The sequence below is a fragment of the Kitasatospora sp. NPDC004669 genome (assembly GCF_040609455.1).
Lineage (GTDB): Bacteria > Actinomycetota > Actinomycetes > Streptomycetales > Streptomycetaceae > Kitasatospora.
In genome coordinates this window covers 56,588-110,792 of the sequence record NZ_JBEXKB010000029.1, presented here as the reverse complement: position 1 = coordinate 110,792, position 54,205 = coordinate 56,588, and the positions used below count along the sequence as shown (strand labels likewise).

54 protein-coding genes and 1 tRNA gene (1 of these 55 only partly in view) are annotated in these 54,205 nt (G+C 70.9%); 18 read left to right on the top strand and 37 right to left on the bottom strand.

Annotated features, from left to right (window positions below):
• Window positions 1-234: 234 nt before the first annotated feature.
• A complete protein-coding gene (locus ABZW30_RS23995) occupies window positions 235-906 on the top strand; it encodes a pentapeptide repeat-containing protein (protein ID WP_355673217.1) in 672 nt (223 codons plus the stop codon).
• Here ABZW30_RS23995 and ABZW30_RS23990 read toward each other — a convergent pair.
• Window positions 903-1,769, bottom strand: coding sequence for an HEXXH motif-containing putative peptide modification protein (locus ABZW30_RS23990; RefSeq protein ID WP_355673216.1), 867 nt, complete (start codon window positions 1,767-1,769; stop codon window positions 903-905). The two genes, ABZW30_RS23995 and ABZW30_RS23990, sit on opposite strands and share 4 nt — an antisense overlap.
• Before the next feature lie 99 nt (window positions 1,770-1,868).
• Window positions 1,869-2,015, bottom strand: a complete 147-nt coding sequence (locus tag ABZW30_RS23985) for a hypothetical protein (RefSeq protein WP_355673215.1) — start codon at window positions 2,013-2,015, stop codon at window positions 1,869-1,871.
• 483 nt (window positions 2,016-2,498) lie between these two features.
• Between ABZW30_RS23985 and ABZW30_RS23980 the strand changes: the two genes are divergently transcribed.
• Window positions 2,499-3,524 (top strand): XRE family transcriptional regulator, encoded by a 1,026-nt coding sequence (locus tag ABZW30_RS23980; RefSeq protein ID WP_355673214.1) that lies wholly within the window; start codon window positions 2,499-2,501, stop codon window positions 3,522-3,524.
• On the opposite strand, the gene ABZW30_RS23975 is transcribed toward ABZW30_RS23980, so the two are convergent.
• The 3 genes from ABZW30_RS23975 to ABZW30_RS23965 all read right to left on the bottom strand — a co-directional run bounded on the left by ABZW30_RS23975 (window position 3,521) and on the right by ABZW30_RS23965 (window position 5,507).
• The gene (locus tag ABZW30_RS23975; protein WP_355673213.1) at window positions 3,521-4,333 is read right to left on the bottom strand and encodes an alpha/beta fold hydrolase; all 813 of its coding nucleotides are present in this window, start codon (window positions 4,331-4,333) and stop codon (window positions 3,521-3,523) included. The two genes, ABZW30_RS23980 and ABZW30_RS23975, sit on opposite strands and share 4 nt — an antisense overlap.
• A 452-nt stretch (window positions 4,334-4,785) precedes the next feature.
• Complete coding sequence (locus ABZW30_RS23970) at window positions 4,786-5,103, bottom strand: YrdB family protein (RefSeq protein WP_355673212.1); 318 nt, start codon at window positions 5,101-5,103, stop codon at window positions 4,786-4,788.
• A 14-nt stretch (window positions 5,104-5,117) separates the two neighbouring features.
• Window positions 5,118-5,507 (bottom strand): hypothetical protein, encoded by a 390-nt coding sequence (locus ABZW30_RS23965; protein ID WP_355673211.1) that lies wholly within the window; start codon window positions 5,505-5,507, stop codon window positions 5,118-5,120.
• A 60-nt stretch (window positions 5,508-5,567) separates the two neighbouring features.
• Here ABZW30_RS23965 and ABZW30_RS23960 point away from each other — a divergent pair, with 60 nt between their 5' ends.
• Window positions 5,568-6,020 (top strand): MarR family transcriptional regulator, encoded by a 453-nt coding sequence (locus ABZW30_RS23960; protein WP_355673210.1) that lies wholly within the window; start codon window positions 5,568-5,570, stop codon window positions 6,018-6,020.
• 489 nt (window positions 6,021-6,509) lie between these two features.
• Here ABZW30_RS23960 and ABZW30_RS23955 read toward each other — a convergent pair whose 3' ends face one another.
• The 4 genes from ABZW30_RS23955 to polA all read right to left on the bottom strand — a co-directional run bounded on the left by ABZW30_RS23955 (window position 6,510) and on the right by polA (window position 10,911).
• Window positions 6,510-6,689 (bottom strand): hypothetical protein, encoded by a 180-nt coding sequence (locus ABZW30_RS23955; RefSeq protein WP_355673209.1) that lies wholly within the window; start codon window positions 6,687-6,689, stop codon window positions 6,510-6,512.
• A 111-nt stretch (window positions 6,690-6,800) separates the two neighbouring features.
• Complete coding sequence (locus ABZW30_RS23950) at window positions 6,801-7,373, bottom strand: hypothetical protein (protein ID WP_355673208.1); 573 nt, start codon at window positions 7,371-7,373, stop codon at window positions 6,801-6,803.
• A 107-nt stretch (window positions 7,374-7,480) separates the two neighbouring features.
• A complete protein-coding gene (locus ABZW30_RS23945) occupies window positions 7,481-8,116 on the bottom strand; it encodes a hypothetical protein (protein WP_355673207.1) in 636 nt (211 codons plus the stop codon).
• A 110-nt stretch (window positions 8,117-8,226) separates the two neighbouring features.
• On the bottom strand, window positions 8,227-10,911 hold the full coding sequence (polA, locus tag ABZW30_RS23940) for a DNA polymerase I (protein WP_355673223.1): 2,685 nt from the start codon (window positions 10,909-10,911) through the stop codon (window positions 8,227-8,229).
• Between the two features lie 244 nt (window positions 10,912-11,155).
• Between polA and ABZW30_RS23935 the strand changes: the two genes are divergently transcribed.
• The 6 genes from ABZW30_RS23935 to ABZW30_RS23910 all read left to right on the top strand — a co-directional run bounded on the left by ABZW30_RS23935 (window position 11,156) and on the right by ABZW30_RS23910 (window position 18,021).
• The gene (locus ABZW30_RS23935; protein WP_355673206.1) at window positions 11,156-11,620 is read left to right on the top strand and encodes a hotdog fold thioesterase; all 465 of its coding nucleotides are present in this window, start codon (window positions 11,156-11,158) and stop codon (window positions 11,618-11,620) included.
• A gap of 616 nt (window positions 11,621-12,236) precedes the next feature.
• Window positions 12,237-13,478 (top strand): branched-chain amino acid ABC transporter substrate-binding protein, encoded by a 1,242-nt coding sequence (locus tag ABZW30_RS23930; RefSeq protein WP_355673205.1) that lies wholly within the window; start codon window positions 12,237-12,239, stop codon window positions 13,476-13,478.
• A gap of 112 nt (window positions 13,479-13,590) precedes the next feature.
• A complete protein-coding gene (locus ABZW30_RS23925) occupies window positions 13,591-14,520 on the top strand; it encodes a branched-chain amino acid ABC transporter permease (protein WP_355673204.1) in 930 nt (309 codons plus the stop codon).
• A 5-nt stretch (window positions 14,521-14,525) separates the two neighbouring features.
• On the top strand, window positions 14,526-16,460 hold the full coding sequence (locus ABZW30_RS23920) for a branched-chain amino acid ABC transporter permease (protein ID WP_355673222.1): 1,935 nt from the start codon (window positions 14,526-14,528) through the stop codon (window positions 16,458-16,460).
• 8 nt (window positions 16,461-16,468) lie between these two features.
• On the top strand, window positions 16,469-17,308 hold the full coding sequence (locus tag ABZW30_RS23915) for an ABC transporter ATP-binding protein (RefSeq protein WP_355673221.1): 840 nt from the start codon (window positions 16,469-16,471) through the stop codon (window positions 17,306-17,308).
• On the top strand, window positions 17,305-18,021 hold the full coding sequence (locus tag ABZW30_RS23910) for an ABC transporter ATP-binding protein (RefSeq protein WP_355673203.1): 717 nt from the start codon (window positions 17,305-17,307) through the stop codon (window positions 18,019-18,021). Before ABZW30_RS23915 ends, ABZW30_RS23910 begins: the two co-directional genes overlap by 4 nt.
• A 59-nt stretch (window positions 18,022-18,080) precedes the next feature.
• On the opposite strand, the gene ABZW30_RS23905 is transcribed toward ABZW30_RS23910, so the two are convergent.
• Window positions 18,081-18,737: a response regulator gene (locus tag ABZW30_RS23905; protein ID WP_355673202.1), complete on the bottom strand. Its 657-nt coding sequence runs from the start codon at window positions 18,735-18,737 to the stop codon at window positions 18,081-18,083.
• Between the two features lie 98 nt (window positions 18,738-18,835).
• On the opposite strand from ABZW30_RS23905, the gene ABZW30_RS23900 reads away from it, so the two are divergent.
• Together ABZW30_RS23900 and ABZW30_RS23895 are read left to right on the top strand one after the other, a co-directional pair.
• Window positions 18,836-18,908 (top strand) — tRNA-Leu (locus ABZW30_RS23900).
• A gap of 483 nt (window positions 18,909-19,391) precedes the next feature.
• Window positions 19,392-19,787, top strand: a complete 396-nt coding sequence (locus ABZW30_RS23895; RefSeq protein WP_355673201.1) for a hypothetical protein — start codon at window positions 19,392-19,394, stop codon at window positions 19,785-19,787.
• Between the two features lie 47 nt (window positions 19,788-19,834).
• On the opposite strand, the gene pyk is transcribed toward ABZW30_RS23895, so the two are convergent.
• The gene (gene pyk / locus ABZW30_RS23890) at window positions 19,835-21,265 is read right to left on the bottom strand and encodes a pyruvate kinase (protein ID WP_355673200.1); all 1,431 of its coding nucleotides are present in this window, start codon (window positions 21,263-21,265) and stop codon (window positions 19,835-19,837) included.
• 280 nt (window positions 21,266-21,545) lie between these two features.
• On the opposite strand from pyk, the gene ABZW30_RS23885 reads away from it, so the two are divergent.
• The 4 genes from ABZW30_RS23885 to ABZW30_RS23870 all read left to right on the top strand — a co-directional run bounded on the left by ABZW30_RS23885 (window position 21,546) and on the right by ABZW30_RS23870 (window position 26,882).
• Complete coding sequence (locus ABZW30_RS23885; RefSeq protein ID WP_355673199.1) at window positions 21,546-22,643, top strand: substrate-binding domain-containing protein; 1,098 nt, start codon at window positions 21,546-21,548, stop codon at window positions 22,641-22,643.
• Window positions 22,640-24,292 carry an extracellular solute-binding protein gene (locus ABZW30_RS23880; protein ID WP_355673198.1) on the top strand — a complete coding sequence of 551 codons (1,653 nt, stop codon included), beginning with the start codon at window positions 22,640-22,642 and terminating at the stop codon, window positions 24,290-24,292. The genes ABZW30_RS23885 and ABZW30_RS23880 overlap by 4 nt, the downstream gene beginning before the upstream one ends.
• Window positions 24,279-24,761: a hypothetical protein gene (locus tag ABZW30_RS23875; protein ID WP_355673197.1), complete on the top strand. Its 483-nt coding sequence runs from the start codon at window positions 24,279-24,281 to the stop codon at window positions 24,759-24,761. Before ABZW30_RS23880 ends, ABZW30_RS23875 begins: the two co-directional genes overlap by 14 nt.
• 285 nt (window positions 24,762-25,046) lie before the next feature.
• Window positions 25,047-26,882: a 5'-nucleotidase C-terminal domain-containing protein gene (locus ABZW30_RS23870; RefSeq protein ID WP_355673196.1), complete on the top strand. Its 1,836-nt coding sequence runs from the start codon at window positions 25,047-25,049 to the stop codon at window positions 26,880-26,882.
• Between the two features lie 188 nt (window positions 26,883-27,070).
• Here ABZW30_RS23870 and ABZW30_RS23865 read toward each other — a convergent pair whose 3' ends face one another.
• From ABZW30_RS23865 to hisI, 19 genes are all read right to left on the bottom strand, one after another.
• Window positions 27,071-28,528: an aldehyde dehydrogenase family protein gene (locus ABZW30_RS23865; RefSeq protein ID WP_355673195.1), complete on the bottom strand. Its 1,458-nt coding sequence runs from the start codon at window positions 28,526-28,528 to the stop codon at window positions 27,071-27,073.
• A 48-nt stretch (window positions 28,529-28,576) separates the two neighbouring features.
• Entirely contained in the window at window positions 28,577-29,449 is an 873-nt protein-coding gene (locus ABZW30_RS23860; RefSeq protein ID WP_355673194.1) for a helix-turn-helix transcriptional regulator, read from the bottom strand.
• Between the two features lie 395 nt (window positions 29,450-29,844).
• Window positions 29,845-31,305, bottom strand: coding sequence for a glutamate synthase subunit beta (locus ABZW30_RS23855; RefSeq protein WP_355673193.1), 1,461 nt, complete (start codon window positions 31,303-31,305; stop codon window positions 29,845-29,847).
• Window positions 31,298-35,899 carry a glutamate synthase large subunit gene (gene gltB, locus ABZW30_RS23850; RefSeq protein ID WP_355673220.1) on the bottom strand — a complete coding sequence of 1,534 codons (4,602 nt, stop codon included), beginning with the start codon at window positions 35,897-35,899 and terminating at the stop codon, window positions 31,298-31,300. Before gltB ends, ABZW30_RS23855 begins: the two co-directional genes overlap by 8 nt.
• Before the next feature lie 463 nt (window positions 35,900-36,362).
• Window positions 36,363-37,085: a VIT1/CCC1 transporter family protein gene (locus tag ABZW30_RS23845; protein ID WP_355673219.1), complete on the bottom strand. Its 723-nt coding sequence runs from the start codon at window positions 37,083-37,085 to the stop codon at window positions 36,363-36,365.
• Window positions 37,086-37,247: 162 nt separating this feature from the next.
• Window positions 37,248-38,258 (bottom strand): prolipoprotein diacylglyceryl transferase, encoded by a 1,011-nt coding sequence (lgt, locus tag ABZW30_RS23840; RefSeq protein ID WP_355673192.1) that lies wholly within the window; start codon window positions 38,256-38,258, stop codon window positions 37,248-37,250.
• A gap of 176 nt (window positions 38,259-38,434) precedes the next feature.
• Window positions 38,435-39,298, bottom strand: a complete 864-nt coding sequence (locus tag ABZW30_RS23835) for a thioredoxin domain-containing protein (protein WP_355673191.1) — start codon at window positions 39,296-39,298, stop codon at window positions 38,435-38,437.
• A gap of 64 nt (window positions 39,299-39,362) precedes the next feature.
• Window positions 39,363-39,878: a MauE/DoxX family redox-associated membrane protein gene (locus ABZW30_RS23830; protein ID WP_355673190.1), complete on the bottom strand. Its 516-nt coding sequence runs from the start codon at window positions 39,876-39,878 to the stop codon at window positions 39,363-39,365.
• 138 nt (window positions 39,879-40,016) lie between these two features.
• Window positions 40,017-40,262: a hypothetical protein gene (locus ABZW30_RS23825; RefSeq protein ID WP_355673189.1), complete on the bottom strand. Its 246-nt coding sequence runs from the start codon at window positions 40,260-40,262 to the stop codon at window positions 40,017-40,019.
• A gap of 209 nt (window positions 40,263-40,471) precedes the next feature.
• Window positions 40,472-41,296: a tryptophan synthase subunit alpha gene (gene trpA / locus ABZW30_RS23820; RefSeq protein WP_355673188.1), complete on the bottom strand. Its 825-nt coding sequence runs from the start codon at window positions 41,294-41,296 to the stop codon at window positions 40,472-40,474.
• Window positions 41,297-41,298: 2 nt separating this feature from the next.
• A complete protein-coding gene (gene trpB / locus ABZW30_RS23815) occupies window positions 41,299-42,549 on the bottom strand; it encodes a tryptophan synthase subunit beta (RefSeq protein ID WP_355673187.1) in 1,251 nt (416 codons plus the stop codon).
• A 52-nt stretch (window positions 42,550-42,601) separates the two neighbouring features.
• Entirely contained in the window at window positions 42,602-42,751 is a 150-nt protein-coding gene (locus ABZW30_RS23810) for a hypothetical protein (protein WP_355673186.1), read from the bottom strand.
• 9 nt (window positions 42,752-42,760) lie between these two features.
• Entirely contained in the window at window positions 42,761-43,567 is an 807-nt protein-coding gene (gene trpC, locus ABZW30_RS23805) for an indole-3-glycerol phosphate synthase TrpC (RefSeq protein WP_355673185.1), read from the bottom strand.
• A gap of 190 nt (window positions 43,568-43,757) precedes the next feature.
• Entirely contained in the window at window positions 43,758-44,198 is a 441-nt protein-coding gene (locus ABZW30_RS23800; RefSeq protein WP_355673184.1) for a DUF2752 domain-containing protein, read from the bottom strand.
• 91 nt (window positions 44,199-44,289) lie between these two features.
• Window positions 44,290-44,568 (bottom strand): HGxxPAAW family protein, encoded by a 279-nt coding sequence (locus ABZW30_RS23795; protein ID WP_355673183.1) that lies wholly within the window; start codon window positions 44,566-44,568, stop codon window positions 44,290-44,292.
• Between the two features lie 132 nt (window positions 44,569-44,700).
• The gene (locus ABZW30_RS23790) at window positions 44,701-45,291 is read right to left on the bottom strand and encodes a TIGR02234 family membrane protein (protein ID WP_355673182.1); all 591 of its coding nucleotides are present in this window, start codon (window positions 45,289-45,291) and stop codon (window positions 44,701-44,703) included.
• A complete protein-coding gene (locus ABZW30_RS23785; protein WP_355673181.1) occupies window positions 45,288-45,779 on the bottom strand; it encodes a Uma2 family endonuclease in 492 nt (163 codons plus the stop codon). Before ABZW30_RS23785 ends, ABZW30_RS23790 begins: the two co-directional genes overlap by 4 nt.
• A 20-nt stretch (window positions 45,780-45,799) precedes the next feature.
• Window positions 45,800-47,323 carry an anthranilate synthase component I gene (locus ABZW30_RS23780; protein WP_355673180.1) on the bottom strand — a complete coding sequence of 508 codons (1,524 nt, stop codon included), beginning with the start codon at window positions 47,321-47,323 and terminating at the stop codon, window positions 45,800-45,802.
• Window positions 47,324-47,373: 50 nt separating this feature from the next.
• Window positions 47,374-47,745, bottom strand: coding sequence for a phosphoribosyl-AMP cyclohydrolase (hisI, locus tag ABZW30_RS23775; protein ID WP_355673179.1), 372 nt, complete (start codon window positions 47,743-47,745; stop codon window positions 47,374-47,376).
• Window positions 47,746-47,893: 148 nt separating this feature from the next.
• Here hisI and ABZW30_RS23770 point away from each other — a divergent pair, with 148 nt between their 5' ends.
• The 3 genes from ABZW30_RS23770 (at window position 47,894) to ABZW30_RS23760 (ending at window position 50,213) form a co-directional block, all read left to right on the top strand.
• A complete protein-coding gene (locus ABZW30_RS23770; protein ID WP_355673178.1) occupies window positions 47,894-48,475 on the top strand; it encodes a hypothetical protein in 582 nt (193 codons plus the stop codon).
• 9 nt (window positions 48,476-48,484) lie between these two features.
• Window positions 48,485-49,129, top strand: coding sequence for a TIGR03085 family metal-binding protein (locus ABZW30_RS23765; protein WP_355673177.1), 645 nt, complete (start codon window positions 48,485-48,487; stop codon window positions 49,127-49,129).
• A gap of 304 nt (window positions 49,130-49,433) precedes the next feature.
• Entirely contained in the window at window positions 49,434-50,213 is a 780-nt protein-coding gene (locus ABZW30_RS23760) for a VOC family protein (RefSeq protein WP_355673176.1), read from the top strand.
• 53 nt (window positions 50,214-50,266) lie between these two features.
• On the opposite strand, the gene hisF is transcribed toward ABZW30_RS23760, so the two are convergent.
• The 7 genes in view from hisF to ABZW30_RS23725 are tightly spaced (at most 30 nt apart) and all read right to left on the bottom strand, a layout consistent with a single transcriptional unit that may run on beyond the window.
• Complete coding sequence (hisF, locus tag ABZW30_RS23755) at window positions 50,267-51,037, bottom strand: imidazole glycerol phosphate synthase subunit HisF (RefSeq protein ID WP_355673175.1); 771 nt, start codon at window positions 51,035-51,037, stop codon at window positions 50,267-50,269.
• Window positions 51,034-51,480, bottom strand: coding sequence for a RidA family protein (locus ABZW30_RS23750; RefSeq protein ID WP_355673174.1), 447 nt, complete (start codon window positions 51,478-51,480; stop codon window positions 51,034-51,036). The genes hisF and ABZW30_RS23750 overlap by 4 nt, the downstream gene beginning before the upstream one ends.
• Entirely contained in the window at window positions 51,477-52,202 is a 726-nt protein-coding gene (priA, locus tag ABZW30_RS23745; protein ID WP_355673173.1) for a bifunctional 1-(5-phosphoribosyl)-5-((5-phosphoribosylamino)methylideneamino)imidazole-4-carboxamide isomerase/phosphoribosylanthranilate isomerase PriA, read from the bottom strand. The genes ABZW30_RS23750 and priA overlap by 4 nt, the downstream gene beginning before the upstream one ends.
• 22 nt (window positions 52,203-52,224) lie before the next feature.
• Window positions 52,225-52,860: an imidazole glycerol phosphate synthase subunit HisH gene (gene hisH / locus ABZW30_RS23740; RefSeq protein WP_355673172.1), complete on the bottom strand. Its 636-nt coding sequence runs from the start codon at window positions 52,858-52,860 to the stop codon at window positions 52,225-52,227.
• Between the two features lie 30 nt (window positions 52,861-52,890).
• On the bottom strand, window positions 52,891-53,043 hold the full coding sequence (locus ABZW30_RS23735) for a hypothetical protein (protein ID WP_350510251.1): 153 nt from the start codon (window positions 53,041-53,043) through the stop codon (window positions 52,891-52,893).
• Window positions 53,040-53,633 (bottom strand): imidazoleglycerol-phosphate dehydratase HisB, encoded by a 594-nt coding sequence (gene hisB, locus ABZW30_RS23730; protein WP_355673171.1) that lies wholly within the window; start codon window positions 53,631-53,633, stop codon window positions 53,040-53,042. Before hisB ends, ABZW30_RS23735 begins: the two co-directional genes overlap by 4 nt.
• A 6-nt stretch (window positions 53,634-53,639) precedes the next feature.
• Window positions 53,640-54,205 carry the 3' portion of a histidinol-phosphate transaminase gene (locus tag ABZW30_RS23725; protein ID WP_355673170.1) on the bottom strand. The gene runs 538 nt beyond the window's last position, so the window shows 566 of its 1,104 coding nt (coding positions 539-1,104); the start codon falls outside the window, past its right edge; the stop codon is at window positions 53,640-53,642.

Sequence of the window (54,205 nt, the reverse complement as noted above, 5' to 3'; positions counted from 1 at the left end):
CCCTCGTCATGCTCTGCCTCGGCGGCAACCGCCCCACCCTGCCCCGACGCCAACTCACATGATCCGACCCACAGATCCAGCACAAGAGCCCGAAAAGGGGGCCTTGGGGTTTTTGGCAGCCCAAATAGCTACAGGACTTCAACGCTCCTGTAGTTTCAACTGTCTTTCTTGCTGCGAGAGTTGAGTGCTAGCGTTCGTTTCCTCCACCCCGACGACTGCTGCGAGGTGCCCTTCATGACCCAGGCGATGTCTCGCCCGAAGAATCCCCTGGCTCCGCGGATTCAGGTGGCGTTGCGACCTGCGGAGTTGCCCGACCATGACTTTGAGGACGACGCCACAATCAAAGGCAGGCAGTACAGCGGGCTGAGCCTTGTTGGCCGCACGGGCGAAGCGGTCGAAGTCGAGCAGTGTGCCTTTGAGAACGTCCGATTCACTGGCATGCACCTGGTTCGGTCGGTGCTCGCTCACATCACCTTCGAGACCTGCGACTTCGCTACGGTTCGGACACAGGACGTGTCCATCCTCCGAAGCGTGGTAACCGGTTGCCGGCTCACCGGGTCGTCCTGGAGCAACGGCAGCTTCCATGATGTCCTCTTCGAAGGAGCTCGGACAGACAGCACGCTGTTCCGCTATGCGAAGTTCAAGACGGTTCTCTTCAGGGAGTGCAATCTCTCCCGAGCTGACTTTCAGTTCGCCGAGCTCCGCGACGTCCGATTTGAGAAGTGTGATCTCACCGGAGCGCAGTTCGCCAACGTCGTCATTCAGCCTGGTGTCAGCTTCGAAAACTGCACACTGGTTGACGTCGGAGGCGCCTCGCACCTTAAGGGCGCCACTGTGCGAGGCCCAGGATCCATGGAGCTGGCCCTGAGCCTCGCCAGGGAGGCCGGCATCCTGTTTGAGGCCTAAGCGGCGGCAGGCAGCTCGTAGTGCGCGAACTCCTGGCCCGAGATCGACCGGGTGACAAGGTCGAAGTCGATCGTCTCGGCGAAGGCCGCGAGTTCGCGGACCATCCCCTGACCATAAGGCGTGAACAGGTCCAGCTTGCCGAACAGGCCGTTCGTACACTCTCGGATCGAGTGGCGGAACTTGTCCACCAACTCCGTCTCGCCCCTCAGATGCTGCATGAGCATGAGGGGCGGGGCCACCACCGCGCTGTGGAACGCCTTGTCGAGCGGGCGCATCTGTCCGAACTTCACCGCGGACACGACCCGGAACTCGTCGGCCTCCAGCTCCTTGGCTGGCCGCCTGTAGAGGCGGTACACCATGTCCGCCAGGAAGACGTTCAGGTGCACGGTCTCGTGCACCAGGGACTCGGCGTAGTCGTGAGGCCGCCACTCGTCGCCGGGGCTCATGCTGACCAGGCCCGGAAGCGTCGAACCGGTGCCGCCGCCCTTGTTGGTCGAGCTGAACATCACGACGTCGGTGACCACCAGGTCCACGAGCGCCCCCAGGTCGGGGACGAGGTCCCTGGTGTGCAGGAGTGCCACGGAGAAGTCGCGCTTCCACCGCTCCCGCAGGTCGGCCGAGGTGTTCTCCAGGCCTTCGAAAATGTTCTCGAAGGTCCTGTTCTCGATCAGGTAGCTGCCCCACTCGCTGTCCTTGAAGGACAGCGTGATGCCCTCGCCCTCGACCGGCAAGGGGCGGAGGGCGGAGACGACGCTCCGGTATGCGGTCGGGAGGTCCGCAGCGGTCAGCGGGGGCTGCTCGTTGACCGCGCTCACGAGTCGGCCGATGGTCTCACGGGCGTGGTGGATGTTGAGGAATCGCATGGACGCTCACTCCTTCGCTGGAATGCTTGGGAACCGCGCGCCCGGCCCCAGTTGAGGTGGGGCCGGGCGCGCGACTACATCAGGCGCACAGGCCGGCCGTCAGTTGGTCCAGCCGCCCATCATCGAGGTGTTGTCCTCGCCCAGGAACGCCCGGACGTTGCCCCGGATGGCGTCCGCGACGCTCTCGTCGAGCGTCACGGCCTCGGTCACCTCGGAGTTCTCGGTGTCGTTGGTGATGACGGACATTGCGGTCTCCCTTCACTGGATGGATGGAGCAACCTCCCCGAACGGGGAGTGCATTCAGTCAACCCCTGGCAACATCGGGTGACGAGGCCGTACCGCAGGACACTTCACCGGACACATCGGCGAGCGGCTGTGGCCTCTCACCCCCGGCCGGGGAAAGTGACTACCGTGGATGTCGTGGGAGCGCCCATGTCCGAACCAGCACAAGGGAATTCGCGCTTCGTCGCAGCGCGCGTCGAACGGGGATGGCACACGCAGCAGGACTTCGCGGACGCGTACGACGCCAAGGCGGAGTCGCTCGGCGAAAAAGCCAGGATCTCGGTGCGTCAGGTCCGACGCTGGGAATCAGGACAGCCCGCCTGGCCCAACCGGGACGCTCGGCGAGTCCTGGACGCGATGTTCGGCATACCGCTGGAAGACCTCGGGTTCGTCCGCCCATCTCGCCCGGCAGGCCGGCGAGCATCCGATACCGAGCAGAGCCAAGACGTGGAGACGAACGTGCTTCGCCGCACCTTCCTCGGGGGCGTGCTCGCCGCCGCAACACCGGTCCTCGACCTCGCCGCCCTGGACCACCTCACTGCCGCAAGCCGCGACGCGCGCCGCTACAGCGACGACCAGCTCGTCGCACACCTGCGGACCGCCCTCGACGAGACCGCCCGCACCGACAGTCTGGTCGGCCCTCACACCGCCCTGCCGACCGCGCTCGGCCTGATCACCGCCATCGACTCCAGCGCCCGCGAAGCCGACCCAGCCGTACGCCACCAGCTCCTCAACATCGGCGCCCGCGCCGCAGAACTCGTGGCCTGGCTCTACCGCGATGCCGGAGCGCCCGCCCACACCACCTCCTACTGGCACGCACAGGCGAAGGAATGGGCGACGCTCACTGGCGACGGCACGATGCACGCCTATGTCCTGCTCAGACAGGCCCAGGCCACCGACCGCTCCGACGCCGCCCGGATGCTCGACCTCGCCCGCGCCGCCACCAACGACCCCTGGACGCTCCCACCCCGACCCCGCGCGGAGGCGTACCAGCAGGAAGCCCGGGCCCTCGCCTTGACCGGCGCCGACAGCGGCCAGGTCACCCGCGTCCTCGATCTCGCCTACGCCGCCCTCGACCAGGCCGACCCGGTCCAGGCATTGCCCACCTGCACCGGACCGCTCGGCGAGAGCTACACCGCCGAGCGGCTCATGGTGCAAAGCGCGATCTGTTATCGCGAAGCCCGCCAACCCGAGCGCGCCGTCGCGCTCTTCCGGCAGCACCTGTCCGACGGCACCTTCGCCCCACGCGACCGCGCGTTCTTCACCGCCCAACTGGCCGGCACCCTCGCCGACGCCGGTGAACCTGACGAAGCTGCCACCGTCGCTCTCCAGGCCCTTGGTCTCGCCGCCGACGCTCGTTTCGGCCAGGCCCTCGCCGAGCTGAGCCGCACCGCCGATACGCTGCGTCACTGGGCCCGGCGACCGGCGGTCCGGGACTTCCAGGAACGGCTCCTGGCTGTCGCCGCCGGTTAGGCAGCCAGGAACCCCCGCACCCGGTCGATCACCTGCCGCTGCCACGCCTGCGACTGGGGGTCGAGATAACCGGGGTCGTCACGGACTGCGAACCCGTGCTGCGCGCCGTCGAGTTCGAGGAGTTCCGTCGGACCGCCGAACATCGGCCGGTGGCGGTACGTGGACTCGACCGGGACGAACGTGTCCTTGGTGCCGTGGACGATCAACACGGGGGCGCGGACGGCGGCGAGGATTGCGGGGGTGTCGAGGTAGAAGACTTCGTTCAGCAGCGCTCGGTTCAGCTGGAATGGCGACTTCTCGGTGTAGCCCTGGCGGTCGAGGAGCGCCGCGGCGGCAGGGGACAGATAGTCGTCGCTCCAGCCGGGACGACTGGTGACGTAGCGCTCGCGGTAGTCCAGACGTGGGTTCAGGAGCACCAGGCGGTTGACGTCGTCGGGCCGGTGGGCAGCGTGAAGAGCTGCCGCGCCGCCGGAGAAGGAAGCCGCGATGACGTGGACGGCCCCGGCGGTGCTTGTGTGTGTTCGCAGATGGTCGCACGCAGCACGAATGTCGTTGGCGACGGAGGCGATGGTGAGGTCCGCTTCGCGGCCGGCGCTCTCCCCGTGCGCGCGCAGATCGAACCGCAGGCTGGCAATGCCCGCCTCAGCGAGCCCAGCAGCGAGGCGGGTGAAGAATCCGCCTTCCTCACGGGTGACACCCGAACCGTGGACCAGCACTGCGAGTGCCCCAGTGGGCGCTGACGGGATGCCGATCGTCCCGAAAAGTGCGGTGCCGTCGAGGGATCGGAATGCCGTTTCGTGATCCACCATGCACTGATGGTAGCCATCAGCCGTGCAGCCGGGGAGATATCCGGCGCGGCTCGCACTGTGGAGTCCCTCGGCGCCGTCGAACTCGCCGCCGCCTACCTCTCCCTCGCCGCCGCCCAACCCCTCCCCCGCACCGGCGACCCGGCCCAGTACTGGTCCACCCTCATCACGGCGAGCGAACTGCTCCCCGCCACGCCCTCCCCCGACCCCCGCATCAAACCCGCCCTCACCCACTGCCGCACCCAAGCCGCCCAGGCCGCCGCCCGTAAACACAGGAAGTCGGCCCGTACGACTTCCGGTGCGGCACCAACCTGGTCTGCGGGGGCCACGATCAGAACAGCGCGCGGGACCGCTCCTCGACCGTCCGGTCGCCGCCCAGCTCACAGCGCAGCGTGTCCTACGGCGACCTGCCCGAGCCACCGACCCGCCGCCGGCCGCGCAACTGCTCCAGCCTGTCACAGCATCAGGTGCACCGCAGTGGTCAGCAGGTAGGTCACCGCGACGACAACCGCCGTACGTCGCAGGCTCGTTGCCCGGAGCAGGGCGGCCGCACTGCCGAACCAGACCAGGTCCAGCACCGCCCGGGCCACCCCGTGCAGCGGCACCGTCGCACCCGGCGCGCCGAACAGTGCCCAGACCACGACGTACCCGACCGGCAGGGCGAGGGCGAGCGCCCAGCGGGCCGGCCGGGTTACCTGCCGGGTGAGCCCGAACCACACGGCAGCGGCGTAGACGGCGAGTTCGAGCAGGAAGGCGAGCGCGTCGTCGGCCATTCGCAGCACCTCGATCACCGCACACCCCCGGCAACCCGCCGCGCCGTCTCCAGGTGCAGCAGCGCCAGCGCGCCGGCCCCGAGAGCCATCCCCGGATTGCGGGTGCGCACCCCGATCGCGGCATCCCCCGCCTGCACCGCACCCGCGAGCAGCAGCACCGCCGACAGCGCCGGTCCGCCACGCCCGCGCACCAGCTGGTGCAGCAGTACCGCCCCCAGCGGCAGCGCCCGGGCGGCGTACGCCTCGGCATAGAACCGCACGCCTTCGGTCACCGGCTCCTCCTTCGGCAGCCCGATCCCGGGGTTGATCAACCCAGCCGCGCAGGAGGCCATCGAGAGCGCCGCCGCAGCGGCATTGGCGATCACCAGCGGTTTCGACAGCCCGCCCGTCCCAGCCCCACCCATATCAAACACACCTCAAATGATTCGAGCCCTGAATGATTCGATAGAGATAATATCGCTGCCATGAGCGCCGTCAACCCCCCTTCGCTGACCTCCTCGCTGTCCTTCCGCCTCGGCACCCTGGGCACCGTCGCCACCACGCGCTTCACGGCCGCTCTCGAGGAGCGGGGTCTCAAGCCGAAGCACGTCGCGCTGCTCGCCGCCCTCGACGCGGGCGCGGCCTCCTCGCAGCTGGAACTGGCGCAGGCGATGGGCGTCGCGCCGAGCCTGGTGGTGAGCATGGCCGACCAGTTGCAGGCACTGGGCGCGGTGGCACGCGAGCGCGACCCCGCCGACCGCCGCCGCCAGATGCTCGCCCTCACCGAGGACGGCCGCGCTCTGCTGCACGAGTGCGCCGCCCAGGCGCACGCCATCGACGCCGAACTGGCCGCCGCCCTCTCCCCCGCCGAGCGCGAGTCGCTGCGCCGGGCCCTGGGCGTACTCGCCCGCGAGGCCGGACTGCCGGTCGAGGAGTGACCCCGGGGTCCAGCGCGCCGCACCACAGCCCGAACGCCGCTGACGCCGACATCGTGAACAAGGTCGTCCACCTGCGGCAGAACTACCACTTCGGCCCGGTGAAGATCCGGATGTATCCCACCAGGCCGCGCTCCACCTCACAGCGACCCTCACCTGGGCCCGCCGGTAATGCCGTAGCTCAGCGGTCCACCACCCAGGCAACGTCAGACGGCGGACGCCCTCACGCCCTGCTCCACCTCGCAAAGTCCCCGGCCGAGTAGATCAGATCCAGTTCTCCACCCGCAGCTGGTGCAGTAACGTCCCGTTCCCCGTTCCCCGCTCTTCGTTCGCACGTGGACACGCTCGTCGCCGTGAGAGCCTGCCCCCGAACCGGCAGGGCGATCCGTGGCCAGCGGCACCAGGACAGCTGTCGGGCCCTCGGGCCAACGCTCCGCCCGCCCACCGGGGTCGGCCCCCGGTGGGCGGGCGGGCGCGGCGCGGACCGTCAGGTCACAGGCGCGGGCCGGTGCAGTGGGCGTCGCGCGGGCCCCAGAGGGTATTGCCGTTGGAGTGGTCGTGCATCGTGCCCCAGGTGGTGCCCGCCCCGTTGACCACCGCCACGGCCTCCCAGGCGTCCGGGATGCTGTCGTGGATGCCGACGGAGGCGTAGCAGCGAGCGCTCCGTCCCATGGAGCGGAAGAACGCCGGCCGTCACCGCCCCCGGGCTGCCGCAGACCGTACAGAACCCGACCGCGAACGGGAGTTCATGTGCGCCGGGCCGGGGGCGGTGAGCGCGGGGCCCTACCCGATGCAGTCCACCAGGTGCTGCCGGCACTCGTCGAGCGCCTGCGCCACCGTGCCGCGCTCGTCGGCGTCCGCCGGGTCGAGGAGCTCGCCGGCGGCGACCAGGGACGCCCAGAACTCCGCGGGCCGGCCACGGCCGACTCGCGGGCCGAAGCACGTGAGCGAGCGGAAGATCCGGGCCAACTCGCCCTTCACGAAGCAGCGTTGGATGCTGAGGAAGTAGCCGCTCCCGAGACCGCCCCGGGCCCGCAACGCCGCCCGCAGATGCTCCGCGATCACCTGCTCCCGCCCGTCCAGCACCTTCGGGACGTCGAACACCCCGCCGATCTCCAGGACTTCGGCGTACGACTTCTCCTCACCCGACCGGAACTCTGACCGTAGCCCCGGCTCGCTGCTCAGCCTCCGCCGCAGCTCCGCCTCCTCGATCCCCAGCGCCAGCCCGACCGCCAGCACGGCGTCCACCCACTGCGGCACCCGACCCGCCAACTCTGCGCAGACCGTCTCCGGCGCGGCCCCCGCCCGCAACCGCTCCCGGGACTCCTCCACCAAGGCCGAACCGCCGTCCACCACGTACCCCGCCCCTTCGCGATCTGGTGTCGATCAGCCTCGCACCTCAAATGGCGGACGTGAGCAGGGGTCCGGACGCGAACCACGTCCGGGCCCCTTGACGCTTCGTGTCAGTGCGTGTGGTCCGGCCAGCCCGGTGTGGGGGTGCCCATCGACTGTCCCGGGCGCAGGATCGGGGTGCCCACCTGGGTGGGGCTGCAGGTGAGGACCTTGCCGGCCGCGTCGTGAATACAGGTCGCGTCCGGGTCCGGCCCCTGCCGCTTGGTCGCACAGTCGGTGCACGCCACCGGCGGCTCGTTGTGCGGGGCGATGCCGGACGGGGCCTTGGGCTTCGCGGCCGCAGCGTCGCCCTGCGACTTGGCGGCCGGGGCTGCGGGGGCGGCCGGGGCCTTCGTGGCGGGCTTCCGGGTCGCGGTCGGGGCGTCGCCGCCCGGCTCGTCCGCCGCGGGCTCGGCGGATGCCGGAACCGGCTCCGGTGTCGCGGTCGGGCTCGGCGAGGCCGGCGCCTCGGTCGGCGTCTCAACCACGGTCGGTGTGGGCGTGGGCGTAGCGGTCGGCGAGGGCTCCGCCGTCGGGCTCACCACCGCGCTCGAGGTGCCCGCCCCTACCGGCGCCGTCGACCCGCCACCGCCGGACAGTGCCCAGACCGACCCGCCGACCAGCAGCAGCGCCGCCATTGCGGCCGGGACCACCAACCGAGGCCGCAGGAACCTGCGCCCCGCCGTGCCCTCGTCCGGCTCCGTCATCGCCGCTCCCCCACTCCTCGCCGCGCCCGTTGCGCGACGGACCGGCAGATCGTAGCGGCGGGCCCGGACACTCGCGTGTCCGGGCCCGTCGGTGGCAGTGCGGCAGAGCGTCAGTGCGCGGCGGCCTCCCAGTCGGCGCCGACGCCGACGGAGACGTCCAGCGGGGCGCGCAGCGGGTAGGCGCCGGCCATCTGCTCGCGGACGATCGCCTCGACCTGCTCGCGCTCGCCGGGGGCCAGTTCCAGGACGATTTCGTCGTGGACCTGGAGCAGCATCCGGCTGGTGAGGCCGGCGGCGCGCAGGGCCTCGTCCACCCGGAGCATGGCGATCTTGACGATGTCGGCGGCCGAGCCCTGGATCGGAGCGTTGAGGGCCATCCGCTCGGCCATCTCGCGGCGCTGGCGGTTGTCGCTGTTGAGGTCCGGCAGGTAGCGGCGGCGGCCGAGCAGGGTCTCGGTGTAGCCGGTCGCGCGGGCCTCGTCGACGACCCGGCGCAGGTAGTCGCGCACGCCGCCGAAGCGCTCGAAGTAGGTGTCCATCAGGCCCTGGGCCTCGGCGGGCTTGATGCCGAGCTGCTGCGAGAGCCCGTACGCGGACAGCCCGTAGGCCAGGCCGTAGGACATCGCCTTGATCTTGCGGCGCATCTCGGCGTCGACCGCGGCGCCGGGGACCTCGAAGACCTGGGAGGCGACGGTGGTGTGCAGGTCCTCGCCGGAGGCGAAGGCCTCGATCAGCGCCTCGTCCTCGGACAGGTGCGCCATGATCCGCAGTTCGATCTGCGAGTAGTCGGCGGTGAGCAGCGACTCGTAGCCCTCGCCGACGATGAAGGCGCGGCGGATCGCCCGGCCCTCCTCGGTGCGGACCGGGATGTTCTGCAGGTTCGGGTCCTGCGAGGAGAGCCGGCCGGTGGCGGCGACCATCTGGTTGAAGGTGGTGTGGATCCGGCCCTTGGGCGAGACCGTCTTGAGCAGGCCCTCGACGGTGGTGCGCAGCTTGGCCTGGTCGCGGTGGCGCAGCAGGATGACCGGCAGCTCGTTGTCGGTCTGGGTGGCCAGCCAGGTGAGCGCGTCGGCGTCGGTGGTGTAGCCGGTCTTGATCTTCTTGGTCTTCGGGAGGGCGAGTTCGCCGAAGAGGATCTCCTGGAGCTGCTTGGGCGAGCCGAGGTTGAACTCGTGCCCGGCGGCGACGTGCGCCTCCTCGACACAGCGCTGGATCTCGGCGGCGAACTGCGACTCGAGCCGGGTGAGCCATGCGCGGTCGGCGGCGATGCCGTAGCGCTCCATGCGGGCGAGCAGGGCGGCGATGGGCAGTTCCATGTCGTGCATCAGCCCGGCGGCGCCGACCTCGGCGAGGCGGGTGTCGAAGAGCGCGGCGAGGTCGAGTACGGCGCGGGCCTGGAGCATGAGCGCCTGGGCGTGCGCGGTTTCGTCCTCCTCCGGTGCGTCGAAGGCGAGTTGGCCGCTCTCGGCGGCGGGGGCCGGGGTGAGCGAGCGGGCCAGGTACTCCTCCGCGAGCACCTCCAGGGTGAAGGTGCGGCGGCCGGGCTTCTCCAGGTAGGCGGCGAGGGCGGTGTCGGCGACGACGCCCTCGACGGTCCAGCCGCGCTCGGCGAAGGCGCGCATGACCTGCTTGGCGATGTGCAGGGCCTTGGGGGCGGCCGGGTCGGCGAGCCAGCCCGCGAAGGCCCGCTCGTCCTCCTCGGTGAGCAGCGCCGGGTCGAACCAGGCGGCGGACTCCCCTGCGGCGAGGGCGACTTCGGTGACCTCGCCGGCGCCGAGCGCCCACTGGTAGACGGCGGCCAGGGCGACGGTGGTCTTGCCGTCACCGGCGTGCTCGCGCAGCCAGGCGTCCAGCGTGCCCGGGTCGGTGAGCAGTTCGCCGTCGACCTCGACGCCGGGGGCGAGTTCGGCGGCCTCCTCCTCGCCGGTGGTCGGGTCGATGCCGAAGACGCGGTCGCGGAAGTTGGCGTTGCGGAACTCCAGTGACTCCATCAGGGTGCCGACGGCGCTCTTGTCGAAGGCCTGGCGGGCCAGGTCGGCGACGCCCAGCGGGAGTTCGACGTCGCGGACCAGCTCGGTGAGCACCCGGTTGCGCTTGACCGAGTCGAGGTTGTCGCGCAGCTTCTCGCCGATCTTGCCCTTCACCTCGTCGGCGCGGGAGACGAGTTCGTCGAAGGAGCCGAACTGGTTGACCCACTTGGCGGCGGTCTTCTCGCCGACCCCGGGGATGCCGGGCAGGTTGTCGGACGGGTCGCCGCGCAGGGCCGCGAGGTCGGGGTACTGGCGGGGGGTGACGCCGTACTTCTCGGTCACCTTCTCCGGGGTGAAGCGGGTGAGCTCGGAGACGCCCTTGGTGGGGTAGAGCACGGTGATGTGGTCGGTGACCAGCTGGAGCGAGTCGCGGTCGCCGGTGACGATGTCGACGTCGTAGCCGGCCGCCTCGGCGGCGGTGGCCAGGGTGGCGATGATGTCGTCGGCCTCGAAGCCCTCGACGGTGAGCCGGGGGATGTTCATGGCGTCGAGCAGTTCGCCGATCAGACCGATCTGGCTGCGGAACTCGTCCGGCGTCTTGGCGCGGTTGGCCTTGTAGTCGGGGAACTCGACGGAGCGGAAGGTCTGCCGGGAGAGGTCGAAGGCGACGGCGAGGTGGGTGGGGGCCTCGTCCCGGACGGTGTTGGCGAGCATCGAGGCGAAGCCGTAGACCGCGTTGGTGGGCTGTCCGGTGGAGGTGTTGAAGTTCTCCACGGGCAGGGCGTAGAAGGCCCGGTAGGCCATCGAGTGCCCGTCGAGCAGCATCAGCCGCGGTCGCGGGCCGGCCCCGCCGCCACCCGTCGCGCCCTTGTCCGTACTCTGCGTAGCCACGTCAACGTCCGTTCCTGCCGATTCCACTACCGGCCACCGATCCTATGGCCCGGCACCGACAAAAGGGGCACCGGCGAAACCCGCGCCCGGGCGGCGGCGCGGGCACTACCAGCGAGTAGGACGGTCGTACCATCACAGGCAGCACGACCCGTGACCCCCGAGCGGCAGGAGCTCCCCCATGACCGACGCGGCCCCCGGCACCGCCCCCGTCCTGAAGGTCCCGCAGGACGTACTGGACCACTTCGCCAAGCTCGGGGTGGACCCGGAGACCTTCTCCGGCGGCCACCTCGGCGAGAAGCTCGGCATCCGGATCGTCGAGGCCTCCGGCGACCGCGTGGTCGGCACCATGCCGGTGGAGGGCAACCAGCAGCCGTACGGGCTGCTGCACGGCGGCGCGTCGGCGGCGCTGGCCGAGACGCTGGGCTCGATCGGCGCGATGCTGCACGCGGGCCCCGGCCGGTACGCGGTGGGCGTGGACCTCAACGCCACCCACCACCGTTCGGCCACCTCCGGTCTGATCACCGGGGTGGCGACGGCGGTGTTCAAGGGCCGCACCGCGGCCACCTACGAGATCGCGATCACCGACGACACCGGCAAGCGGATCACCAGCTGCCGACTGACCTGCATGCTGCGCGACTTGTGATCCCGCGGTAGTCCCGCGCGATACCGGAGCGACAAAAACCGTACGACCACCAACGGTTACGGTCGGCACAACATCAAGTCCCCGTCCCGCCCCCTTGTTTGACCCTCCACCGCCCTGGGCAGGCGTTGGTCTGGACAAGGGGGCGGCGGCATGTCCGGGGGCGGTTGGCTCGGCCCCAGCATTTGTGACGCTGCGTAACACGTAGGAATCCGAGCAAACGGCGACTCCGCTGCCTCCAGCCACCCCGAAGCCCCGCCGCCACGCCCTCCCTGTCCGAAATCCGGATACGTACAGCCGAAAGCAGCACATCGAACGCTCGCGTCCGATTATCGACGATGCCAGCCGCAACCCCCATTTCTGGCCCTTACATGGCCCTACCAGCGAGTAAGTGCCCGACAGTTCAGGGCCGGTCGAGCCGGAACGACCACATGCTGAGACAACTGCTCCGTGTGCTCATAACAAGAGAATCACAGCCTGCCCACACCACTGCCCGAGCCGCCCAACGAGGCCTAGAGTCACGGCCAGTCACCGCGCCATCCGGAATGGACCCGGCCCTCCGCGCACCCCGGCTCCCGCCACTCAGGCGCGGGCGCCTCCTGAACCGAAGGGGACCCTCGTGCGTCATCGTTCAGCAGTTGTCGTGAGCATTGCCGTGATCGGCGCCCTCAGCCTCAGCGCCTGCGGGTCCCGCGGTGCGAAGTCCGGCGACAACGCCGGCAGCAAGGACAACAGCGCCTCCACCACCGTCGTCATCGGCGTCGACGCCCCGCTCACCGGAGACCTCTCCGCCCTCGGCCTCGGCATCCGCAACTCCGTGGACCTCGCCGCCAAGAAGGCCAACGAGACCAACGAGGTCCCCGGCGTCAAGTTCGAGGTCAAGGCCCTCGACGACACCGCCAAGCCCGCCCCCGGCCAGCAGAACGCCACCCAGCTCGTCGCCGACGACAAGGTCCTCGGCGTGGTCGGCCCGCTCAACTCCAGCGTCGCGCAGTCCATGCAGCAGATCTTCGACGACAAGAACCTGGTCGAGATCTCCCCCGCCAACACCGGCGTCGCCCTCAGCCAGGGCGAGAAGTGGGCCAGCGGCGACAAGAAGCGCCCCTTCAAGTCCTACTTCCGCACCGCCACCACCGACGCCGTCCAGGGCCCCTTCGCCGCCCAGTTCCTCTACAACGACGCCAAGAAGACCAAGGTCTTCCTCATCGACGACCAGAAGACCTACGGCGCCGGCCTCGCCGCCACCTTCAAGGGCGAGTTCACCAAGCTCGGCGGCACCCTGGCCGGCGAGGAGCACGTCAACCCCGACGACCGCGACTTCGCCGCCATCGTCACCAAGGTCAAGAGCTCCGGCGCCGACGCCGTCTACTACGGCGGCGAGTACCCCGCGGCCGGCCCGCTCTCCCTCCAGCTCAAGGAGGCCGGCGTCAACATCCCGCTGATGGGCGGCGACGGCATCCAGAGCGGCGACTTCATCAAGCTCAACCCCAAGAGCCAGGGCGACTTCGCCACCGCCGTCGGCCTGCCCGTCGAGTCCCTCGACACCGCCAAGAAGTACATCGCCGACTACAAGGCGGCCAACTACAAGGACGCCTACGAGACCTACGGCGGCTACTCCTACGACAGCGCCTGGGCCATCATCCAGGCCGTCAAGAACGTCGTGAAGGACAAGGGCAAGCTCCCCACCGGCGCCGACGCCCGCACCGCCGTCCGCGACGCCGTCCAGAACGTCTCCTTCGACGGCGTGACCGGCAAGGTCTCCTTCGACGAGTTCGGCGACACCACCAACAAGCAGCTCACCGTCTACACCGTCAAGGACGGCAAGTGGGCCGTGGAGAAGTCCGGCACCTTCAGCGGCTGACGGCCCCACACAGGCAGCTCCACCAGCGCGCGGGGGCGCCACGAGTGCCCCCGCGCGCCCCCACATCCACCACCCACGCGGACACCCCCGAACGCACTACGGAGGCCCAGCGGTGCACGACCTACCGCAGCAGCTGGCCAACGGCCTGATCCTCGGAGCCCTCTACGGACTCGTCGCGATCGGCTACACGATGGTCTACGGCATCGTCCAGCTCATCAACTTCGCCCACGGCGAGATCGTCATGGTCGGCGGCTTCGGCGCCCTGACCGCCTACCTCGCCCTCCCCGGCGGCACCACCCTGTGGCTGGCCCTACCACTCATGCTGATCGCCGGCATCCTGGTCTCCACCCTCACCGCCGTCGCCGCCGAGCGCTTCGCCTACCGGCCGCTGCGCAACGCCCCCCGGCTCGCCCCGCTCATCACCGCCATCGGGCTGTCCATCTTCCTGCAGCAGCTCGTCTTCTCCTTCTACCCCGACGCCAAGAAGGCCCGGGTCTTCCCCAAGATCCCCGGCGACCCCTTCAACCTCGGCTCCGTCACCATCCAGCGCAGCGACCTCTTCCTGATCATCGCCGCCCCGCTGTGCATGCTCGCCCTCGGCTGGTTCGTCACCCGCACCCGCTCCGGCCGTGCCATGCAGGCCACCAGCCAGGACCCCGACACCGCCAAGCTGATGGGCATCGACACCGACCGCATCATCGTGCTGGCCTTCGCCATCGGCGCCGCCTTCGCCGCCGTCGCGGCCGTCGCCTACGGACTGCGCAGCGGCCAGGTCGACTTCCGCATGGGCTTCATCCTCGGCCTCAAGGCCTTCACCGCCGCCGTCCTCGGCGGCATCGGCAACATCTACGGCGCCATGCTCGGCGGCATCGCCCTCGGCCTCGCCGAGGCCCTCGCCACCGGCTACATCCAGCACCTGCCCGGCATGGACCTCTTCGGAGGCGGCGCCTGGAAGGACGTCTGGGCCTTCGTACTCCTCATCCTCGTGCTCCTCGTCCGGCCCCAGGGTCTGCTCGGCGAGCGCGTCGCGGACAGGGCGTGACCACCATGACCACCACCAGCACCGAGACCACCCCGGTCATCCCCCTGCCGACCCGCGCCGCCGTCGCCCTCACCGGCCTCGGTGCCCTCGCCACCGCCGTCTCCGCCGCCATGTCCTGGACCTGGACCAGCGACTTCCCCGGCGACCTCACCTACTTCGGCTCCCCCGCCGGCCTGCAGTGGCTCGCGATCGTCGCCGGCGTCCTCACCCTGCTGCTGCTCCTCGCCGTCCAGGGCACCCCCGGCCTGCGCTGGGCCGCCCCCGCCCGCAGCAACAACGCCGTCCTCTACGCCGCCACCGGCGCCCTGGCCGTCGCCGCCTACTCCGTCGCCGCCATCTCGGTCGAACTCGGCGGCCTGGCCAACCTCGAACCCGGCGGCTGGGTCCTCGCCGCCGGCGGCCTGATCACCGTCCTCGGCGCCCTCGGCCTCCCGCTCGACCGCCGCACCCACGTCCCGCTGCGAATCCTCGACAAGCGGCTCTTCCTACTCGTCCCCGCCGCCCCGATCGGCTGGTTCGCCGCCCACGCCATCCCCGACGACCAGCCGGTCGCCCCGGTGATGACCGCCCTGTCCGGCGCCCTCGCCATCGCCACCGGTGCCGTCCTGCTGCTCCAGCTCGGCCACCTCGCCAACAGCCGGCTGCGCCTGGGCAAGATCGACCGCCCGCTGGACACGCCGCGCCAACTCCCCTCCTGGGCCGAGGTCCTGATCATCGTGCTGGCCTTCGGACTCGGCCTCTACGCGATCACCTTCGGCATCGACACCGAGTACGGCGAACTCTTCACCGGCTACCTGCTGCTGGCCGGCTTCGTGGTCGCCGCGCTCGGCCGGTCCGGCCTGCTCGCCCGACTGCGCGCCCTGACCGTCAAGCACCGCCCGGTCACCACCGGCGCCGCCTTCGCCGCCGCGGCCAGCTTCCCCTTCACCCAGAGCAGCGACCAGTACACCTCGGTCGCCACCAACATCCTGATCTTCGCCACCGTCGCCCTCGGCCTCAACATCGTCGTCGGCCTGGCCGGCCTGCTCGACCTCGGGTACGTCGCCTTCCTCGGCGTCGGCGCCTACGCCGCCGCCCTGGTCTCCGGCTCCCCCGCCTCACCCATCCACGTCCAGTTCCCGTTCTGGGCCGCGATGCTCACCGGCGCCGTCGTCTCGATGATCTTCGGCGTACTGATCGGCGCCCCCACCCTGCGGCTGCGCGGCGACTACCTCGCCATCGTCACCCTCGGCTTCGGCGAGATCTTCCGCATCACCATGCTCAACCTCAACGGCACCACCGGCCCCAAGATCACCAACGGCTCCAACGGCATCCCGCGCATCCCCGACCTGGAGATCCTCGGCTTCAACCTCGGCAAGACCCACACCGTCGCCGGCATCGAACTCGGCCGCTTCTCCAACTACTACCTGCTGATGCTGCTCGTCACCGCCCTCGTCGTCCTCGTGTTCGCCCGGGTCGGCAACTCCCGCATCGGCCGCGCCTGGGTCGCCATCCGCGAGGACGAGACCGCCGCCGAGGCCATGGGCATCAACGGCTTCCGCCTCAAGCTCCTCGCCTTCGCCATGGGCGCCTGCCTGGCCGGCCTGGCCGGCACCGTCCAGGCCCACGTCAGCTACACCGTCACCCCCGACCAGTACACCTTCGCCGAAGCCCTGCCGCCCAACTCCGCCTTCCTGCTCGCCGCCGTCATCCTCGGCGGCATGGGCACCATCAGCGGCCCGCTGGCCGGCGCCACCCTCCTCTTCCTCATCCCGAAGAAGCTCGAATTCCTCTCCGACTACCAGCTCCTCGCCTTCGGCGCCGCCCTCATCGTCCTGATGCGCGTGCGCCCCGAGGGCCTCATCCCCAACCGGCGCCAGCAGCTGGAATTCCACGAGGCCGCCATCCCGGCGCAGCCCACCGGCGACGACGCCACCGCACTCACCAAGGCAGGGGCGTGACCCACGCGATGACCACCGCTGCTGCTCCCCTGAACGCGGCGCCCCAAGGCGTCAAGCCCCTGCTCGAAGTCACCGGCGTCACCATGCGCTTCGGCGGCCTCACCGCCGTCAACGACGTCTCCCTGACCGTCGGTGAGGGCGAGATCATCGGCCTGATCGGCCCCAACGGCGCCGGCAAGACCACCTTCTTCAACTGCCTCACCGGCCTGTACGTCCCCACCGAGGGCACCGTCCGCTACCGCGACACCCTGCTGCCGCCCAAGCCCCACCTGGTCACCCAGGCCGGCATCGCCCGCACCTTCCAGAACATCCGGCTCTTCGCCAACATGACCGTCCTGGAGAACGTCCTCGTCGGCCGCCACACCCGCACCAAGGAAGGCATCTTCTCCGCCATCCTGCGCGGCCCCGGCTACCACCGCGCCGAAGCCGAGAGCCGCGACCGGGCCATGGAACTGCTCGCCTTCACCGGCCTCGCCGACAAGGCCGACCACCTCGCCCGCAACCTGCCCTACGGTGAGCAGCGCAAGCTGGAGATCGCCCGCGCCCTCGCCTCCGACCCCGGGCTGCTCCTGCTCGACGAGCCCACCGCGGGCATGAACCCCCAGGAGACCCGGGCCGCCGAGGAACTCGTCTTCGCCATCCGCGACAAGGGCATCTCGATCCTCGTCATCGAGCACGACATGCGCTTCATCTTCAACCTCTGCGACCGGACCGCCGTCCTGGTCCAGGGCCAGAAGATCGTCGAAGGCGACCGCGAGACCGTCCAGAACGACGAACGCGTCATCACCGCCTACCTCGGCGCCCCGCTCGAAGGCACCACCCCCGCAACACCGGAGGACACCAAGTGACCGCGCTCCTCGAAGTCCAGGACCTCCGCGTCGCCTACGGCAAGATCGAGGCCGTCAAGGGCATCAGCTTCACCGTCAACCAGGGCGAGGTCACCACCCTGATCGGCACCAACGGCGCCGGCAAGACCACCACCCTGCGCACCCTCTCCGGCCTGCTCAAGCCCACCGCCGGCCGGATCACCTTCGACGGCCAGGACCTCTCCACCGTCCCCGCGCACAAGATCGTCGCCCTGGGCCTCGCCCACTCCCCCGAGGGCCGGCACATCTTCCCCCGGATGACGATCGAGGAGAACCTCCTCCTCGGCGCCTTCCTGCGCACCGACACGGCCGGCATCACCGCCGACGTGGAACGGGCCTACGGGCTCTTCCCCATCCTCGGCGAACGCCGCAAGCAGGCGGCGGGCACGCTCTCGGGCGGTGAGCAGCAGATGCTGGCGATGGGCCGGGCGCTGATGTCCCAGCCCAAGCTGCTGATGCTGGACGAGCCCTCGATGGGGCTCTCCCCCCTGATGATGCAGAAGATCATGTCCACCATCGTCGAGCTCAAGGCGAGCGGTACGACCATCCTGCTGGTCGAGCAGAACGCCCAGGCCGCGCTGTCGCTGTCCGACCGCGGCTACGTCATGGAGACCGGCCGCATCGTCCTCTCCGGCACCGGCACGGACCTGTTGCACGACGAGTCCGTCCGCAAGGCCTACCTCGGCGAGGACTGAGCCGTTTACACAGGAGGGGCCCGGCAGAGTGATCCGCCGGGCCCTTCCTCATGTCCGTGTTACTCGGACTTGCCCTCTTCCGCCTTCTTGCGGTCCTGGGCCTCGCCCTCCTCGATGACCGCCTCGGCCACCGCCGCCATCGTCATCCGCCGGTCCATCGAGGTCTTCTGGATCCACCGGAACGCGGCCGGCTCGGTCAGCCCGAACTTCGTCTGCAGCACGCCCTTCGCCCGGTCCACCAGCTTCCGGGTCTCCAGCCGCTGGGTGAGATCCCCGATCTCCTTCTCCAGCGCCCGCATCTCGGTGTACCGCGACACCGCCATCTCGATCGCGGGGACGAGGTCCGACTTGGAGAACGGCTTCACGATGTACGCCATCGCGCCCGCGTCCCGCGCCCGGTCCACCAGCTCCCGCTGCGAGAACGCGGTCAGCATGAGGACCGGCGCCAGGTGCTTCTCGTGGATCTGCTCAGCGGCGGAGAGCCCGTCCAGGACCGGCATCTTGACGTCGAAGATCGCCAGATCCGGCCTCAGCTCCTCCACGAGCCGCACCGCCGTCGCCCCGTCGCCCGCTTCACCGACGACGGTGTACCCCTCCTCTTCGAGCATCTCCTTCAGATCGAGGCGGATCAGCGCCTCGTCCTCGGCGATCACAATCCGGGTGATCTGGGGCGAATCGGTCTCAAGCGGCTGCGCCTGCTCGTCGGCGGTGCTCACGGGGCTCCTAGTTCCGGCGGGGTACTGCATGCACGAGGGTACCTAGACACGGTATGTTTGGTCTCGCAGGGTCGGGGGCAGCCTTCGAAACTGCGGACGCCCCGGTAGCCCAGCGGTAGAGGCAATGGTCTCAAACACCATCCAGCGTGGGTTCGAATCCCACCCGGGGTACTTTTCTTCAATTTGAAGGTCGGGCCAGGGTTCATGGATGTTCACCACTTCGAGTGAACGATCTCACGTTCGACTCCAAAACTCTCGCCACGCACGAACTATCGTGCCGTGTACAGCACGACGTTTCAACAGCACGCGATCAGCCTCTACCAGTCGGGATTCACGGCAGTAGAGGTCAGCTCAGCCACTGGTGTCTCCGCGTCCACGGTTAAGCGCTGGGCCCAACAGTCTCCCTCACCTCACCGCGTGAGACGGTCTTGCCCAGTTTCCGACGGCGCACTTCGACCTGGCGTCCCCCATCACGAGTACGCCTACCTGCTCGGCCTCTATTTGGGCGACGGCCATCTGTCCACGTCCGGCCGACGGCCTGAGTTGCGCGTCTACTGCGGCGACATGTGGCCCGGGCTCATAGATCGCTGTGCGCAAGCTATGTCCGCCGTCATGCCGTCGAAGCCGGTTAAGCGGTACCAGAGGCCTGGCTGCATGTGCGTGCAAAGCACAAGCAAGCACTGGCTCTGCCTCTTCCCTCAAGCCGGGCCCGGCCGGAAACACAACCGCCACATCGAGTTGACGCCTTGGCAGCAGGAAATCGTCGACGCCTACCCGTGGGACCTCATCTGCGGTCTCATCCATTCAGATGGCTGCCGGATCACCAACTGGACCACCCGCACTGTCGGCGGCGTCAAGAAGCGTTACGAGTATCCGAGATACTGCTTCACCAACAAGTCTGCCGACATCATCGGCATCCTCACGAGTGCACTCGATGCTGTAGATGTTCGATGGACTGCGACGCGGCACCCCAACGACGCATTCGTTATATCCGTCGCCCGCAAGGACTCCGTCGCCCTCATGGACACCCACATCGGCCCCAAATACTGACAGCGGCGCGGCCTTCCCCCTGGAAGGGCCGCGCCACCCAAGGAGTGTCAGACGTCCAGTGTCCCCACGTGGTGGACACGCACGAGGTTGGTGGAGCCGGCCAGGCCGGGAGGCGAACCGGCCGTGATGACGACGATGTCGCCCTTCTGGCAGCGGCCCAGCGACAACAGCGCCGCGTCGACCTGTTCGACCATCTGGTCCGTCGTCGAGGCGAACGGGCCGAGGAAGGTCTCGACGCCCCAGGTGAGGGCGAGTTGGCTGCGCACCGCCGGTTCGTAGGTGAAGGCGAGCACCGGGATCGGCGAGCGGTAACGGGTCAGCCGGCGGGCGGTGTCGCCGGACTGGGTGAAGGCGATGAGGTACTTCGCGTGCAGGAAGTCGCCGATCTCGGCGGCCGCGCGGGCGACGGCGCCGCCCTGGGTCCGCGGCTTGCTGCCGGCGGTCAACGGGGGCAGTCCCGCAGCCAGGATGTCGTTCTCGGCAGCCTCGATGATCCGGCCCATGGTCTTGACCGTCTCGACCGGGTACTTGCCGACCGAGGTCTCCCCGGAGAGCATCACCGCGTCCGTGCCGTCCAGGACGGCGTTGGCGACGTCGGAGGCCTCCGCGCGGGTGGGCCGGGAGGCGTTGATCATCGAGTCGAGCATCTGGGTCGCGACGATGACCGGCTTGGCGTTGCGCCTGGCGAGCTTGATGGCGCGCTTCTGGACGAGCGGGACCTGTTCGAGGGGCATCTCCACGCCCAGGTCCCCGCGGGCCACCATGATGCCGTCGAAGGCGTCCACGATGGAGTCCAGGTTCTCCACCGCCTGCGGCTTCTCGATCTTGGCGATGACCGGGACATACCGCCCCTCCTCGTCCATCACCCGGTGCACGTCCTCGATGTCGCGTCCACTCCGCACGAAGGAGAGCGCGATCAGGTCGGCCCCGGTGCGCAGCGCCCACCGCAGGTCGGCGACGTCCTTGTCGCTGAGTGCGGGGACGGAGACGGCGACGCCGGGGAGGTTGAGGCCCTTGTGGTCGGAGACGAGCCCGCCCTCGATGACGAGACATCGCACCCGGGGTCCGTCGACGGCGACGACCTCCAGGGTGACGCGTCCGTCGTCGACGAGGATGCGTTCGCCCCGGCCGACGTCGCCGGCGAGGCCGGCGTAGGTGGTGCCGCAGCTGTCCTTGTCCCCCACGACGCCTTTGTCGGTGGAGATGGTGAACTCGTCGCCGCGTTCGAGGAGTACCGGCCCGTGGGCGAAGGTGTCGAGTCGGATCTTCGGGCCTTGGAGGTCGACGAGGACGCCGACGCTCCGGCCGGTCTCGTCGGCGGCCTTGCGGACGCGGCGGTAGCGTTCCTCGTGTTCGGCGTGGGTGCCGTGGCTGAGGTTGAATCGGGCGACGTCCATCCCGGCGTCGACCAGGGACTTGATCCGGTCGTACGAGTCGGCGGCGGGCCCGAGGGTGCAGACGATTTTTGCTCGGCGCATACAGCTGAGGGTAGGTATTACCGGCGCGTAACCACGACGCGGGTCCGGACCGGGGGATGACCTTTGCGGAAAGGGGAGTTGAACAATCTGACACTCCCTCGGACCGGTGTGCGACGGCCGCACTGACACCCCCTCCGGATCCTCCGCCGATGCGATTCCGTGAAGCGGTGTTCACCCCCGGTTCACCGTCCCTTCCGTCCGTGCTCCCTGCCCGGCGGGACGCTCGTCACCCCCGGGTGACCACCCGGACGAGGGAGCGGACGAGGGGGAGGCGCACGGCATGAGACGCGCTCTGGGGGTGCTCGCGGCCTTAGTGCTGTTGGGCGGAGTGACGTACGCACTGATCCCGGACGACGGGACGGACCCGAAGAAGCCGGTCACGGTGACCGGCCTGATCGGTTCGGAGAAGCGCGCCTTCTTCGAAAGCCCTGAGGTGAAGGCCGAGTTGGCCAAGCAGGGCCTGGAGGTGCACACCGACTCGACCGGCTCCTGGACGATGAGCGAGCAGGCGAGGAACAGCTCCGGGCTGGACTTCGCGTTCCCGGCGAGCACCGCGCCGGCCCGCGAGATCCAGCGCAACTGGGGGCAGCAGGACTCCCCGCTGGTGCCGTTCTACTCACCGCTGGTGGTGGTCGCGCACGCGCCGGTGGCGCAGATCCTCAAGGACAACAAGCTGGCCGCCCAGGACGCCGGTTCGGGCGTCTGGACGTTCAAGATGGACGAGTACGTCAACGACCTGAAGGCGAACCGCAAGTGGCAGGACCTGACGAAGACCGAGGGCCACGGCGAACTGTCCGGCCCGATCTTCGTCACCACCACCGACCCGGAGAGCTCCTCCTCGGGTGCGCTGTACATCGCGCTGCTGTCGTTCGTCCTGAACAACGACCTGGTGGTCTCCGACGACGCGGGCGTCGACGCCGCCCGGCCCGTCCTGCACCAGGCGACCGCGCTGCAGGGCGGCCAGAAGAGCAGCAGCGACGAGCCGTTCAGGGACTTCCTCGCGGGTGTCGGCAATCCGCTGATCTTCGGCTACGAGTCCCAGGTCGCCGCGATGGCGGTCCAGGGCCAGCCGACCGGGGACATGGTGGTGATGTACCCGGACACCACCGCCTACTCCGACCACACCATCATCGCCCGCACCGAGAACGGGCGGAAGCTGGCCGGCCTGCTCCAGAACGACGAGGCGCTGCGCGCCCTGGAGGTGAGGTTCGGCTTCCGCCCGCAGGCCAGTAGCGGCGCCTTCGCGGATCGGGTGAAGGCCATCAGGCAGCCGGTCTTCGCGCAGGACCTGAACGCGGCGCAGGTGAAGCAGTCGCCCGTGCCGTCCCTGGACAACCTGCTCAAGCTGACCGCCGCAGCGAAGGGGAGCCCGAAGTGAACGTCCGGATGAAGTACCGCGGTTGGGCCGCGGCGGCGCTGGCGGCCGTGCTCGCGGCGGCCTCCGCCTGCACCTCCTCCAGCCCCAAGCCCGACCCGAACCCCAGCCCCACGCCCAACGAGACCGCCCGCCCCGGGGTGCTGCGCATCCTGGCGGGCAGTGAACTGCAGGACCTGACCCCGATCCTGGACGAGGCCAGGAAGGCCACCGGGGTGACGGTGCAGTTCGCCTGGACGGGCACCCTGGACGGCGCGGACGCGGTCTCCTCGGGCCGGGCGGACGGGAAGTACGACGCGGTCTGGTTCCCCTCCAACCAGTACCTGCGCCTGGACCCGACCGGGAAGTCCAAGGTGCTCTCGGAGACCCCGGTGATGGTCTCCCCGGTGGCCGTCGGCGTGCGCTCCTCCGTGCTGAACGACCTCGGCTGGGGCGACGGTTCGAAGGTCACCTGGGCGCAGATCGGCGACGCGGCCGCGGCCGGGAAGCTGTCGTACGGGATGTCCGACCCCTCGCGTTCCAACTCCGGCTTCTCCACCCTGGTCGCGGTGGCGGCCGCCTTCTCCGGCGCGGGGGCGGCGCTCACCGAGGAGGACGTGCAGAAGGCGACCCCGCAGCTGAAGCAGTTCTTCACCGGCCAGAAGCTGACCTCCGGCTCCTCCGGCTGGCTGGCGCAGGCCTACACCAGGGCCGAGCCCGGCAAGGTCGGCGCCCTGGTCAACTACGAGTCGGTGCTGCTGTCGCTGAACAAGACGCTGCCGCCCGAGCAGCGGCTCACCGTGGTGCGCCCGCAGGACGGCGTGGTCTCGGCGGACTACCCGCTGTCGCTGCTGTCCTCGGCGGCGCAGAGCGAGCGCGATTCCTTCCAGAAGCTGACCTCCTACCTGCTGAAGCCGGAGGTGCAGCAGCGCATCTCCGAGGTGACGCTGCGCCGCCCGGTGACGGCGGGCACCGCCCCGGCGGCCGGGCTGCCCGCCGACCGCCGTCGCGAGCTGCCGTTCCCGGGCACCCGGGCGGTCGCGGACGGCCTGCTGGCCTCGTACCAGAACGAGCTGCGCCGCCCGTCCCGGACGGTGTACGTGCTGGACACCTCGGGTTCGATGGAGGGCTCCCGGCTGACCTCGCTGAAGGCGGCGCTGAGCCGGCTGACCGGCACGGACGACACCCGCGGGGTGCGTCGTTTCCGGGACCGCGAGGAGGTGACGCTGATCTCCTTCGCCTCCAGCGTGAAGTGGGCCAAGACGCACGCCGTCCCGGCCTCGGGCGGCCAGCCGGGCCCGCAGGCGGAGCTGGCATCGATCAACGCGGACGTGCAGTCGCTGTCGGCCTCGGGCGGCACCGCGCTGTACGACTCGCTGGAGGAGGCGTACCGGGTGATCGAGCGCCAGCAGAAGGCGGCGAGCGACGACCGGTTCACCTCGATCGTGCTGATGACCGACGGGGAGAGCAACGAGGGCGCCACCGACGGCGATTTCAAGCGCTTCCACGACGGGCTGCCGGCCGCCGAGAAGTCGATCCCGGTGTTCCCGATCAAGTTCGGCGAGGCGGCGGTCGGCCAGCTGCAGGGGGTGGCGGACATCAGCGGCGGCAAGCTGTTCGACGGCGGCGGCTCGCTGGACGGGGTGTTCGAGGAGATCCGTGGCTATCAGTGACGGGTTCGGCCGGCGGGCGCTGCGCTACCTGGAGTCGGCCCGGAACCTGGTCGGCTGCGCGGGCGGGGCCGTCGGCCTGGGACTGCACTTCGCCGGGCTGGGCGGGGCCTGGTGGCCGGGCGTGGTGGCCGGGCTGTACGGGGTCGGCGCCCTGCTGACCCCGGGCCCGTCGGACTCGCCGCCGCCACCGCCGCCACCACGGCCCCCGAGGCCCGAACTGGAGGCACTCGCCGCCTACCTGGACACGGTCCCGCTGCCGGCCTCTGCCGGGGTGGACGCCCTGCTGGCCGCGCTGCGCGAGGCCGGCCCCGGCCCGGAGGCGGAGCGGATCGTCCGGCACCGTCTGCCGGTCGCGGTGGACGGCTACCTGCGCGCGCGCACCTGGCTGCCCTGGGCGGGTCCGGACGCACCGGACCCGGCGGCGGAGCTGGGCCGCGAGGTGAAGCAGCTCGCCTCCGAGCTCGACTGATCCGTGGTCCGGTTGGCCGGAACCCGGCCAACCGGACCACGAGTGGCCCGATTTCGACCGTCCCGCCCGCATACCACCCCCTTTCCCGCCCACCTCGGTCACGAACGAGTCGCCAAGATCTCACCTGTTGGAAACGTCCAAGGGCTACCCATCGCACCGGCCCGCACGGCAGACTTCTACGCGCGTCCTTCTACGCGCGTCACCGCATCGCGCACGCGTCACGCACTTCGTACGTACACAAGTTGACGGCCCATCCGCCGTCGTTCCCACTCGGGAGAGTCGTCCATGCCCCTGAACCGCCGTGACTTCGTCACCCGGTCCGCAGCCACCGCCGCCGGCGCCGCCCTGGCCGGCGGAGCCGTCGTCGCCGCCGCCCCCGCCGCCGCGGCCGCCGAGCCGGACACGGCGGCCGCCAAGGGCAACAAGCACCAGCCCCGCCGCCAGGCCTTCACCGTCATGGGCACCACCGACCTGCACGGCCGGGTGCTCAACTGGGACTACTTCACCGACGCCGAGTACGTCGACAAGGCCCACAACGCGGTCGGCCTCGCCAAGATCTCCACCCTGGCCAACCAGGTGCGCGAGGAGAAGGGCTGGGACCGCTGTCTGCTGATCGACTCGGGTGACATCATCCAGGGCACCCAGCTGACCTACTACTACGCCCGGGTCGAGCCGATCGCCACCGACGGCGACAACGTGCCGGACCACCCGATGGCCGTCGCCATGAACCTCATGGGCTACGACGCCGCCGCGCTCGGCAACCACGAGTTCAACTACGGCATCCCGACCGTGAAGGCCTTCGAGGACCAGCTGGAGTTCCCGCTGCTGGGCGCCAACGCGCTGCACGCGAAGAACGAGAAGCCGGCCTTCAAGCCGTACGTGATCAAGGAGGTGTGGCTGGACGAGGACACCCCGCTGAAGGTCGGCATCCTCGGCCTGACCAACCCGGGCATCGCGATCTGGGACAAGGCCAACGTCAGCGGCCAGATGGTCTTCCCGGGCATCGTGGAGACCGCCGCCAAGTACGTGCCCCGGATGAAGGCGGCCGGCGCGGACGTCATCGTCGTCTCCGCCCACTCCGGCATCGACGAGCCGACCACCTACGGCGACCAGCTGCCCTGGCCCGAGGACGCCTCCGGCGAGATGGCCGAGACCGTCCCGGACATCGACGCGGTGCTGGTGGGTCACACCCACAAGGAGGTCGCGCAGCGCCTCATCGTCAACAAGAAGACCGGCAAGACCGTCGTGCTCTCCGAGCCGCTGTGCTGGGGCCAGCGCCTGAGCTGCTTCGACTTCGAGGTCGAGTTCGTCGACGGCCACTGGAAGGTCGCCTCGGTCTCCTCCCGGGTGCTGAACTCCAACACCGTGCCGGAGAACCCGGAGATCTCCAACGCCATCGTCGGCCAGCACAAGAAGGTCGTGGCGTACGTCAACCAGAACATCGGCACCAGCAAGATCGAGCTGTCGATCGCCGAGGCCCGGTTCAAGGCCACCCCGATCATCGACCTGATCGGCAAGATCCAGGCCGACGCCGTGAAGGCCGCGTTGGCGGGCGGGCAGTACGCCAACCTCCCGGTCCTGGCCCAGGCCGCCCCGTTCAACCGGACCGCGCTGATCCCGGCCGGCCAGGTCAAGCTGCGCGACGCGGCGGGCCTGTACATCTACGAGAACACCTTGGAGGCCCGCATCCTGACGGGCGCCCAGCTCAAGGACTACCTGGAGTTCTCGGCGAAGTACTACTACCAGCTCGCCCCGGGCGCCCCGGTCGACAAGGACGCCATGACCGGCGCCGAGACCACCCCGGACTACAACTACGACTCGGTCTACGGCCTGAGCTACGACATCGACATCGCCCAGCCCAAGGGCCAGCGGATCGTCAACCTCAGCTTCCAGGGCAAGCCGATCGACCCGGCCGCGCAGTTCGTGTTCGCCGTCAACAACTACCGTGCCAACGGCGGCGGCAACTTCCCGCACGTCGCCAACGCCAAGCTGGTCTGGTCGAACTCCGACGAGATCCGCAACACGATGATCGCCTGGGTCAAGGCCAAGGGCGTCATCGACCCGGCCGACTTCTTCACCAACTCCTGGCGCCTGGTCCGCGCCGGCCAGCCGGTGTTCTAAGGCTCTTCTCGAAGGCCGTCGGCGCGGAACGCTCGTCCCGCGCCGACGGCCTTCGTGCCGTTCAGGGTGGAAGAATGGCGCCATGAGCGAGGCCTTCGAGCGGGAGTTCGGCCGGGCCCCCGGCGGCTACCGCCGGGAGGCCCGCGCCGCGTGACCCCGCGTCGGGCCCAGGGCGTTCCTCACAAGCCCTAGAACGGGAACGGCGCCCGCCCGTGCTGCACCGAGATCCACTTCACCGTGGTGAAGGCGTCCACCGTGGACTCCCCGTTGAGCCGCCCGACCCCGGAGTTCTTCTCCCCGCCGAACGGCACCCCCGGCTCGTCCGCGATGGTCCCGCCGTTGACGTGGATCATGCCGGTGTCGATCCGCTGGGCGACCCGCACGCCACGCTCGAGGTCCGCGGTGTGCACCGCGCCGCTGAGCCCGAAGGGCGTGTGGTTGGCCAGCCGGATCGCCTCGTCCTCGCCGTCGAAGGGCACCAACAGCACGACCGGGCCGAAGATCTCGCGCTGCAGGATGGGCGCGTCCTCGGCCAGGTCGGTGAGCACGGTCGGCGCCATCAGGCTGCCGGTGGTGGCGCCGCGCAGCAGCGCGGTGGCGCCGTCGGCGATGGCCTGGTCGACCTGGGCGCCGATCGCGTCGGCCTGGACGGAGTTGATCAGCGGGCCGATGTGGGTGGCCGGGTCCTTGGGGTCGCCGACGGTCAGCGAGGCGACCTTGGCGACGAACTTCTCGGTGAACTCGGCGAGCACGGCGCGGTCGACGAGCACCCGGTTGGCGGCCATGCAGACCTGGCCCTGGTGGACGAAGCGGCTGAACACGGCCGCGTCCACGGCGTAGTCGAGGTCGGCGTCGTCGAGCACGATCAGCGCGCTGTTGCCGCCGAGCTCCAGCACCGAGCGCTTGAAGTGCGCGGCGGCCACGGTGGCGACGTGCCGGCCGATCTGGTCGGAGCCGGTGAAGGAGATCACCTTGGGCACCGGGTGCTCGATGAAGCTGTCGCCGATCTCCGCGATGTCGGTGATCACCACGTTCAGCAGGCCGGCCGGCAGGCCCGCGTCCTCGAAGATCCTGGCGATCAGGCTGCCGCCGACCACCGGGGTCTCCTGGTGCGGCTTGAGGACGACGCCGTTGCCGAGCGCGAGCGCCGGGGCGACGGCCTTGAGGGCGAGGAACAGCGGGAAGTTGAAGGGGCTGATCACGCCGACCACGCCGACCGGCAGCCGGTAGAGCCGGTTCTCCTTGCCCTGCGCGGGCGAGGGCAGCAGCCGGCCCTCCGCGGCCACCGACAGGTGCAGGCACTCGCGCAGTACGTCCTTGACGAGGGACAGCTCGAAGCCCGCCTTCAGCGCGGTGCCGCCGAGCTCGGCCGTGATCGCCCGGACGATCTCCCCCTCGCGCTCCTCCACCAGCCGCAGCGCGCGCTCGAAGACGAGCCGGCGCTGGTACGGGTTGGTGGCGGCCCAGCCGCGCTGGGCGCGCTCGGCCGCGCGGTAGGCCCGGTCGACCTCGGCGACGGTGGCGACGGTGATGGTGGCCAGCTTGTCGCCGGTGTAGGGGTCGACGTCGACGATGTCCCAGGAGCCGTTGCCGCTGCACCATTCGCCGTCGATGTACTGCAGCGCCAACTCGGAGAAGTACGACATCTGATCCCTCTCATGCCCGACCTGATGGGACCTCATCGTACTGACGTGTCACAGCTCTTGGCGTACGGAGTGCAGAAGGTCGCGGGTCTGTTCGGGGCCGAGGCTCTCGGCCAGCAGCCCCTCCATCGCCTGGCGGTACGAGGCCACCTCGGCGGGCTTGTCCACGTAGAGCGCGGTGGTGAACTGCTCCAGGTAGACCACGTCGGAGAGCTCGGCCTCGGCGAAGCCCAGCACGCTGAAGGCGCCGCTCTCGGCGGCCAGCCCGGCGGTGCCGAGCGGCAGCACCTGCAGCCGCACATGGGGCAGTTCGGCGACTTCCAGCAGCCGGTCGAGCTGGCCCCGCATCAGCCCGGGACCACCCCAGGGGCGGCGCAGCGCGGCCTCGTCCAGGACGGCGAGCAGACGGGGCGCGTGCTCGGCGGTGAGCAGGTCCTGGCGCTTGAGCCGCACCTCGACCCGGCGCTCGATCTCCTCGTCCGAGACGCCGTGGCCCTGGCAGCCGGCGGTGATCACGGCGCGGGCGTAGTCGGCGGTCTGCAGCAGCCCGTGGACGAACTGGACCTCGTAGCTGCGGATCTCGGCGGCGGCTTCCTCCAGTCCCAGGTAGTTCTGGAACCAGGCGGGCAGTACGTCTCCGTACTCGTGCCACCAGGAGCTGGCGTTGGCGTCCCGGAGCAGCCCGAGGACGGTGGCGCGTTCCTGCTCGGCGTCGACGCCGTAGAGGGTCAGCAGGTCGGCGACGTCGCGCTCCTTGAAGCCGACCCGGCCGAGTTCCATCCGGCTGATCTTCGATTCGGAGGCGCGGATCGAGTAGCCGGCCTCCTCGCGGCTGACGCCTCTGGCCTCACGGAGCTTACGCAGCTGGGTGCCGAGCAGCAGACGCCGAATGGTGGCGCCTCCGCCTGCCTGAGTCGTGCCCATCGAAGTCAACCTCCGCACTCGCGCAGCCCCCCGGCCATCGGCGGCAGTCTGCCACCTGGCACCGACGAACAACAGCCCGTCCCGGGGCGCTTTCCGGCCGCTGTGCGAAGCCTGGGAGAACGCTGTGAACCAACCCTCGGTGCACGGACGAAAGGGCAGGTGGGAAGGGTGGTAAGAACCGGGTGAGGGCTCGCGGGAAAACGTGCGGGAAAGTGCCCGGGAACGCCCGCGGGAAAGCGTGCGGGAACGCGACGGCGCCCGCCCTCCAACTGGTCGGGGAAGAGGGCAGGCGCCAGGAGACCGCGTTGGCCCGGCGACGCTGGCGGGGGCAGCGGGTTGAGCTCCCGGCGATGCGGCGCCGGGGGTTCAGTGGGCCGGTCGGACCGTCAGGACCGTCAGACCACCAGCGGGCGGTCCGTGGGTCGGATCGGGGCGGGAAGCGGGGTCTTGCCGCCCAGGTACTTGTCCACCGCGGCAGCGGCCGAGCGGCCCTCCGCGATGGCCCAGACGATCAGCGACTGGCCACGGCCGGCGTCTCCGCAGACGTACACGCCATCGACATTGGTGGCGAACCGGCCGTCGCGGGCAATGTTACCGCGCGCGTCGAGGTCGACGCCGAGCTGCTCGACCAGACCGTTCTTCACGTCCGTCCCGGTGAAGCCCATGGCCAGGGTGACCAGCTGGGCAGGGAGGACCCGCTCGGTGCCCGGCACCGGCTCGAACCGGCCGTCCTTGAACTCGACCTCGACCAGGTGCAGTTCCCGGACGTTGCCGTCCTCATCGCCGCTGAAGTGGGTGGTGTTCACGGAGTAGATCCGCTCGCCGCCCTCCTCGTGCGCGGAGGTGACCTTGTAGGTCATCGGCATGGTGGGCCACGGCTGGTGTCCGGGCCGCTCCTCGCCGGGCCGCGGCATGATCTCCAGCTGGGTCACCGACAGGGCGCCCTGCCGGTGGGCGGTGCCGACGCAGTCCGCGCCGGTGTCGCCGCCGCCGATCACGACCACGTGCTTGCCCTTGGCGCTGATCGGCGAGTCGACGAGGTCGCCCTCCTGCACCTTGTTGGCCAGCGGCAGGTACTCCATGGCCTGGTGGATGCCCTTGAGCTCACGTCCGGGCACCGGCAGGTCGCGCGCCGTGGTGGCACCGGCGGCGACCACGACGGCGTCGAAGCGCTCGCGCAGCTGCTGCCCGGTGATGTCCTCGCCGACGTGCACGCCGGTGCGGAACCGGGTGCCCTCCGCCCGCATCTGCTCGATGCGGCGGTTGATGTGGCGCTTCTCCATCTTGAACTCGGGGATGCCGTAGCGCAGCAGGCCGCCGACGCGGTCGGCGCGCTCGTACACCACCACGGTGTGCCCGGCCCGGGTGAGCTGCTGGGCGACGGCTAGGCCGGCCGGGCCGGAGCCGACGACCGCGACCGTCTTGCCGGACAGGCGCTCCGGGACCTGCGGGGTGACCCCGCCGCGGTCCCAGGCCTTGTCGATGATGGTGACCTCGACGTTCTTGATGGTCACCGCGTCCTGGTTGATGCCGAGCACGCAGGCCGACTCGCACGGCGCCGGGCACAGCCGCCCGGTGAACTCCGGGAAGTTGTTGGTGGCGTGCAGCCGCTCGATGGCGCCCGACCAGTCGTCCCGGTAGGCCAGGTCGTTCCACTCGGGGATGAGGTTCCCGAGCGGGCAGCCGTTGTGGCAGAACGGGATGCCGCAGTCCATGCAGCGGCCGGCCTGCTTGGTGATGATCGGCAGGAGGCTGCGCTCGACGTAGACCTCGTTCCAGTCCTTGATCCGGACGTCGACCGGGCGGCGCTCCGCCAGCTGCTTGGGCGTGGTCAGGAAGCCCTTGGGGTCAGCCATGTGCCGCCTCCATCATCTTGCGAGTGGTCTCGGCCTCGGAGAGGCCATCGCGCTCAGCGGCGTCCTTGGCCGCGAGCACGGCCTTGTAGTCGGTCGGCATGATCTTGGAGAAGCGGGAGACCCCGCTGCCCCAGTCGGCCAGGAGCTCGGCGGCGACGGTGGAGCCGGTCTCCTCGTAGTGCTGCTGCACGGTCTCGCGCAGCCACTCGCGGTCGTCGGCGGTGGGGGCCTCGATGCCCACCATGCCGTCGTTGACGTTGGCGGGGCGCAGGTCCAGGACGTACGCGATGCCGCCGGACATGCCCGCCGCGAGGTTGCGTCCGGTCTCGCCGAGGATGACGACCCGGCCACCGGTCATGTACTCCAGGCCGTGGTCGCCCACGCCCTCGACGACCAGTGTGGCGCCGGAGTTGCGGACGGCGAAGCGCTCACCGGCCTTGCCGCGCAGGTGGATCCGGCCCGAGGTGGCGCCGTAGCCGATGGTGTTGCCGGCGATCACGTGGTTCTGCGCGTCGTTGCCGATGGCCGCGGCCTCGCGGGCGGGGCGGACCACGACGACGCCGCCGGAGAGGCCCTTGCCGACGTAGTCGTTGGCGTCGCCCTCCAGTCGCAGGGTGATGCCGCGCGGCACGAAGGCGCCGAAGGACTGCCCGGCGGAGCCGGTGAAGGTGACGTCGATGGTCCCTTCCGGCAGGCCCTCGCCGCGGTACCGCTTGGTCACCCGGTGGCCGAGCATGGTGCCGACGGTGCGGTTGACGTTGCGGATCGGCAGCTGGATGCGGACGGTCTCGCCGCGCTCCAGGGCGTCCTCGGCCAGCTCGATCAGCTGGTTGTCCAGGGCCTTGTCCAGCGCGTGGTCCTGGGTGGTGGTGCGGTGCCGGGCGGCGCCCTCGGGCAGCGCCGGCACGTGGAACAGCGGGGCCAGGTCGAGCCCGGCGGCCTTCCAGTGGTCGATCGCGGCCTGGGCGTTGATGTGCTCGGCGTGGCCGACGGCCTCCTCGATCGAGCGGAAGCCCAGCGAGGCCAGGATCTCCCGGACCTCCTCGGCGATGAACTCGAAGAAGTTGACCACGAATTCGGGCTTGCCGGAGAAGCGCTCGCGCAGCACCGGGTTCTGGGTGGCGACGCCGACCGGGCAGGTGTCCAGGTGGCAGACGCGCATCATGATGCAGCCGGAGACGACCAGCGGGGCGGTCGCGAAGCCGAACTCCTCGGCGCCGAGCAGCGCGGCGATCACCACGTCGCGGCCGGTCTTCAGCTGGCCGTCGGTCTGGACGACGATGCGGTCGCGCAGTCCGTTCAGCAGCAGGGTCTGCTGGGTCTCGGCGAGGCCGAGCTCCCAGGGGCCGCCGGCGTGCTTCAGCGAGGTGAGCGGCGAGGCGCCGGTGCCGCCGTCGTGGCCGGAGACCAGGACCACGTCCGCGTGCGCCTTGGACACACCGGCCGCGACCGTGCCGACGCCGACCTCGGACACCAGCTTCACGTGGATGCGGGCCGCCGGGTTGGCGTTCTTGAGGTCGTGGATCAGCTGCGCCAGGTCCTCGATCGAGTAGATGTCGTGGTGCGGCGGTGGCGAGATCAGACCGACACCCGGGGTGGAGTGCCGGGTCTTGGCGACCCACGGGTACACCTTGTGGCCGGGCAGCTGGCCGCCCTCGCCGGGCTTGGCGCCCTGGGCCATCTTGATCTGGATGTCGTCCGCGTTGACCAGGTACTCGGAGGTGACGCCGAACCGGCCGGAGGCGACCTGCTTGATCGCCGAGCGGCGCTCGGGGTCGTGGAGGCGGTCCGGGTCCTCGCCGCCCTCACCGGTGTTGGACTTTCCGCCGAGGCGGTTCATCGCGATGGCGAGGGTCTCGTGCGCCTCGCGGGAGATCGAGCCGTACGACATGGCGCCGGTGGAGAAGCGCTTGACGATCTCGGAGACCGGCTCGACCTCCTCGACCGGGATCGGCTCCCGGTCGAGGCCGTCCAGCTGGAACAGGCCGCGCAGCGTCATCAGACGGGCGGACTGCTCGTTCACCCGGTCCGTGTACTGCTTGAAGATGTCGTACCGGCGGTTGCGGGTGGCGTGCTGCAGCCGGAAGACGGTGTCCGGGTCGAACAGGTGCGGCTCGCCCTCGCGGCGCCACTGGTACTCGCCGCCGATCTCCAGCGCGCGGTGCGCGGCCGGGATGCCGGAGGCCGGGTAGGCCTTGGCGTGCCGGGCGGCGGTCTCCTTGGCTATCTTGTCCAGGCCGATGCCGCCGAGCTTGCTGGTGGTGCCGGCGAAGTAGCCGTCGACCAGGTCCTGGGCGAGACCGATGGCCTCGAAGACCTGGGCGCCGCGGTAGGAGGCGACGGTGGAGATGCCCATCTTGGACATCACCTTGAGCACGCCCTTGCCGAGCGCCTTGATCAGGTTCTTGATCGCCTTCTCGGCCTCGACGCCCTGGATGAAGACGTTCTGGGCGACGAGGTCCTCGACCGACTCCATGGCCAGGTACGGGTTGACCGCGCCGGCGCCGTAGCCGATCAGCAGCGCGACGTGGTGCACCTCGCGGACGTCACCGGCCTCGACCAGCAGCGACACCTGGGTGCGCTGCTTGGTGCGGATCAGGTGGTGGTGGATGGCGGAGGTGAGCAGCAGCGAGGGGATCGGGGCGTGCTCGGCGTCGGAGTGCCGGTCGGAGAGCACGATGATCCGGGCGCCGTCGGCGATCGCGGCGTCGGCCTCGGCGGCGATCTCGGCCAGCCGCGCGGCCAGGCCGTCGCCGCCGGTGGTGACCTTGTAGAGACCGGACAGCGTGACGGCCTTGAGGCCGGGCTGGTCGCCGTCGGCGTTGATGTGGACCAGCTTGGCCAGCTCGTCGTTGTCGATCACCGGGAAGGTGATGCCGACCGAGCGGCAGGAGGCGGCCTCGGCGGCCAGCAGGTTGCCCTCGGGGCCGAGGTTGGACAGCAGCGAGGTGACGAGCTCCTCGCGGATGGCGTCCAGCGGCGGGTTGGTGACCTGCGCGAAGAGCTGCACGAAGTAGTCGAACAGCAGTCGCGGCTTCTCACTGAGCGCGGCGATCGGCGAGTCGGTGCCCATCGAGCCGAGCGCCTCGGCGCCGGTGCGGGCCATCGGCGCCAGGATGACGCGCAGCTCCTCCTCGGTGTAGCCGAAGGTCTGCTGGCGGCGGGTGACCGAGGCGTGGGTGTGCGCGATGTGCTCGCGCTCGGGCAGCTTGGCGAGCTGGATCTGCCCGGCGGCGACCCACTCCTGGTAGGGGTGCTCGGCGGCGAGGGCGGACTTGATCTCCTCGTCCTCGACGATGCGGCCCTCGACGGTGTCCACCAGGAACATCCGGCCGGGCTGCAGGCGGCCCTTCTTGGCCACCTTCTCCTGCTCGATGTCGAGCACGCCGACCTCGGAGGAGAGGACGACCAGGCCGTCCTCGGTGATCCAGTACCGGGCGGGGCGCAGGCCGTTGCGGTCGAGCACGGCGCCGATCTGGGTGCCGTCGGTGAAGGTGACGCAGGCCGGGCCGTCCCAGGGCTCCATCAGGTTGGAGTGGTACTGGTAGAACGCGCGGCGGGCCGGGTCCATGGTGGCGTGGTTCTCCCACGCCTCCGGGATCATCATCAGCACCGAGTGCGGCAGCGAGCGGCCGCCGAGGTGGAGCAGCTCCAGGACCTCGTCGAAGGAGGCGGAGTCGGAGTGGTCCGGGGTGCAGACCGGGAAGATCCGCTCCAGACCCCGCCCGTTCTCGTTGGCGGGGATCAGGTCGGTGGCGAGCTGGGACTCACGGGCGCGCATCCAGTTGCGGTTGCCCTTGACCGTGTTGATCTCGCCGTTGTGCGCGACGAAGCGGTACGGGTGGGCGAGCGGCCAGCTCGGGAAGGTGTTGGTGGAGAAGCGCGAGTGCACCAGGCCGATCGCGGACGCGTAGCTGCGGTCCGACAGGTCGGGGAAGAAGGGCTCCAGCTGGCCGGTGGTCAGCATGCCCTTGTAGACGAGGGTGCGGGCGGACAGCGACGGGAAGTAGACCCCGGCCTCGCGCTCGGCGCGCTTGCGGACCACGAAGGCGATCCGGTCCAGCTCGATGCCGGCCTTCTCGCCGTGCGAGACGAAGAGCTGGCGGAAGCGCGGCATCACGCTGCGCGCGGTGGCGCCGAGCAGGTCCGGGGTGACCGGGACGTCGCGCCAGCCGAGGACGGTCAGGCCCTCCTCGACGACGATGGCCTCGATCTGCGCGACGGCGGCCGCGGCGGCGTCGTCGGCGTCCGGCAGGAAGGCGATGCCGACGGCGTAGGAGCCGGCCGCCGGGAGGTCGAAGCAGACCTTGCCGCGCAGGAAGGCGTCCGGGACCTGGGTCAGGATGCCCGCGCCGTCACCGGAGTCCGGCTCGGCGCCGGTGGCGCCGCGGTGCTCCAGGTTGCGCAGGACGGTCAGCGCCTGCTCGACGATGGTGTGGTCGGCGATGCCGGTCAGCGTGGCGACGAAGCCGACGCCACAGGCATCGTGCTCGTTTCGCGGGTCGTACAGGCCCTGAGCAGCAGGTCGCGCATCCGGCACGAGCGCGTACGGCTGGCGGGGGGCGCCGGCCTGAGGCTCGTTGGCGGAGTGCATGGATGCAGACAGCATCGGCTCTCCCGTCGTCGTCTTTCGGCAAGTTGGTGCAAGTAGGGACGACGTTGGCCCTGATGCGATGGTGCGGGTTCGTGCAAGTTACATGATGCCCAGGATCCCGAGAAGCGGAAATATCCCGTCCACATGGCGGACGGATGCGCAGGTCAGGGGCGTGAAAGAGAGGACGTGCCACAGTGCACGTCCCGACGATTGTGCCCAACCACCCAGGGCCTGAAACAGGGGCGAAACCGGATCGCCACATAAGCCGATCACGAGTGCCTGCGATTCCAACCCGGGAGCCCGGCCCGCGGATACGAATCCGCGGCTCCGAGGCCCGGATGATGAGACTATGCCGGGCACCGCGAGACGCCCATGTGTGAAACGTCACGCATTGCCCGGCATAGTCATGCACTGCTACTCGCCCGCTCTCCTCCGGGCTCCGCCCTTCGGCCCGGGGCGGGGGTCATCCCACATGCCCGCCGATCAGCCAGCCGAGCAGGTACGTCACCCCGGCCGCGGCGCCGCCGAGCACCAGCTGTCGCAGTCCGCTGAACGACCAGCTGCGCGCCGTCACCCTGGCCACCACCGCACCGCAGGCGAACAGGCCGATCGCGGCGAGCGCCAGCGCGGGCAGCAGCGTGGTCGCCCCCAGCAGGTACGGCAGCAGCGGCAGCAGCGCGCCGAGCGCGAAGCACAGGAACGACGAGCCGGCCGCGACCAGCGGCGAGGGCAGGTCGTGGGGGTCGATGCCCAGCTCCTCGCGGGCGTGGATCTCCAGCGCCAGCTCCGGGTCGCGGGACAGCTGCCGGGCCACCTCGTGGGCGAGCTCCGGGTCCACCCCGCGCGAGACGTACAGCTGCGCCAGCTCGGCCAGCTCGCCGTGCGGGTTGCGGCTCAGCTCCAGCCGCTCGACCTCGATCTCGGCCTGCACCAGCTCCCGCTGCGAGGCCACCGAGGTGTACTCCCCCGCCGCCATCGAGCAGGCACCGGCCGCAAGGCCCGCCAGCCCGGTCAGGATGACCGTGCCGTTGGACGCCGCCCCGCCGACCACACCGGTCATCAGCGCGAAGTTGGACACCAGGCCGTCCACGGCACCGAACACCGCGGGCCGCAGCCAGCCGCCGTTGACGTCCCGGTGGTGGTCCGCCGCGGGTACCCGCGGGTAGTGGGCCGGCTCGGCTTCCAGGGTGGTCGCAGTCACGGTTCTTCCCCTCCGTCTTTGTTCGTCGCCTCGACCGTAGCCCCCGTGACCTGGGCATTTCCAGCAAAGTAAGGCTGTCCGAACAGCACTGAGGCCACCCTTCGCAAGCCTCGCGAAGGGTGGCCTCAGTTACGGGGAATCCCCTGGTCAGATCGGGTTCTCGACGTCCTTGCCGGTCTTCTCGGCGACTGCGGCGGCCGGTCCGGTGGCCGCGTTTCCGTCCAACAACTGGGACGGCTTCTCCCCGGCCACCTTCTCCTCGTCCTTGCCGCCGGCCTTCTCAGCCGTCTTGTCGTCCGCCTTGCCCTCGGTCTCGTCCGCCGTCTCGTGCGCCGCCGGGTCGACGCTCGCCGGGTCCTCACGTCCCGGCCGCACCTTGCCGACGATCACGAAGTACGCCACGGCGCCGATGAACACCACGATCGAGGTCCAGTCGTTCAGCCGCAGGCCGAAGTAGACGTGCGCCTCGTCGATCCGCAGCCACTCGGTCCAGAACCGGCCCACCGTGTACGCGGCCACGTACAGCGCGAACGCCCGGCCGTGGCCCAGCTTGAACCGGCGGTCCGCCCAGATCACCAGCAGCGCGACGGCCACGTCCCACAGCGACTCGTACAGGAAGGTCGGGTGGAAGACCCCGCTCACGACCTCGCCGTCGGGCAGGGTCTTGTGGATCTCCAGGCCCCACGGCAGCGTGGTCGACCGGCCGTACAGCTCCTGGTTGAAGTAGTTGCCCCAGCGGCCCAGCGCCTGCGCGAGCGCGATGCCCGGCGCGATGGCGTCGGCGTACGCGGGCAGCGGCACGCCCCGGCGGCGGCAGCCGATCCAGGCGCCGACCGCGCCCAGCGCGACCGCGCCCCAGATCCCGAGGCCGCCCTCCCAGATCTTGAGGGCGTTCCAGGGGTTCTTCCCCTCGGCGAAGTACAGCTGGTGGTCGGTGATCACGTGGTAGAGCCGGCCGCCGACCAGGCCGAACGGCACGGCCCAGACGGCGATGTCGCCGACGGTGTGCTTGGCACCGCCCCGGGCGACCCAGCGCTTGCTGCCGAGCCAGACGGCGACGACGACACCGAGGATGATGCAGAAGGCGTAGGCGCGCAGCGGGATCGGTCCGAGGTAGAGGACGCCCCGCGACGGGCTGGGAATGTAGGCGATATCCATGGCAGTTCCGACGCTACAGGGTCTGAAGCCCCGGTCGGACACCCCAAGGGTCACAGAAATCGAACAACGGACGCCGCCGCCTCCTCCGGACGGGGAAGGGGCGGCGGCGCGGCCGAGGGGCCCGTCTTCGAACTCCCGCCTGCGGGACGACACGAGTTCGTGGACCGGCCCCAGGCTCAGCCCGCGGTGGGCGACGGGTTGTTGGCCTCCGAAGCGGCGCTGGTCGGCGCCGGGGTCTGCCCGTGCGAGCCCGCCGTGCCCAGCTGCTTGCCCTGGTTCGCGGCGTCCACCCACTTCACCAGGTTCGCCGGGGTGATCTCCTCGTCGCCGTTCTTCGGGTAGATCGGCTGGCCGTTGAGCAGCACGGTCGGGGTGGACTTGTAGCTGGACTTGTCGAAGTCCTGTTGCAGCGAGGACACCCAGCCGCCGTACTTGCCGCCGTTGACGCAGGCCTGGAACTCGGGCGTGTCCAGACCGCTGACCTGCTTGGAGAGGTTGAGCAGGACCGCCTTGTTGCCGAAGGCGTCGTTGGTCTCGTCCGGCTGGTTGCGGTACAGCACGTCGTGGAGGTCCCGGAAGTGCCCGGCGTCCTGGGCGCAGGCCAGCGCGTTGGCGCCGGTCTTGGAGCCCTTGCCCGGCACGGCACGGTCGATGAACGACACGATGTGGTAGTTGGTGTAGATCTTCCCGGCGTCCTCCAGCTGGTCGACGGTCGCCGAGAACTCCCGCTCGAAGATGCCGCAGGCGGGGCAGCGCGGGTCCTCGTAGACGGTGAGGACGGAGGGCGCGTTGCCCGCGCCGACCGGGATGACCAGGTTCTTGTCGCCGATGGTGCCGGCCGGCGCGGCGGTCGGGGTCTCGGGCCTGGAGCGCTCGTTCTGCACCACGACACCGGTGATCACGGCGGCGGCGATCACCGCCAGCACGGCCCCGCCCACCATCAGCTTCTTCCTGCGCTTGGAGGAGGCCTGATCGGCCGCCCGCTGCGCCTGCATCCGCTCGCGGGCGGTGCGCTTGCCTTCTCGGTTCTTCTCGCTCATTGCCTTGACATCCACGGTCGGGGCCTTCGTCTGGTGCGGGGGTGGGGTGGACGGGGCCGGACGGTCAGCCGGCCAGCCGGCCGTCGGCCGAGAACCGGGTTCGGGGCCGCCACAGCAGCCACCCGGCGAGCAGCAGGAACCCGGTGTCGCGGAGGATCTCCTGCAGGTACTCGGTCTGCGAGGCGTCGACGTGCCCGCCGCCGCCGAAGCAGCCGCAGTCGATCGAGATGCCCCGTGCCCAGGCCGAGGCGATCCCGGCGATGAAGGTGAGCAGCAGCAGCGCGCAGACCCCGGCGACCAGCCGGACGCCGAGGCCGATCACCAGCAGCAGGGCGAGCGCCAGCTCCAGGAAGGGCAGGCCGTAGCCGATCGGCTTGACCAGGCCCTCGGGCAGGATCTCGTAGGCGCGGACGGCCTGGGCGGCCTCCGCCGGGTCGGCGATCTTGGCCAGCCCGGCCCAGCCCCAGACCACGGCGAGGGCGAGCCGGACGACCAGACCGACCCACTCGCTCCAGACGGGTACCGGCCGCCGCGCCGCCGCGGGCGCCGCGTCGGCGGGCTGCGCTGCCAGGCCGGCCATCAGGGAACCCCCCTTGGGAAACTCGTTCACATCCTGATGAACCGTAAGGGATGAAGGGCGGTTCCTCCGTTTTCACGAATTAAGCCGTATGAGTGATATCTGGTGACGGTCTGTCCGATTCCGACGAACGCCCGTACGTCAGCGGCACCCCGGCATCCGCCCCGGGTCGAACAGCTCGGGGCGCCCCTCGCGCTGGGTCCGGGCCGCCCGCTCGGCCGCGCCCCAGCGGGCCGCCTCGGCGCAGGCGACCGCGTCCCGCTCGGCCCGCTCGGCACCCCGCTTGGCCAGCGCCTGCCCCACTTCGGTGTGCGCGCCGACGGCGGCGCCCAGGGCCAGCGCGGCGGCCGCCGCCCGCAGCAGCAGGGCCCGATGGAGACACGCCACGGCTCACCCCTTCGCTCGCTCCCGGCAACCCCCGTGCACGTCGTCCGTGCATTCGTCCCTCCACTCAACGCCCGTCAACCCCGGCTGGTGCGTGTCGCCGCCGCTGTTCACTCGTTCGGGGCCGCCGCGCCGCTGACGGCGGGTGAGCCGGGCACGAAAAAACGGCCCGCCACCCCCGAGGGGTGGCGGGCCGTCACCGCACGTCCGTGTCAGTGCCTGCGCACGCCCGCCGCCAGCTCACCGGCCAGCGCCCGCACCGCGTCCAGCGCCGCCGCCTCGTCGTCGCCGGCGTCCAGGATCCGCTTGACGAAGGCCGACCCCACGATCACCCCGTCCGCGAACCGGGCGACCTCGGCCGCCTGCTCCGCGTTGGAGACCCCGAGCCCGACGCAGACCGGCAGGTCCGTGGTGGCCCGGGTGCGGGCGACCAGGTCCTCGGCCAGCGAACCGACCGCCGACCGGGTACCGGTCACGCCCATCACCGCGGCCGCGTACACGAAGCCGCTGCCGGCCGCCGTGACCTCCGCCAGCCGGGCGTCCTTGCTGCTGGGGGCGACCACGAACACGGTGTCCAGCCCGTGCTCGTCCGCCGCCTTGCGCCACTCCTCGGACTCCTCCACCGGCAGGTCCGGCAGGATGCAGCCCGCCCCGCCGGCCGCGGCCAGGTCGGCGGCGAAGCGCGCCACGCCGTAGCGGTCGACCGGGTTCCAGTACGTCATCACCAGCACCGCCGCCCCGGGGTGCGCGGTGGCGACCTCCTGGACGGTGCGCAGCACGTCCTTGATCCGCACGCCGCCGCGCAGCGCGATGTCGTCGGCGGTCTGGATGACCGCGCCGTCCAGGACCGGGTCGGAGTGCGGCAGGCCGACCTCGACCACGTCGCAGCCGCCCTCGATCAGCGCGTTGACCGCGCGGATGCCGCCGTCGACGGTCGGGAAGCCGGCCGGCAGGTAGCCGATCAGCGCGGCGCGGCCCTCGGCCTTGGCGGCCGCCAGACTGCCACTGAGCTTGCCGGCACTGAGCTTCGAAGCCATGGTCACTTACCCCCATCGGCCGCGTCGCCGGCCGGCTCGTCGTACAGCCCGAAGTACTGGGCCGCGGTGTGCATGTCCTTGTCGCCGCGCCCGGAGAGCGAGACCAGGATGGTGGCCTCCGGTCCGAGCTCGCGGCCCAGCTCCAGGGCCCCGGCGAGCGCGTGGGCGCTCTCGATGGCCGGGATGATGCCCTCGGTGCGGGACAGCAGCCGCAGCGCCTGCATCGCGGCGTCGTCGGTGACCGGGCGGTACTCGGCCCGGCCGGTGTCCTTCAGCCAGGCGTGCTCCGGGCCGACGCCCGGGTAGTCGAGGCCGGCCGAGATGGAGTGCGACTCGATGGTCTGGCCGTCCTCGTCCTGCAGGACGTAGGTGCGGGAGCCGTGCAGCACGCCCGGGTCGCCCTTGGTGAGGGTGGCCGCGTGCCTGGGGGTGTCGGCACCCTCGCCGGCCGCCTCGCAGCCGATCAGGCGTACGTCGGCGTCCGGGATGAACTCGTGGAAGATGCCCATCGCGTTGGAGCCGCCGCCGACGCAGGCGACGACCGCGTCGGGCAGCCGCCCGGTACGGTCCAGCACCTGCCGGCGGGCCTCGACGCCGATGATCCGGTGGAAGTCGCGGACCATCATCGGGAAGGGGTGCGGCCCGGCGACGGTGCCGAACAGGTAGTGGGTGGAGTCGACGTTGGCGACCCAGTCGCGGAAGGCCTCGTTGATGGCGTCCTTGAGGGTGCGGCTGCCGGACTTGACGGCCACCACCTCGGCGCCGAGCATCCGCATCCGGGCGACGTTGAGCGCCTGGCGCTGGGTGTCGACCTCGCCCATGTAGATGGTGCAGTCGAAGCCGAACAGCGCGCAGGCGGTGGCCGTGGCCACGCCGTGCTGGCCGGCGCCGGTCTCGGCGATGATCCGGGTCTTGCCCATCCGCTTGGTGAGCAGGGCCTGGCCCAGCACGTTGTTGATCTTGTGCGAGCCGGTGTGGTTGAGGTCCTCGCGCTTGAGCAGGATGCGCGCGCCGCCCGCCTCGGCGGAGAAGCGGTGCACATCGGTCAGCGGGCTCGGGCGGCCGGTGTAGTCCTTCAGCAGCGCGTCGAGTTCGGCGGTGAAGGCCGGGTCGGCCTTGGCCTTCTCGTACTCCTCGGCGACCTGCTCGACCGCGGCGACCAGCGCCTCGGGGATGAAGCGGCCGCCGTACGCGCCGAAGTAGCCGCGAGCGTCCGGCACCTGGGCACCGGGCAGGTAGTCCTTTTCGGACATGGTGGATTCCCTCGGGAAGATGTGGATGACGGTGACGTCCGATCGGCTGGCTTCAGCCGAGCGTCACGCGCCATCGCCGCCCCGGCACCTGCCCCGGCTCGCAGCCGATCACGTACCGCACCCGACGCCCCAGCACCCGACGTGCGGGCGCGCGGCAGCCGCGCGGGCGGCAGCCGGGGGCGAGTCGGGTGGCGATCTTCATCGGGTTGTGTCAGTCCTTGTGCCGCACGGCGGGGTGGGCCCCGGCCGCGACCAGGTCGGCCACCGCGGCGCGCGGGTCCTTACCGGTCACCAGGGACTCACCGACCAGGACGGCGTCGGCGCCCAGGTTGGCGTAGTTGATCACGTCCAGCGGGCCGCGCACACCGGACTCGGCGATCCTGACGATGCCGTCCGGGATGGCGTGCGCGACGTTCTCGAAGGTGTTGCGGTCCACCTCGAGGGTCTTGAGGTTGCGGGCGTTGACGCCGATGATCCGCGCCCCGGCGTCCACCGCGCGCCTGATCTCCTCCTCGTCGTGCACCTCGACCAGCGGCGTGAGGCCGATCGACTCGGCGCGCTCGATCAGCGACACCAGGGCCGGCTGGTCGAGGGCGGCGACGATCAGCAGGGCGAGGTCGGCGCCGTGCGCGCGGGCCTCCCACAGCTGGTAGGCGGTGACGATGAAGTCCTTGCGCAGCAGCGGGGTGTCCACTGCGGCGCGGACGGCGTCCAGGTCGGCCAGCGATCCGCCGAAGCGGCGCTGCTCGGTCAGCACGCTGATCGCGGCGGCACCGCCGGCCGCGTAGTCGCGCGCCAGGGCGGCCGGATCGGCGATCGCGGCCAGTGCGCCCTTGGACGGGCTGGAGCGCTTCACCTCGCAGATCACCCGGACCCCGTCGCCCTTGAGGGCGGCGACGCCGTCCTTGGCCTCCGGGGCCTTGGCCGCGAGCGCCTTCAGCTCGTCCAGGGAGACCCGGGCCTGCCGCTCGGCGAGGTCCTCACGGACCCCTTCGATGATCGAGTCGAGCACACTCACCAGGAGCCCCCATCGTTTCTGCCGGTTGGCTCATCCGAGCCGGACGGGCTGAGACCCGTCGACTCTTCGATGGTATCGGCACCCGGTACGACCCGGCGCATCCGCCCGGAACGCGTCTCGCGGAACGGGACGCTCCGCCCGGCGGCCGTCGACTCCGGCTCCACCGGGTCCACCGGGTCCGAGGCCCTGGTCAGACCAGCGGCGGTGCCAGCCCGGCTCCGACCGGCGAATTGCGCACCACCTCGAACACCAGCACCAGCAGGAGGATCAGGGCCCAGCGCCGGGCCCCGACCGAGACCCTCGGTGACGGCCCGCCGGTCAGCGCGGCCCAACCCCAGCGCAGCCAGAGCACCGCCAGGACGCCGAACAGCAGCACCGCCGCGGCGTTGTCGTGCAGGGCGCCGGTGAGGTCCCCGTGGGTGAGCGCGTGGACACAGCGCAGGCCACCGCAGCCGGGGCACCACCAGCCGGTGGCGACCAGGAAGGGGCAGTCGGGGTAGTGCCCGGGGGCGTTCGGGTCCACCGCGGCGACGTAGGCGGAAGGGACGGCCACCGCCGCCAGCGCGGCCAGCGGCGGGCCCAGTCGGCGCAGTACGGGCGGCGGGGCGGAGGCGGTGGGGGCGGCGTTCACGCCCCGATTGTGCCCGCGCCGGGCCCGGACAGAACGAAACGGCGGGCGTGGCGCGCCCGCCGTTCGGTTGTGCGATATGGAGTACCGGTCGTCAGGCGGCGACGGCGGCGGCACGGGCCTCGAGGGCCGCCTTGCGGGCCGCGGTCTGCTCCTCGACCGACTTGTACACGTTGCTGCTCGCCTGCTGGCCCATCCCGGCCATCGCCATGGCCTTGCCGACGATGCCGCCGACCACGACGACCGCCAGACCGGCGCAGACCAGCAGCGGCGACGGCAGGATCATCGCGACACCCGCGATGCCGAAGCCGACGAAGGAGATGACGACGCCGGTCCAGGCGGCGGGGGTGTGGCCGTGTGCTGCTGCTGCCATCGATGGTGCTCCTAGGCTCTCGGGGCCCGGCCGGGCCTGCGGGGCCGCCGGCGGGTTGACGGGTTCCATTGTGCCGGGCCACACACGGGCGGCCCAAAGCGGGTGGCGGGTCTATCGCGTCACATGTGCTGTTCAGACAGCGGTGGGGTCCTCGCCGCGATCCAGGGCCTTCCACAGGTCGCCCGGTGTGTCGGTCCTCGCCGGCGCCTTGCGGGTGGGCGCCTCGTAGCGGCTGCCCATGGCGGGCCAGCCGCGGCCGTGGCGCAGGGTGATCAGCCCGGCCAGGGCCAGCAACAGCCCGCCGGCCAGGGCGACCCAGGGCCAGGCGGTGTGCGAGACCTCGGTGGCCGTCGAGCCGGCCAGCGCCAGCTTGCCTGAGGCGGCGGAGTCCAGGGCGGCGGAATCCGAGGCCCCGGCCAGCGAAGCGGCGGCCGCGCCGAGCCCGGCCAGCAGGGTCAGCGCGCCGACCGCGAGCCGGCCGACGCCGCGCACCGCGAACACCGCGACGGCTGCGGCCAGGCCCACCAGGGCCAGCCCGCCGGGCAGTTCGGAGATCTTGCCGCCGGTGACGGAGACGTCCAGGGTGCCGGCCCGGCCCTCGGCCCAGACCCGCCCGGCCGCGGTCAGCACCAGCACGGCGCTCAGCACGGTCAGCAGCAGCATCACGCCGAGGGTGCGGCGGCCGGGGGCGGCGGGGGCAGGGGTCTGGTCTGCAGCGGTCACCCGTCCACTATCCCCCGGCCGACGCCCGGGTCCGTACCCGGGGTGGGGAAGTCGTCCGTCCGCAGCACCACCGTCCGGCCGCCCAGCGGCAGGAACAGGTCGTTGCCGAACGGCACCCGCTCGGCCTCCCGGTACACCCCGCCCGCATCCGGCGCGGTGTGCACGGTGCAGACCGCCGCCGCCGGGTCGACCACCACGTACAGCGGCACCGCGCTCTCCGCGCAGGCCATCGTCCAGGCGTGGTCCCGGCCCGGGTGCGCCACCTCCAGCACCGCCTCGACGTCGGCCGCGCGGTACCGGCCCCGAGGGCCGCGGCCGGCCCCGGGGTCGAGCACCGCGAGGTCCGGGGCGATCGGACCGGGCGCGGCCGGGAAGTCGATCACCACACCGGAGAGCACCCGGCCGGGGCCGACCAGCTGCTCCCCGAGCTGCACGGCGGCGCCGAACACGATCGCCCAGCGCAGCTCGTCGTACGGCACCTCGGGCATCCCGTCCGCCTCCTCACGCCTCAGGACAGTTCCGGCCTCCGCAGCGTATTGGCGGTGGCGACGGCCCGCAGCACGGCGGCCGCCTTGTTGCGGCACTCGGTGTCCTCGCCGTGCGGGTCGGAGTCGGCGACCACACCGGCGCCCGCCTGCACGTACGCGGTGCCGTCGCGCAGCACCGCGGTCCGGATCGCGATGGCGGTGTCCGAGTCCCCGGCGAAGTCCAGGTAGCCGACGCAGCCGCCGTACAGGCCGCGCCGGGTGGGCTCCAGCTCCTCGATGATCCGCATCGCCCGGGGCTTGGGCGCGCCGGAGAGGGTGCCGGCCGGGAAACAGGCGGTCAGCACGTCGAAGGCGGTCCGCCCGGGGGCGACCCGGCCGGTGACGGTGGACACGATGTGCATCACGTGGCTGTAGCGCTCGATCTGCATGAAGTCGACCACCTCCACGCTACCCGGCTCGCAGACCCGCCCGAGGTCGTTGCGGCCGAGGTCGACCAGCATCAGGTGCTCGGCCCGCTCCTTGGGGTCGGCCAGCAGCTCGGCGGCCAGCGCCGCGTCCTCGTGCGGGGTGGCGCCGCGGTGCCGGGTGCCGGCGATCGGGTGCACCATCGCCTCGCCGTCGGTCACCTTGACCAGCGCCTCCGGGCTGGAGCCGACCACGTCGAAGCCGCCCTCGGCACCGCCGTCCGGCCCGGGGAAGCGGAACAGGTACATGTACGGGCTGGGGTTGGTGGTGCGCAGCACGCGGTAGACGTCCAGTGCCGAGGCCGGGCACGGCGCCTCGAAGCGCTGCGAGGGCACGACCTGGAAGGCCTCGCCGGCCCGGATCCGCTCCTTGACCTCCTCCACGGCGGCCCGGTAGGGCTCCCCGCCGAACGGCGAGCGCACTTCGCCGGGGCCGGCCGGGGTGAAGGTGGCCAGGCCCGGGTCGACCGGCTTGAGCAGGTCGACCTCCATCGCGTCCAGCCGGGCCACCGCGTCCGCGTAGGCCTCGTCCACACCGCTGGCCAGGTCGTTGTGGTTGACGGCGTTGGCGATCAGCAACACCGTGCCGTCCGCGTGGTCCAGCACCGCGAGGTCGGTGGCCAGCAGCATGGTCAGCTCGGGCAGCTTGAGGTCGTCCGGGTTGAGGTCGGGCAGCTTCTCCAGCCGGCGGACGATGTCGTAGCCGAGGTAGCCGACCAGGCCGCCGGTCAGCGGGGGCAGGCCGTCGTCGGCGTGTCGCGGGGTGTGCAGCGCCTCCAGGGCGGCGCGCAGCACCTGCAGCGGGTCGCCGGTGGTCGGGATGCCGACCGGCGGGGTGCCGAGCCAACGGGCGTTGCCGTCCTCGTCGGCGGTCAGCGCGGCGGCGCTGCGCACGCCGACGAAGGAGTAGCGGGACCAGCTGCGGCCCTGCTCGGCGGACTCCAGCAGGAAGGTGCCGGGACGCTCCTCGGCGAGGCTGCGGTACAGGCCGATCGGGGTGAGGCCGTCCGCGAGGAGCCTGCGGGTGACCGGGATCACCCGGGTGTCGACGGCGAGCTTGCGGAAGGCTTCGAGGTCCATGCGGGGCGGCACCTTCTGGAGTTGTGGACGGGGGTCGACGGGGGTCGGGGTCAGGAGAGCGGGAGCACGTCGGCGTCGAAGCAGGTGCGGTCGCCGGTGTGGCAGGCCGCGCCGGTCTGGTCGACCTTCACCAGCAGGGTGTCGCCGTCGCAGTCGAGCGCCACCGACTTGACCGCCTGGACGTGGCCGGAGGTGCCGCCCTTGACCCAGTACTCGCGGCGGCTGCGGCTCCAGTAGGTGCAGCGGCCGGTGGTGAGGGTGCGGTGCAGTGCCTCGTCGTCCATCCAGCCGAGCATCAGCACCTCGCCGGTGTCGTACTGCTGCGCGATGGCCGGGAGCAGGCCGTCCCCGGTGCGCTTGAGACGAGCGGCGATCGCGGGGTCGAGGGCGGTGGAGCCGGGGGCGGCGGGTGTGGTGGACATGCGGCCATTGTGTCAGTCCGGACTCGGCGGCCGGGCCGGGCGTCCGAGGGGCGGGCCGTACCGGACGAGTGGTTCGGGGACGGTCCGTTCGGGGCGATTTCGGTCAACCGCCTGCCGGGCCGGGCCCGGGTGGGCCATCCTCGTGGCCATGACCTCCGAGCAGCCGCCGCCCGCAGCCGCCGCCTCCCGTCCGCCCCGGGGCCTGGTGATCGCCGTCGTCGCCGTCCTGGCCGTACTGCTCGCGGTGGTGGCCACCGTGCTGCTCTGGCCGGAGGACGGGAAGCCGGCCGCGGCGCCGCCCCCACCCATCCCCACGGCCACCCCGACCCCGACCCCCACCCCCACGCCGACGCCCACCCCGACCAAGCCGCGACCGCCGTACGCCTTCTTCCCGGTGGGCACCTGCTTCGACCACCCCCAGCTGAGCCCGGCGATCACCAAGGCCGAGGAACGGCCCTGCACCGGCGACCACGACGGCGAGGTCATCGCCAACCTCGAACTCGCCGACGGACTGAGCGGCGAGATCCCGATCGCCCTCGCCATGCGGGACGGCTGCAAGGCGGCCGAGACCGCCGCCAAGGCCCGGCAGGCCGACGGAAAGACCTACTACCCGCGGCAGTTCGGCCCGGCCATGGTCAACTACCAGCAGGGCTGGCGGGATTACACCTGCACCCTGACCGCGAGCAACAAGCAGGGTGGCCCCAAGCTGACCGGCCGGCTCCACCCCTAGGCTGAGTCCATGTCGAACCACGCCCTCGCCGAGCGCCACCGTCTCGCCCAACTCCTCACCGCCGCCGGGCCCGACGCCCCCACCCTCTGCAGCGGGTGGACCACCCGGGACCTCGCCGCCCACCTGGTGATCCGCGAGCGCCGCGCCGATGCCGCGGCCGGCATCCGGGTCGGCGCCCTGGCCGGCTGGACCCAGCGCGTGCAGGACGGCTACGCCGAGCGACCCTACGAGGAGCTGGTCCGCCTCTTCCGCGCCGGGCCGCCGATGTACTCCCTGTTCGCCCTGCCCGGCGCCGACGAGGCTGCCAACACCATCGAGTACTTCGTCCACGCCGAGGACGTCCTGCGGGCCGGCGACGACTGGACCGCGCAGCCCGTCCCGCCCGGCCGCGCCGAAGCCCTCTGGCGCCGACTCCCCCTGATCGCCCGCCTGGAGGCGGGCCGCCGCTCCCCCGTCCGCCTCACCCTCAGCCGCCCCGACGGCCAGTCCCTCACCGTCGGCCCCTCCGGCGCCCCCACCGTGCGCCTCACCGGCGACCCCGGCGAACTGGTCCTCTTCGCCTACGGCCGCGGCGCCCGCACCACCCTCGCCGTCGACGGCGCCCCGGACGCCATCGAGGCCCTGCGGCACGTCCTGCCGCTGCCTGCGCGGTAGAGCAGAAGAAATTCAGATACGAAGGGCAGAAATCCCCGCGGCGCCCCTCCTCGCCCGAGGAGGGGCTGTGGTGGTGCCCCTCGACATGCGAGGGGCACCACCACTGAAAGCCGATGAACGACCCGAGAACGGCAGCGGGAAGACGGCCGGCCCGCCCCGGCGTCGACACGCCCGACCCGCGACTCGGCCCCGTCCCGGCTGCGGATGTCAGTCGCCGGGTGCAGACTCGCAGGTGGCCGGGGAGGGGCGCGTGCGCGCCCCCGCGGACCGCCCCGGTCACTCTCCGTCGAAGGGGCACCACCTCATGCTCACCACCGACTTCCCCATCGGCTCGCCCTGCTGGATCGACCTGGGCAGCCCGAACATCCCGGCCACCGCCGAGTTCTACGGCAAGGTCTTCGGCTGGACCTTCCAGGAGGTGCCCGAGGCCGGCGGCTACGGCTTCCTGCGACTGAACGGCAGGACGGTCGGCGCCGTCGGCAACCTCGACCAGGGTGCGCGGTCCGCCTGGACGACGTACTTCCTGACCGCCGACGCGGACGCCGCCGTCAAGGCGGCCGAGCAGGCCGGCGCCACCGTCCGCGTCCCGCCGACGGACGTGATGCAGGAAGGCCGGTTCGCGGCGCTCACCGACCCGCAGGGCGCCGAGTTCGCCATCTGGCAGGCCGGCAGCACCCGGGGCCTGGATGTCGTCTCCGAGGACAATGCGCTGTGCTGGTCCGAGCTGCACACCCAGGACCAGGACGGCGGCTCCACCTTCTACGGGTCCCTGTTCGGCTGGCGGGTGGAGAACTTCGAGCCGTCCCCGGGGATGAGCTACCGGGTGGTCTCCACCGCCGAGGGCGACCAGCGGCAGACCAGCTTCGGCGGCATCGCCCCGGTGATGCGCGAAGGCCAGCCCTCCGCCTGGACACCGTACTTCGCCGCCAACGACGTGGACGCGCTGGTCGCCAAGGCGACGGCGGCGGGCGGCTCGGTGCTGATGCCGGCCGCTGACATGGACAACGTCGGCCGGATCGCCTGGCTGGCGGACCCGAACGGCGCGCCGTTCGCCCTCATCAAGGGCGAGCCGCAGGAGTCCTGAGCACGCGCGAGGGCCCGCCGAACCGTACGGCGGGCCCTCCCGTGACGAACAGGTCAGCGGACCGGGTGCCCGGCCTCCCGCAGCGCGTTCTTGACCTCGCCGATCCGCAGGTCCCCGAAGTGGAACACGCTGGCCGCCAGCACCGCGTCCGCGCCCGCCTCGACGGCCGGCGCGAAGTCGCCGAGTTTGCCCGCCCCGCCGGAGGCGATCACCGGCACCGAGACGGCCTTGCGCACGGCGCGGATCATCTCCAGGTCGTAGCCGTCCTTGGTGCCGTCCGCGTCCATCGAGTTGAGCAGGATCTCGCCGGCCCCCAACTCGGCCGCGCGGCCCGCCCATTCGACCGCGTCCAGGCCGGTGCCCCGGCGCCCGCCGTGCGTGGTGACCTCGAAGCCGGACGGCGTCTCGGTGCCCTCGGGGCAGCGCCGGGCGTCGACCGACAGCACCAGCACCTGCCGCCCGAAGCGCTGGGCGATCTCGCGGACCAGCTCCGGCCGGGCGATGGCCGCGGTGTTGACGCCGACCTTGTCGGCGCCGGCCCGCAGCAGCTTGTCGACGTCCTCGACGGCGCGGATGCCGCCGCCGACGGTGAGCGGGATGAACACCTGCTCGGCGGTACGGCGGACCACGTCGTAGGTGGTCTCGCGGTCGCCGGAGGAGGCGGTGATGTCGAGGAAGGTCAGCTCGTCGGCGCCCTCGGCGTCGTAGAGCTTCGCCATCTCGACCGGGTCGCCGGCGTCGCGCAGGTTCTGGAAGTTGACGCCCTTGACCACCCGCCCGGCGTCCACGTCCAGGCAGGGGATGACTCGTACTGCGAGGGTCACGGCTGTTTGCCTTCCAGGGTCTTTGCCAGCCCGGCACGGTGCGCGTCGATCTCGACCTCGACCAGCATCCGGGAGTCGATCAGTCCCTCGACCACCACCATGGTGGCCGCCGGGCGTGCGGCGTCGAAGAGTTCGCGGTGGGCGCGGCCCACCTCCTCGGCGTCGCGGACGTGGGTGATGTACATCCGGGTGCGGACCACGTCGTCCGCGGTCAGACCGTACGCGGCCAGGGCCGTGAGCCCGACGCCGAACGCGGCGAGGGTCTGCCGGTACGGGTCGCCCTCGTGCTCGATCCGGCCGTCCACCCAGGCGGTGGAGCCGGCCACGTGCACGTGGTCACCCGCGGCGACCGCCCGGGAGTAGCCGAACTCCTCCTCCCAGGGGGAGAATCCGCCGACCCGACCACGAACGACCTCGCCGCGTACGATCCGACCATCCGTCATCCTGAAACCGCCTCCAGGGCCTCTTCGAGGGTGAACTTCTGCTCGTAGAGTGCCTTGCCCACGATGGCGCCCTCGACACCCTCGCCGACGAGCGTGGCGATGGCGCGCAGGTCGTCCAGCGAGGAGACGCCGCCGGAGGCGACCACCGGGCGGTCGGTGGCGGCGCAGACGTCGCGCAGCAGCTGCAGGTTGGGGCCGGTCAGGGTGCCGTCCCGGTTGACGTCGGTGACGACGTAGCGGGCGCAGCCCTCCTGATCGAGGCGCTCCAGCACGTCGAAGAGCTGGCCGCCGTCGCGGGTCCAGCCGCGGCCGCGCAGGGTGGTGCCGACCACGTCCAGGCCGACGGCGATCTTGTCGCCGTGCTCGGCGATGGCCTTGGCGACCCACTCGGGGGCTTCCAGGGCGGCGGTGCCGAGGTTGACCCGGGTGCAGCCGGTGGCGAGGGCGCGGGCGAGCGACTCGTCGTCGCGGATGCCGCCGGACAGCTCGACCTTGATGTCCAGCCGACCGGTGACCTCGCGCAGCAGCTCGTAGTTGGTGCCGGTGCCGAAGGCGGCGTCGAGGTCGACCAGGTGCAGCCACTCGGCGCCGGCGTTCTGCCAGGCGAGGGCGGCGGCCAGCGGCTCGCCGAAGGAGGTCTCGGTGCCGGAGGCGCCCTTGACCAGGCGGACGGCCTGGCCGTCCCGGACGTCGACGGCGGGAAGCAGTTCGAGGCGGCTCATCAGTTACACAACTCTCAGACGGTCAGAGGGTGTTGACCCAGTTGGTCAGCAGGGCGGCGCCGGCGTCACCGGACTTCTCGGGGTGGAACTGGGTGGCCCACAGCGGGCCGTTCTCGACGGCGGCGACGAACGGCTGGCCGTGGGTGGCCCAGGTGACCAGCGGCGGGTTGATCCGCGCGCTGTGGGTCTCCAGCTCCCAGTGCCGCACCCCGTAGGAGTGCACGAAGTAGAAGCGGGTCTCCGGGTCCAGGCCGGCGAACATCCGGCTGCCCTCGGGCGCGTCCACGGTGTTCCAGCCCATGTGTGGGACGACGGGGGCGTCCAGCGGCTCGACGGTGCCCGGCCACTCGTCGCAGCCGGCCGTCTCCACGCCGTGCTCGACCCCCTTCTCGAAGAGGATCTGCATGCCGACGCAGATGCCCATGACCGGGCGGCCCCCGGCGAGCCGGCGGCCGATGATCCAGTCCCCGCGGACCGACTTCAGTCCGCGCATGCAGGCCTCGAAGGCGCCCACGCCGGGGACGAGCAGGCCGTCCGCGGCCATCGCGGTGTCGTAGTCGGAGCTGACCGTGACGTTCGCCCCGGTCCGTTCCAGGGCGCGCTGCGCGGAGCGGAGGTTGCCGGAGCCGTAGTCGAGGACGACGACGTTCTTGCCCATGTTCAGGTGTCCAGTCTCTCTACGGCGGGTCTACAGGCGCATGAGGCCGGAGCCCAGGCACATCACGGAGCCGATGGCCAGCACCAGGATGACGCCCTTCGGCAGCTTCTGCTTCCAGAAGGAGATCACTCCGCCGGCCAGGAAAAGGCCGACGAAGAGGAGGATCGTCGCGGTCTTGTTCACAGCGCACCCTTGGTCGACGGGAGGATTCCGGCCGCGCGCGGGTCGCGCTCGGCGGCGTAGCGCAGCGCCCGGGCCAGCGCCTTGAACTGGCACTCCACGATGTGGTGCGCGTTGCGCCCGTACGGGACGTGCACGTGCAGCGCGATCTGGGCCTGGGCCGTGAAGGACTCCAGGATGTGCCGGGTCATCGTGGTGTCGTAGCTGCCGATCATCGGCGCCATGCCCTCGGGCTCGGTGTGCACCAGGTAGGGCCGGCCGGAGAGGTCCACGGTGACCTGGGCGAGCGACTCGTCCAGCGGCACCGTGCAGTTGCCGAAGCGGTAGATGCCGACCTTGTCGCCGAGCGCCTGCTTGAAGGCGGCGCCGAGTGCGAGGGCGGTGTCCTCGATGGTGTGGTGGGTGTCGATGTGCAGGTCGCCGTCGGTCTTGACGGTGAGGTCGAACAGACCGTGCCGACCGAGCTGGTCGAGCATGTGGTCGTAGAACCCGACGCCCGTCGAGATGTCGGTCTTGCCGGTGCCGTCGAGGTCTATCTCGACCAGGACGGAGGTCTCCTTGGTGGTGCGCTCGACGCGTCCGATGCGGGACATACGGGGTTACAGCTCCTTGATCACGGTGCGGACGGCGTCCAGGAAGGCGTCGTTCTCGGCCGGCGTGCCGGCGGTGACGCGCAGCCACCCGGGGACGCCGTTGTCACGGACCAGGACACCCTGGTCGAGGATGGCCTGCCAGACGGCGTGGGTGTCGGCGAAGCGGCCGAACTGGACGAAGTTGGCGTCCGAGTCGGTGACCTCCAGACCCGTTCCGCGCAGCGCGTCGACCAGCCGGTCGCGCTCTTCCTTGAGCCGGCCGACGTACCCGAGCAGGGTGTCGGTGTGCTCCAGGCAGGCCAGCGCGGTGGCCTGGGTGACGGCCGACAGGTGGTACGGCAGGCGCACCAGCTGGACGGCGTCCACCACCGCCCGGTCGGCGGCCAGGTAGCCCAGGCGCAGCCCGGCGGCGCCGAAGGCCTTGGACATCGTGCGGCTGACCACCAGGTTGGGGCGGCCCTCGATCAGCGGCAGCAGCGAGGCGCGGTGCGAGAACTCGACGTACGCCTCGTCCACCACCACCAGGCTGGGCCGGGCGGCCTGCGCGGCCTCGTAGAGCCGCAGCACGGTCT

What these genes read in the sequence shown, in the direction of transcription:
- ABZW30_RS23975 (WP_355673213.1), bottom strand. Translation starts at nt 4,333, where the DNA reads ATGGTGGATCACGAAACGGCATTCCGATCCCTCGACGGCACCGCACTT.
- ABZW30_RS23750 (WP_355673174.1), bottom strand. Translation starts at nt 51,480, where the DNA reads ATGACGGATGGTCGGATCGTACGCGGCGAGGTCGTTCGTGGTCGGGTC.
- ABZW30_RS23830 (WP_355673190.1), bottom strand. Translation starts at nt 39,878, where the DNA reads ATGGCCGGCCTGGCAGCGCAGCCCGCCGACGCGGCGCCCGCGGCGGCG.
- priA (WP_355673173.1), bottom strand. Translation starts at nt 52,202, where the DNA reads ATGAGCCGCCTCGAACTGCTTCCCGCCGTCGACGTCCGGGACGGCCAG.
- hisB (WP_355673171.1), bottom strand. Translation starts at nt 53,633, where the DNA reads ATGTCCCGCATCGGACGCGTCGAGCGCACCACCAAGGAGACCTCCGTC.
- pyk (WP_355673200.1), bottom strand. Translation starts at nt 21,265, where the DNA reads ATGCGCCGAGCAAAAATCGTCTGCACCCTCGGGCCCGCCGCCGACTCG.
- trpB (WP_355673187.1), bottom strand. Translation starts at nt 42,549, where the DNA reads ATGTCCGAAAAGGACTACCTGCCCGGTGCCCAGGTGCCGGACGCTCGC.
- ABZW30_RS23780 (WP_355673180.1), bottom strand. Translation starts at nt 47,323, where the DNA reads ATGGACCTCGAAGCCTTCCGCAAGCTCGCCGTCGACACCCGGGTGATC.
- ABZW30_RS23765 (WP_355673177.1), top strand. Translation starts at nt 48,485, where the DNA reads ATGTCGAACCACGCCCTCGCCGAGCGCCACCGTCTCGCCCAACTCCTC.
- ABZW30_RS23935 (WP_355673206.1), top strand. Translation starts at nt 11,156, where the DNA reads ATGACCGACGCGGCCCCCGGCACCGCCCCCGTCCTGAAGGTCCCGCAG.
- ABZW30_RS23795 (WP_355673183.1), bottom strand. Translation starts at nt 44,568, where the DNA reads ATGGCAGCAGCAGCACACGGCCACACCCCCGCCGCCTGGACCGGCGTC.
- ABZW30_RS23860 (WP_355673194.1), bottom strand. Translation starts at nt 29,449, where the DNA reads ATGGGCACGACTCAGGCAGGCGGAGGCGCCACCATTCGGCGTCTGCTG.
- ABZW30_RS23810 (WP_355673186.1), bottom strand. Translation starts at nt 42,751, where the DNA reads ATGAAGATCGCCACCCGACTCGCCCCCGGCTGCCGCCCGCGCGGCTGC.
- ABZW30_RS23760 (WP_355673176.1), top strand. Translation starts at nt 49,434, where the DNA reads ATGCTCACCACCGACTTCCCCATCGGCTCGCCCTGCTGGATCGACCTG.
- trpA (WP_355673188.1), bottom strand. Translation starts at nt 41,296, where the DNA reads ATGGCTTCGAAGCTCAGTGCCGGCAAGCTCAGTGGCAGTCTGGCGGCC.
- ABZW30_RS23870 (WP_355673196.1), top strand. Translation starts at nt 25,047, where the DNA reads ATGCCCCTGAACCGCCGTGACTTCGTCACCCGGTCCGCAGCCACCGCC.
- ABZW30_RS23855 (WP_355673193.1), bottom strand. Translation starts at nt 31,305, where the DNA reads ATGGCTGACCCCAAGGGCTTCCTGACCACGCCCAAGCAGCTGGCGGAG.
- ABZW30_RS23945 (WP_355673207.1), bottom strand. Translation starts at nt 8,116, where the DNA reads ATGACGGAGCCGGACGAGGGCACGGCGGGGCGCAGGTTCCTGCGGCCT.
- ABZW30_RS23835 (WP_355673191.1), bottom strand. Translation starts at nt 39,298, where the DNA reads ATGAGCGAGAAGAACCGAGAAGGCAAGCGCACCGCCCGCGAGCGGATG.
- gltB (WP_355673220.1), bottom strand. Translation starts at nt 35,899, where the DNA reads ATGCACTCCGCCAACGAGCCTCAGGCCGGCGCCCCCCGCCAGCCGTAC.
- ABZW30_RS23960 (WP_355673210.1), top strand. Translation starts at nt 5,568, where the DNA reads ATGAGCGCCGTCAACCCCCCTTCGCTGACCTCCTCGCTGTCCTTCCGC.
- ABZW30_RS23770 (WP_355673178.1), top strand. Translation starts at nt 47,894, where the DNA reads ATGACCTCCGAGCAGCCGCCGCCCGCAGCCGCCGCCTCCCGTCCGCCC.
- ABZW30_RS23895 (WP_355673201.1), top strand. Translation starts at nt 19,392, where the DNA reads ATGTGCGTGCAAAGCACAAGCAAGCACTGGCTCTGCCTCTTCCCTCAA.
- ABZW30_RS23915 (WP_355673221.1), top strand. Translation starts at nt 16,469, where the DNA reads ATGACCACCGCTGCTGCTCCCCTGAACGCGGCGCCCCAAGGCGTCAAG.
- hisI (WP_355673179.1), bottom strand. Translation starts at nt 47,745, where the DNA reads ATGTCCACCACACCCGCCGCCCCCGGCTCCACCGCCCTCGACCCCGCG.
- ABZW30_RS23955 (WP_355673209.1), bottom strand. Translation starts at nt 6,689, where the DNA reads ATGGGACGGAGCGCTCGCTGCTACGCCTCCGTCGGCATCCACGACAGC.
- ABZW30_RS23885 (WP_355673199.1), top strand. Translation starts at nt 21,546, where the DNA reads ATGAGACGCGCTCTGGGGGTGCTCGCGGCCTTAGTGCTGTTGGGCGGA.
- ABZW30_RS23990 (WP_355673216.1), bottom strand. Translation starts at nt 1,769, where the DNA reads ATGCGATTCCTCAACATCCACCACGCCCGTGAGACCATCGGCCGACTC.
- ABZW30_RS23970 (WP_355673212.1), bottom strand. Translation starts at nt 5,103, where the DNA reads ATGGCCGACGACGCGCTCGCCTTCCTGCTCGAACTCGCCGTCTACGCC.
- polA (WP_355673223.1), bottom strand. Translation starts at nt 10,911, where the DNA reads ATGCTGCTCGACGGGCACTCGATGGCCTACCGGGCCTTCTACGCCCTG.
- ABZW30_RS23985 (WP_355673215.1), bottom strand. Translation starts at nt 2,015, where the DNA reads ATGTCCGTCATCACCAACGACACCGAGAACTCCGAGGTGACCGAGGCC.
- ABZW30_RS23785 (WP_355673181.1), bottom strand. Translation starts at nt 45,779, where the DNA reads ATGCCCGAGGTGCCGTACGACGAGCTGCGCTGGGCGATCGTGTTCGGC.
- ABZW30_RS23965 (WP_355673211.1), bottom strand. Translation starts at nt 5,507, where the DNA reads ATGGGTGGGGCTGGGACGGGCGGGCTGTCGAAACCGCTGGTGATCGCC.
- lgt (WP_355673192.1), bottom strand. Translation starts at nt 38,258, where the DNA reads ATGGATATCGCCTACATTCCCAGCCCGTCGCGGGGCGTCCTCTACCTC.
- ABZW30_RS23920 (WP_355673222.1), top strand. Translation starts at nt 14,526, where the DNA reads ATGACCACCACCAGCACCGAGACCACCCCGGTCATCCCCCTGCCGACC.
- ABZW30_RS23865 (WP_355673195.1), bottom strand. Translation starts at nt 28,528, where the DNA reads ATGTCGTACTTCTCCGAGTTGGCGCTGCAGTACATCGACGGCGAATGG.
- hisH (WP_355673172.1), bottom strand. Translation starts at nt 52,860, where the DNA reads ATGGGCAAGAACGTCGTCGTCCTCGACTACGGCTCCGGCAACCTCCGC.
- ABZW30_RS23995 (WP_355673217.1), top strand. Translation starts at nt 235, where the DNA reads ATGACCCAGGCGATGTCTCGCCCGAAGAATCCCCTGGCTCCGCGGATT.